The 47,801-nt window shown below is 71.7% G+C and carries 47 protein-coding genes, 1 tRNA gene and 1 pseudogene; 32 read left to right on the plus strand and 17 right to left on the minus strand.

The genetic code is table 11. From position 1 onward, the window contains the following. The first annotated feature begins 104 nt into the window (after positions 1-104). The 3 genes from JCO01S_RS09265 (at position 105) to JCO01S_RS09275 (ending at position 3,273) form a co-directional block, all read left to right on the plus strand. Positions 105-554: an SCP2 sterol-binding domain-containing protein gene (locus JCO01S_RS09265; RefSeq protein WP_068254284.1), complete on the plus strand. Its 450-nt coding sequence runs from the start codon at positions 105-107 to the stop codon at positions 552-554. 7 nt (positions 555-561) lie between these two features. Continuing rightward, the gene (locus JCO01S_RS09270) at positions 562-2,130 is read left to right on the plus strand and encodes an AMP-binding protein (RefSeq protein ID WP_068254286.1); all 1,569 of its coding nucleotides are present in this window, start codon (positions 562-564) and stop codon (positions 2,128-2,130) included. 231 nt (positions 2,131-2,361) lie between these two features. Continuing rightward, entirely contained in the window at positions 2,362-3,273 is a 912-nt protein-coding gene (locus JCO01S_RS09275; protein ID WP_169796926.1) for a DUF559 domain-containing protein, read from the plus strand. Positions 3,274-3,363: 90 nt separating this feature from the next. Here the strand turns inward: JCO01S_RS09275 and JCO01S_RS09280 are convergent, their stop codons facing one another. From JCO01S_RS09280 to JCO01S_RS09300, 5 genes are read right to left on the minus strand one after another with little or no spacing between them, the layout of a single operon-like run. Beyond that, positions 3,364-4,704 (minus strand): serine hydrolase domain-containing protein, encoded by a 1,341-nt coding sequence (locus JCO01S_RS09280; RefSeq protein ID WP_068254412.1) that lies wholly within the window; start codon positions 4,702-4,704, stop codon positions 3,364-3,366. A gap of 23 nt (positions 4,705-4,727) precedes the next feature. Further along, positions 4,728-5,714, minus strand: a complete 987-nt coding sequence (locus JCO01S_RS09285) for a glycine betaine ABC transporter substrate-binding protein (RefSeq protein ID WP_084342796.1) — start codon at positions 5,712-5,714, stop codon at positions 4,728-4,730. Further along, entirely contained in the window at positions 5,711-6,493 is a 783-nt protein-coding gene (locus tag JCO01S_RS09290) for an ABC transporter permease (RefSeq protein WP_084342797.1), read from the minus strand. Before JCO01S_RS09290 ends, JCO01S_RS09285 begins: the two co-directional genes overlap by 4 nt. Further along, entirely contained in the window at positions 6,490-7,671 is a 1,182-nt protein-coding gene (locus JCO01S_RS09295; protein WP_068254290.1) for an ABC transporter ATP-binding protein, read from the minus strand. The genes JCO01S_RS09290 and JCO01S_RS09295 overlap by 4 nt, the downstream gene beginning before the upstream one ends. Further along, complete coding sequence (locus JCO01S_RS09300) at positions 7,671-8,312, minus strand: ABC transporter permease (RefSeq protein WP_068254293.1); 642 nt, start codon at positions 8,310-8,312, stop codon at positions 7,671-7,673. The genes JCO01S_RS09295 and JCO01S_RS09300 overlap by 1 nt, the downstream gene beginning before the upstream one ends. 137 nt (positions 8,313-8,449) lie before the next feature. On the opposite strand from JCO01S_RS09300, the gene tmk reads away from it, so the two are divergent. The 4 genes from tmk (at position 8,450) to JCO01S_RS09320 (ending at position 12,479) form a co-directional block, all read left to right on the plus strand. Beyond that, positions 8,450-9,070 (plus strand): dTMP kinase, encoded by a 621-nt coding sequence (gene tmk / locus JCO01S_RS09305; RefSeq protein WP_068254294.1) that lies wholly within the window; start codon positions 8,450-8,452, stop codon positions 9,068-9,070. Positions 9,071-9,081: 11 nt separating this feature from the next. Further along, positions 9,082-10,236 (plus strand): DNA polymerase III subunit delta', encoded by a 1,155-nt coding sequence (locus JCO01S_RS09310; RefSeq protein ID WP_245634387.1) that lies wholly within the window; start codon positions 9,082-9,084, stop codon positions 10,234-10,236. A 9-nt stretch (positions 10,237-10,245) separates the two neighbouring features. Continuing rightward, a complete protein-coding gene (locus tag JCO01S_RS09315) occupies positions 10,246-11,820 on the plus strand; it encodes an alpha/beta hydrolase (protein ID WP_068254305.1) in 1,575 nt (524 codons plus the stop codon). Positions 11,821-11,906: 86 nt separating this feature from the next. Beyond that, entirely contained in the window at positions 11,907-12,479 is a 573-nt protein-coding gene (locus tag JCO01S_RS09320; protein ID WP_068254316.1) for a YdhK family protein, read from the plus strand. Between the two features lie 13 nt (positions 12,480-12,492). Here JCO01S_RS09320 and JCO01S_RS09325 read toward each other — a convergent pair whose 3' ends face one another. Together JCO01S_RS09325 and JCO01S_RS09330 are read right to left on the minus strand one after the other, a co-directional pair. Beyond that, positions 12,493-13,569: a peptidoglycan recognition protein family protein gene (locus tag JCO01S_RS09325; RefSeq protein WP_068254318.1), complete on the minus strand. Its 1,077-nt coding sequence runs from the start codon at positions 13,567-13,569 to the stop codon at positions 12,493-12,495. Between the two features lie 176 nt (positions 13,570-13,745). Next, the gene (locus JCO01S_RS09330) at positions 13,746-14,465 is read right to left on the minus strand and encodes a hypothetical protein (RefSeq protein WP_068254320.1); all 720 of its coding nucleotides are present in this window, start codon (positions 14,463-14,465) and stop codon (positions 13,746-13,748) included. A gap of 210 nt (positions 14,466-14,675) precedes the next feature. Here JCO01S_RS09330 and JCO01S_RS09335 point away from each other — a divergent pair. Further along, positions 14,676-15,017: pseudogene (locus JCO01S_RS09335) on the plus strand (integrase core domain-containing protein); the annotation flags it as partial. Between the two features lie 160 nt (positions 15,018-15,177). Here the strand turns inward: JCO01S_RS09335 and JCO01S_RS09340 are convergent. The 5 genes from JCO01S_RS09340 to JCO01S_RS09360 all read right to left on the minus strand — a co-directional run bounded on the left by JCO01S_RS09340 (position 15,178) and on the right by JCO01S_RS09360 (position 19,485). Further along, positions 15,178-15,250 (minus strand) — tRNA-Thr (locus JCO01S_RS09340). 54 nt (positions 15,251-15,304) lie between these two features. Then, positions 15,305-16,195: an alpha/beta fold hydrolase gene (locus tag JCO01S_RS09345; protein WP_068254325.1), complete on the minus strand. Its 891-nt coding sequence runs from the start codon at positions 16,193-16,195 to the stop codon at positions 15,305-15,307. Positions 16,196-16,217: 22 nt separating this feature from the next. Beyond that, positions 16,218-17,861 (minus strand): ABC transporter permease, encoded by a 1,644-nt coding sequence (locus tag JCO01S_RS09350; RefSeq protein WP_068254328.1) that lies wholly within the window; start codon positions 17,859-17,861, stop codon positions 16,218-16,220. Next, positions 17,858-18,805: an ABC transporter ATP-binding protein gene (locus JCO01S_RS09355; protein ID WP_068254331.1), complete on the minus strand. Its 948-nt coding sequence runs from the start codon at positions 18,803-18,805 to the stop codon at positions 17,858-17,860. Before JCO01S_RS09355 ends, JCO01S_RS09350 begins: the two co-directional genes overlap by 4 nt. Then, positions 18,802-19,485: a TetR/AcrR family transcriptional regulator gene (locus JCO01S_RS09360; protein ID WP_084342799.1), complete on the minus strand. Its 684-nt coding sequence runs from the start codon at positions 19,483-19,485 to the stop codon at positions 18,802-18,804. Before JCO01S_RS09360 ends, JCO01S_RS09355 begins: the two co-directional genes overlap by 4 nt. A gap of 67 nt (positions 19,486-19,552) precedes the next feature. Here JCO01S_RS09360 and JCO01S_RS09365 point away from each other — a divergent pair, with 67 nt between their 5' ends. Beyond that, positions 19,553-19,978, plus strand: a complete 426-nt coding sequence (locus JCO01S_RS09365) for an SRPBCC family protein (protein WP_068254421.1) — start codon at positions 19,553-19,555, stop codon at positions 19,976-19,978. 12 nt (positions 19,979-19,990) lie between these two features. Here JCO01S_RS09365 and JCO01S_RS09370 read toward each other — a convergent pair whose 3' ends face one another. Further along, positions 19,991-20,635, minus strand: a complete 645-nt coding sequence (locus JCO01S_RS09370) for an inorganic diphosphatase (protein ID WP_068254346.1) — start codon at positions 20,633-20,635, stop codon at positions 19,991-19,993. A gap of 125 nt (positions 20,636-20,760) precedes the next feature. On the opposite strand from JCO01S_RS09370, the gene dacB reads away from it, so the two are divergent. The 11 genes from dacB to JCO01S_RS09420 all read left to right on the plus strand — a co-directional run bounded on the left by dacB (position 20,761) and on the right by JCO01S_RS09420 (position 32,015). After that, the gene (dacB, locus tag JCO01S_RS09375) at positions 20,761-22,140 is read left to right on the plus strand and encodes a D-alanyl-D-alanine carboxypeptidase/D-alanyl-D-alanine endopeptidase (RefSeq protein WP_068254347.1); all 1,380 of its coding nucleotides are present in this window, start codon (positions 20,761-20,763) and stop codon (positions 22,138-22,140) included. A 20-nt stretch (positions 22,141-22,160) separates the two neighbouring features. Continuing rightward, a complete protein-coding gene (locus JCO01S_RS09380) occupies positions 22,161-23,204 on the plus strand; it encodes a zinc-dependent metalloprotease (RefSeq protein WP_068254350.1) in 1,044 nt (347 codons plus the stop codon). Further along, positions 23,204-24,217, plus strand: a complete 1,014-nt coding sequence (gene tilS, locus JCO01S_RS09385) for a tRNA lysidine(34) synthetase TilS (RefSeq protein WP_068254354.1) — start codon at positions 23,204-23,206, stop codon at positions 24,215-24,217. Before JCO01S_RS09380 ends, tilS begins: the two co-directional genes overlap by 1 nt. A gap of 28 nt (positions 24,218-24,245) precedes the next feature. Further along, a complete protein-coding gene (gene hpt, locus JCO01S_RS09390) occupies positions 24,246-24,797 on the plus strand; it encodes a hypoxanthine phosphoribosyltransferase (protein WP_068254357.1) in 552 nt (183 codons plus the stop codon). 171 nt (positions 24,798-24,968) lie between these two features. Then, on the plus strand, positions 24,969-27,005 hold the full coding sequence (gene ftsH, locus JCO01S_RS09395) for an ATP-dependent zinc metalloprotease FtsH (protein WP_068254360.1): 2,037 nt from the start codon (positions 24,969-24,971) through the stop codon (positions 27,003-27,005). 4 nt (positions 27,006-27,009) lie between these two features. Continuing rightward, on the plus strand, positions 27,010-27,618 hold the full coding sequence (folE, locus tag JCO01S_RS09400; protein WP_068254362.1) for a GTP cyclohydrolase I FolE: 609 nt from the start codon (positions 27,010-27,012) through the stop codon (positions 27,616-27,618). Beyond that, positions 27,615-28,463 (plus strand): dihydropteroate synthase, encoded by an 849-nt coding sequence (gene folP / locus JCO01S_RS09405; protein ID WP_245634388.1) that lies wholly within the window; start codon positions 27,615-27,617, stop codon positions 28,461-28,463. The genes folE and folP overlap by 4 nt, the downstream gene beginning before the upstream one ends. Further along, positions 28,460-29,320: a 2-amino-4-hydroxy-6-hydroxymethyldihydropteridine diphosphokinase gene (folK, locus tag JCO01S_RS09410; protein ID WP_068254366.1), complete on the plus strand. Its 861-nt coding sequence runs from the start codon at positions 28,460-28,462 to the stop codon at positions 29,318-29,320. The genes folP and folK overlap by 4 nt, the downstream gene beginning before the upstream one ends. After that, positions 29,314-29,799: a DUF3180 domain-containing protein gene (locus JCO01S_RS09415; protein WP_068254369.1), complete on the plus strand. Its 486-nt coding sequence runs from the start codon at positions 29,314-29,316 to the stop codon at positions 29,797-29,799. Before folK ends, JCO01S_RS09415 begins: the two co-directional genes overlap by 7 nt. A 3-nt stretch (positions 29,800-29,802) precedes the next feature. Next, positions 29,803-30,903 carry a YccS family putative transporter gene (locus JCO01S_RS16245; RefSeq protein WP_245634389.1) on the plus strand — a complete coding sequence of 367 codons (1,101 nt, stop codon included), beginning with the start codon at positions 29,803-29,805 and terminating at the stop codon, positions 30,901-30,903. A gap of 83 nt (positions 30,904-30,986) precedes the next feature. Further along, positions 30,987-32,015 carry an FUSC family protein gene (locus JCO01S_RS09420; protein WP_245634390.1) on the plus strand — a complete coding sequence of 343 codons (1,029 nt, stop codon included), beginning with the start codon at positions 30,987-30,989 and terminating at the stop codon, positions 32,013-32,015. A 217-nt stretch (positions 32,016-32,232) separates the two neighbouring features. On the opposite strand, the gene JCO01S_RS09425 is transcribed toward JCO01S_RS09420, so the two are convergent. The 3 genes from JCO01S_RS09425 to JCO01S_RS09435 all read right to left on the minus strand — a co-directional run bounded on the left by JCO01S_RS09425 (position 32,233) and on the right by JCO01S_RS09435 (position 35,757). Continuing rightward, the gene (locus tag JCO01S_RS09425) at positions 32,233-33,042 is read right to left on the minus strand and encodes a class F sortase (RefSeq protein WP_068254374.1); all 810 of its coding nucleotides are present in this window, start codon (positions 33,040-33,042) and stop codon (positions 32,233-32,235) included. Between the two features lie 168 nt (positions 33,043-33,210). After that, on the minus strand, positions 33,211-34,434 hold the full coding sequence (locus JCO01S_RS09430) for a DUF6801 domain-containing protein (RefSeq protein WP_068254376.1): 1,224 nt from the start codon (positions 34,432-34,434) through the stop codon (positions 33,211-33,213). A gap of 153 nt (positions 34,435-34,587) precedes the next feature. Continuing rightward, on the minus strand, positions 34,588-35,757 hold the full coding sequence (locus tag JCO01S_RS09435) for an NADH-quinone oxidoreductase subunit D (protein ID WP_068254380.1): 1,170 nt from the start codon (positions 35,755-35,757) through the stop codon (positions 34,588-34,590). A gap of 63 nt (positions 35,758-35,820) precedes the next feature. Between JCO01S_RS09435 and JCO01S_RS09440 the strand changes: the two genes are divergently transcribed. Then, positions 35,821-36,999, plus strand: a complete 1,179-nt coding sequence (locus JCO01S_RS09440; protein ID WP_157074547.1) for an SGNH/GDSL hydrolase family protein — start codon at positions 35,821-35,823, stop codon at positions 36,997-36,999. Between the two features lie 45 nt (positions 37,000-37,044). Here the strand turns inward: JCO01S_RS09440 and JCO01S_RS09445 are convergent, their stop codons facing one another. Beyond that, a complete protein-coding gene (locus JCO01S_RS09445; RefSeq protein WP_068254387.1) occupies positions 37,045-38,001 on the minus strand; it encodes an SAM-dependent methyltransferase in 957 nt (318 codons plus the stop codon). A gap of 45 nt (positions 38,002-38,046) precedes the next feature. On the opposite strand from JCO01S_RS09445, the gene JCO01S_RS09450 reads away from it, so the two are divergent. From JCO01S_RS09450 to JCO01S_RS09500, 11 genes are all read left to right on the plus strand, one after another. Next, complete coding sequence (locus tag JCO01S_RS09450; protein WP_068254389.1) at positions 38,047-38,946, plus strand: Rossmann-like and DUF2520 domain-containing protein; 900 nt, start codon at positions 38,047-38,049, stop codon at positions 38,944-38,946. Next, positions 38,943-39,845: a pantoate--beta-alanine ligase gene (panC, locus tag JCO01S_RS09455; protein ID WP_068254392.1), complete on the plus strand. Its 903-nt coding sequence runs from the start codon at positions 38,943-38,945 to the stop codon at positions 39,843-39,845. Before JCO01S_RS09450 ends, panC begins: the two co-directional genes overlap by 4 nt. A gap of 58 nt (positions 39,846-39,903) precedes the next feature. Next, a complete protein-coding gene (gene panD / locus JCO01S_RS09460) occupies positions 39,904-40,344 on the plus strand; it encodes an aspartate 1-decarboxylase (RefSeq protein WP_068254395.1) in 441 nt (146 codons plus the stop codon). After that, a complete protein-coding gene (locus JCO01S_RS09465) occupies positions 40,341-42,029 on the plus strand; it encodes an L-aspartate oxidase (RefSeq protein WP_084342802.1) in 1,689 nt (562 codons plus the stop codon). The genes panD and JCO01S_RS09465 overlap by 4 nt, the downstream gene beginning before the upstream one ends. Next, on the plus strand, positions 42,029-42,910 hold the full coding sequence (gene nadC, locus JCO01S_RS09470) for a carboxylating nicotinate-nucleotide diphosphorylase (RefSeq protein ID WP_068254398.1): 882 nt from the start codon (positions 42,029-42,031) through the stop codon (positions 42,908-42,910). The genes JCO01S_RS09465 and nadC overlap by 1 nt, the downstream gene beginning before the upstream one ends. A gap of 72 nt (positions 42,911-42,982) precedes the next feature. Beyond that, positions 42,983-43,606: an ABC transporter ATP-binding protein gene (locus tag JCO01S_RS09475; protein ID WP_068254426.1), complete on the plus strand. Its 624-nt coding sequence runs from the start codon at positions 42,983-42,985 to the stop codon at positions 43,604-43,606. Continuing rightward, positions 43,596-44,957 (plus strand): DUF6297 family protein, encoded by a 1,362-nt coding sequence (locus JCO01S_RS09480; RefSeq protein ID WP_068254401.1) that lies wholly within the window; start codon positions 43,596-43,598, stop codon positions 44,955-44,957. Before JCO01S_RS09475 ends, JCO01S_RS09480 begins: the two co-directional genes overlap by 11 nt. A gap of 136 nt (positions 44,958-45,093) precedes the next feature. Continuing rightward, positions 45,094-46,545 (plus strand): lysine--tRNA ligase, encoded by a 1,452-nt coding sequence (gene lysS, locus JCO01S_RS09485; RefSeq protein ID WP_084342804.1) that lies wholly within the window; start codon positions 45,094-45,096, stop codon positions 46,543-46,545. Position 46,546: 1 nt separating this feature from the next. After that, positions 46,547-46,783, plus strand: a complete 237-nt coding sequence (locus JCO01S_RS09490; RefSeq protein ID WP_068254406.1) for a hypothetical protein — start codon at positions 46,547-46,549, stop codon at positions 46,781-46,783. Positions 46,784-46,837: 54 nt separating this feature from the next. Further along, positions 46,838-47,254, plus strand: coding sequence for a histone-like nucleoid-structuring protein Lsr2 (locus tag JCO01S_RS09495; protein ID WP_369407289.1), 417 nt, complete (start codon positions 46,838-46,840; stop codon positions 47,252-47,254). 2 nt (positions 47,255-47,256) lie between these two features. After that, positions 47,257-47,801 (plus strand): hypothetical protein (locus JCO01S_RS09500; protein WP_157074548.1); only part of this gene is annotated, 545 nt, incomplete at its 3' end.

The following is a 47,801-nucleotide window of genomic DNA, read 5'->3' on the forward strand; positions in this document are numbered from 1 at the left end:
GGATCGGGCGGGTGTGAGTGACCGCACCCGCCCGATCCGTTGCCGCGGTGGTTACCGCTGGGTACCGTCACGTCGGTACCCGCGCACCGAAGGAGCTGCACACCATGGAGCTGGATCCGTCGACCTTCGAGACGATGACTCCGCAGGAGTTCGCCACGACGGTCAAGCAGCTCTCCGACCGTGAGATCACCGAGATCATGCGCGGCGAGCACCGGAGGGCGATCCTCGATGCGATCTTCGACCGGTTCCCCGGGCAGTACCTTCCCGAGCGGGCGAAGGGGATGGCGGGCACCTTCCAGTTCCGCATCACCGGTGGCCCCGAGGACCACCCGCACGACACCTACGAGGTGCGCATCGACGGCGACGAGTGCACGGTGGTGCCGCCCGGCTCCGAGTACGACACCTCGCTGATGATGGCGCCCCCGGAGTTCCTGAAGATCGCGACCGGCCGGGGGAAGCCGACGATGCTCGTCATGCGCGGCAAGATCAAGGTCAAGGGTGACCTGACCAAGGCCGCGGCCTTCCCGACCCTCTTCGACATCCCGAAGGCGTGATCCACAGATGAACCCACTGACGATCGGCACCACCCTGGCCCGGAGGGGCATGCTCACCCCCGGCCCGCCCGTGCAGCAGGTCAAGCAGCTGACCGCCCTGAAGTCGTGGGGCTTCGGCCTCGCCGGCGAGCTGCGGCAGGCGGCCAACCGCTCCCCGAAGGCCGTCGCGGTCATCGACGAGACGCGTGGCGCGACGACCTACGCGGAGCTGCTCGCGGGTTCCGAGAAGGTCGCCGCCGTCATCCGTGACCTCGGGTACGGCTCCGGGGACCGGATCGGGCTGCTCGCCCGCAACCACGTCCTCGCGATCGAGACGATGATGGCCGCCTCCGCGCTCGGGATCGACCTCGTGCTCGGCAACACCGGCCTGTCCGGGTCGCAGTTCCGGCTCGTCGCCGAGCAGCAGGAGATCCGGGCCCTGATCCACGACGACGACTTCGCCGACGTCGTGGCCCACCTGCCCGAGGAGCTGCCGAAGGTCAGCGAGTCCGAGCTCACCCGCCGCGTGGCCGCCACCGCGCAGCCGCCGGCGATGTCGCCCCCCGACCGGACCGGCCGGACGATCATCCTCACCTCCGGGACCACCGGCACGCCGAAGGGAGCCCCCCGCAAGACCCCCGGCGGCTTCGGGCCGCTCATCTCGATCATCGAGCGGATCCCGCTGAAGGCGATGGATCGGATCCTGATCTCGGCGCCGATCTTCCACACCTGGGGTTACGCGGCCATGCAGCTCTCGGTCGCGCTGCGGGCGACGATCATCCTGCAGCGGAAGTTCGACCCGGAGCGTGCCCGGCAGACCCTGGAGGACCTGCAGCCGGAGGCGATGTTCGCCGTCCCGGTGATGCTGCAGCGGATGATGGAGCTGCCCTCCGACCCCGGCGGCAAGGCCCGCCGGAACCTACGCGTGGTCGCGACCTCCGGGTCGGCCTACCCCAAGGGCTTCACGCAGCGCTTCATGGACGAGTACGGCGAGGTCCTCTACAACCTGTACGGCTCGACCGAGGCCTCGTGGGTGTGCATCGCCACGCCTGCCGACATGCGCCGTAACTCCGAGACCGCGGGTACCCCGCCGGTCGGCACCGTCGTGAAGATCCTCGACGACGACGGGGCGGAGGTCCGAAGCGGCACGATCGGTCGGATCTTCGCGGGCAACGAGATGGTCTTCGACGGCTACACCAACGGCATGAGCAAGGACTTCGTCGACGGCCTCGTCGCGACCGGGGACGTCGGCCACGTCGAGGACGGGCTCTACTTCGTCGACGGGCGCGATGACGACATGATCGTCAGCGGCGGCGAGAACGTCTACCCCAGCGAGGTCGAGTCCCTGCTCGCGGAGCATCCCGCGGTGCGTGAGGTCGTCGTCGTCGGCATCCCCGACGAGCGTTTCGGCCAGCGGCTGGCGGCCTTCATCGCCGTCAACGAGGGGGCCGAGCTGGACGCCGAGCAGGTCAAGGAGCACGTGCGCGAGCACCGCGCCCGCCACTGCATCCCCCGCGAGGTCGTCTTCCTCGACGAGCTGCCGCGCAACGCGACCGGCAAGATCCTCGCCCGGGAGCTGCGCAAGCAGTTCGACTGAGCCGGGCCTGCGGTCCGCACGAGGCTGAGGCGCCTGGTCAGCCTCCGACTCCTGACCCGAACCTGTTGTTACTCGCGGGTACGACGGGCACTTCCTGGTCCAAGCGTCGAGGTATGCCGCTACGGGCGGGCAGACCCTCGAGCTGTGGCGGTAAGCGCACGTCGTACCCGCGAGTAGCTTCCTGTGGATAACCATCTGCGCCGAGAACGCCGGTCCGCGAGCATGGTGCACGTGCTGGTGCAGGAGGTCCTCGCCGAGCTCGGTGGCACAGCCACCCGGGCCGAGTTGCTGACGCGTGTCACGGAGCACGAGCTACGTCAGGCGCTCAACGGTGGGTTGGTGCGCCGCCCGGCACGGGGCCGATACGCCTTGCCCTTGCCCACATGGACGCAGGAGCGAGTGGTTCTGGCCGATCTGGCCGGGGCCGGCAGACGCGCAGCGCACGAGGTGACGGGTACGGCCATCCTCCTGACGGCCGCGGCCAAGTGGGGCTGGCCGATGAAATGGGTTCCCACCAAGCCGCAGATCGCCGTTCCCCGCAATCGCAAGGTACCGCCTCGCGTGCTGCGTTCCTTTGATGTGCGCTTCCGTGCCGTGCCCCCCGGCGACCGCGAGGACGGTTGGGTGACATCCCGGGTCCGCACCGCCCTCGACTGCGCCAGTCTCCTGCCCGGGGACGAGGCTGTTGCGGTCCTCGACTCCGCCTTGCGCCAGGGAGCAGTGGATCGCGACGACCTGCTCTTGGCCGCGTCCGGTCTGCCTCCGCGGTATCGGCGCAAGGTCGAAAACCGGGTGGGGGCGGCGACCTCGCGTGCCGCCAATCCCTTCGAATCGGTCCTGCGCTGGATCGTCTCGGACATCCCGGGCCTCGACGTCGAGCCCCAGACGGAGATCCGTGACGGTGCTGGTCTCATCGGCATCGTCGATCTTGCGGACGAGCGGGTGAAGATCGTGCTGGAGGCCGACTCCTTCGAGTGGCACGGCTCCAAGGAGGCACTCGAGAAGGACTGCATCCGGTACGACCGACTGGTCGCGGAGGGTTGGCTGGTGCTGCGCTTCAGTTGGGACCGGGTGATGCATCATCCCGACTGGGTGCGAGGCATCGTCATCCGCACGCTCACCCAGCGTGACTCCCGGGTATGACGTGCACTTGCCGAGGTGAGGGCATCACCGTCGCCTGATACTGGGCCACGCCAGAGGCCGCGACGTGCAAGTGCCCGCCGTACCCGCGGGTCACAACCACTCGCCGAAGGCCATCGGCCGGCGGTCGAAGCGGTAGGTCGCCCAGTTGAGGTGGCTGACCTCCCCCTTCGCGTCCCGCTGCACCCGCAGCACCTCGCCGCGCTCCCGGCCGGAGACCGTGCGGAAGCGGTCGGGGCCCTCGCTCTCGAAGACCGACGGAGGCTGCTCCTTGGGCTGTCCGGCGATCCGCGCCTCCAGCCGGCCCTGCCGCACGGAGAGCACGTGGTGGGTGCCCTCGGAGTACCAGTGCCCGAGCAGCGGGCGCAGCTCCTCGGGGACCTGGGTGCCGGGGGCCCACGGCACGGGGGAGACCGGCTCCCGCTCGATCGCCGTCGTGCCCATGTCGATGGCCGCGGCGGCGGGCGGCACCGGAGCCGAGTTGTTCATCATGATCAGCCCGGTCGTCGCGGACTCCCGCTCGGTGAAGACGCCGGTGATCGATCCCGGCCAGCCGCCGGTGTGACCGACCCAGGTGCGTCCGTCCTGGCGCACCAGCTGCAGGCCGAGGCCCCAGGCGGAGGTCCACCCGATGACGTCGGACACCACCTGCGGCTGGCACATCTCCTCGAGGGTGTCGGGGGAGAGGACCTCCGAGGTCGGGTTCGCCACGAAGCCGCCCCAGCGGGCCATGTCGGTCGGGGTGGAGCGCAGGCCGCCCGCGGGGTCCATGGCCCGGGCCTCGAAGACCGGCTCGGGGACCGGGACGTCGGTGAAGGGCGGGACGAAGTACCCCTTCGCGCGTCGGCCGGAGGGCGTGGTGCCGGTGCGCGTCATCTCCAGGGGCCGCAGGATCCGGCGACGGATCGACTCCTCCCAGGTGCAGCCATCGAGGCGGGCGATGATCTCCCCGAGGACCGAGAAGCCGAGGTTGGAGTAGTGCCAGCGATCGTGCGGGCGCCCGACCCGCTCCGCCTGCGACCAGCCGGCGACCAGCTCCTCGCGGGTGGGCATCTCCATGGTGTCGAAGACGTCGCCGATCGGCTCCCGCTGCATCCCGGAGGTGTGCGAGAGCAGCTGGCGGATCGTGACGCCGGCGTGCCTCGAGCCGGGCAGGTGCTCGGTCACGGTGTCGTCGAGGGAGAGCCTGCCTTCGTCGCGCAGCGCCATGACGGCGACCGCGGTGAAGGTCTTGGAGTTGCTCGCGACCGCGTACTGGGTGTCCTCGTCGGGGGCAGCGTCCGGGCGATCGACGTCGATGGTGCCGATACCGCGGAACCACTGCAGGCTCCCTTCGCGCGCCACCCCCGCGGCCAGCCCGGGCACCCTCCCGTCGGTCTGTGCGGTGAGGGCACGTTGGGTGAGGACACGGGCGGTTTCGTCGGTGAAGGCCATGGCCCCCAACGTATCGGCCCCGATCAGGAGAGGAAGCCCTCCTCGACCAGCCAGTCGTGGGCCACCTGGCCGGGCTCCTTGCCGTCGACGTCGACCTGGGCGTTGAGGTCGATGAGCACGTCGTCGGTGATCTTCCTGGTGACGGGGGCGAGGAGGTCCTTGACCTGGGGGAAGTCCGTGACGACCTGCTCCGTCAGCACCGGCGCGACGTTGTACTTGGGGAAGAACTCCTTGTCGTCCTTGAGCACGGTCAGGTCGAGGGCCTTGATCCGTCCGTCGGTCGTGAAGACCTCACCGAAGGTGCACACGCCGGTGTCCGTGGCCTCGTAGATCGCGCCGGTGTCGAGCACCTTGACGTTGTCCTGCGGGAAGTCCTTGCCGCGCTCGAGCCCGTAGGTCTTGAGCATCGGGTCGAAGCCGTCGTTGCGGTTGTTGAACTCCGACTCGACGCAGAAGGTCCGGTCACTCTTGGGGACGTCCTTGATCTGGGAGAGCTTGGTGATGCCGAGCTTCTTGGCCTCCGCCGTCGGGACCGCGAAGCCGTAGGTGTTGTTCATCGGCGCCGGTTGCAGCCAGACGAGGTGGTTGCGCTTCAGGTCGCGCTTGCGGACGGCCTCGTACTGCCGCTCCTCGTCGGGGATCGGGTCGCTCTCACCCATGTAGGCGATCCACGCGGTGCCGGTGTACTCCCACTGCATCTGCACCTGGTCCGCGAGCATCGCCTGCCGGGCACTCGAGGAGCCGGGGATGTTCGTCAGGTCCTGCGCGTCGGCGCCGGCGGAGCGGAAGAGGATCACCGCGAGCTTGCCGAGGACGATCTGCTCGGTGAAGTTCTTCGAGCCGACCGCGAGCGTCAGGCCGGAGAGGTCCACGTCGCCGATGGGTCCGGCGACCTTGCCCGTCGGGACGAAACCACCGCTCGTGCCGAGACCGCAGCCGGCCAGGCCCAGACCGAGCGTGCCGGCGCCCCCGAGCAGCAGGGCTCGTCGGGTGGGGTTGCCGAGGCTCATGAGACCCCCTTCGGGGTCAGCGCCAGCTCCAGGACGCGACCGGCCCAGTCCACGAGCAGGGCGACCACGGCGATGATCAGCGCGCCGCTGATGAGGATGGGGTAACGGAAGAGCGTGACACCGGTGACGATGAGCGCGCCCAGCCCCCCGGCATTGATGAAGGTCGCGAAGCTCGCGGCGCCGACGACGAGCACGAGCGCGGTGCGCACACCGGCCATGATCACCGGCAGCGCCAGCGGCAGCTCGACCCGGCGCAGCACGTCAGCCCCGGACATCCCCATGCCGCGGGCGGCCTCGACGAGCGTCTGGTCGACCTGCTGCAGCCCGACGATGGTGTTGCGCAGGACCGGCAGGAAGCCGTAGATCGCGAGCGAGACGACCGCGGTCGTGGTCCCGAAGCCCAGCCACATCGCGAGGAGCACGATGAGGCCGATGACGGGCGCGGCCTGGCCGGCATTCGCGAAGCCCACCACCGGGGTGGACAGCTTGGTGAAGGCGGGTCGGGTGAGCAGGATCCCCGCGGGGATCGCGGTCACGAGGACCACCGCCGTCGTGATGAGGGTGAGCACGATGTGCTCGCGGGTGAGGTCGAGGATCGTGCCCCACGCGAGCTGGCGGGCCTCGATGTCGTCCAGCTCCGCGGTCTGGTGCCAGATCGCCCAGCCGCCGAGGACGACGGCGCACAGCAGCGGGAGGCCGATGAGCAGGCTCGTCATCGTGCGGCGGTCCTCGACGCCGGTGTCCGCCTCCTGGGTCGCCTCGGTGATCGCCTCGCTCATGAGGAGGCCTCCTCGGACGTGGCCCGGATGTGGTCAGTGACCGCGGCGAAGGTCAGCACGCCGTGGTACTCGTCCCGGCGACCGGTGACGAGCACGCCGCCGTGGGTGCTGGCGAGCATCGAGTCGAGGGCGTCGTTGATCGTGGCGCGGCGGTCGACCGTCGAGACCTCGGTCGAGCTCCCGGCCGGCAGCGCGGACATCCGGGATGCCTCGCGCAGCGTGTACCAGCCGGCCGGCCGGCGACGGGAGTCCAGCACGATGACGTCGCGCTGCCCGGCCGCCTCGGCGGCCCGTGCGGCCTCCGCGCCCGGATCACCGACGGTCGCGACGACCGGCTGCTGGAGATCGAGCTCGTCGACACGCGCCAGGCTCAGCTGCTTGAGCGAGGAGCCGGAGCCGACGAAGTCCTCGACGAACTCGTTCGCCGGGGCGGCGAGGATGTTCGTCGGGGTGTCGTACTGGGCGATGTGCGCGCCCTCCTGCAGCACGAGGATCCGGTCGCCGAGCTTGATCGCCTCGTCGATGTCGTGGGTGACGCAGACGATGGTCTTCTGCAGCTCCTCCTGGATGCTCATCAGCTCGTCCTGCAGGCGCTGGCGGGTGATCGGGTCGACCGCGCCGAAGGGCTCGTCCATGAGGAGCACCGGCGGGTCGGCGGCGAGGCCGCGGGCGACGCCGACGCGCTGCTGCTGCCCGCCGGAGAGCTCGCGCGGGTACCGGTCGCGGTAGCGGGCGGGATCGAGGCCGACGAGCTCGAGCAGGTCGTCGGTGCGGGCGGCGATGCGGGCCTTGTCCCACTTCAGCAGCCCGGGGACGAGACCGACGTTCTCCTTGACGGTCATGTGCGGGAAGAGCGAGCCTCCCTGGATGACGTAGCCGATGGTCCGGCGCAGCTCGGTGGCGTTCTTGGAGCGGATGTCCTCGCCGTCGATGGTGATCGTGCCGGAGGTCGGCTCGTGCAGCCGGTTGATCATCTTCAGGGTGGTCGTCTTGCCGCAGCCGGAGGGACCGACGAACATGACGATCTCGCCGGCCGGGACGGTGAGCGAGAGGCTGTTCACCGCCGGCTCGCTCATGCCCGGGTAGGTCTTGACGACGTCGTCGAAGACGATCTCGGCGCCGCTGACGTCGTCGCCGGTGGTGCCCTCGTCGGGCCGTGGCTGTGTGGTCTCGGACATCAGGCGCGGATCCCCTTCGAGGTCGTGAGGTGGCTGACGAGCAGCAGGGCGGCATCGAGCAGCAGGGCGAGCACGACGACACCAATGGTGCCGACGAGGGCGTAGTAGACGGCGTTGGCGCCACCGAGCTGGGCCAGCCCGGTGAAGATGTAGGCGCCGAGCCCGGGCCCGAGGACGTAGGCCGCGATCGCGGCGACGCCCATCGACATCTGGGCCGAGACCCGCAGCCCGGCCATGATGACCGGCCAGGCCATCGGCAGCTGGATCCGCAGGAACCGCGCGGTCGGGCCCATCCCCATCCCGGTGGCCGACTCCAGGAGCGTCGGGCTGACGCCGGAGAGCCCGACGATCGCGTTGCGCAGGATCGGCAGCGCCGCGTAGAAGGCGATCGCGATGACCGAGGGCAGCGCCCCGATGCCGACGAGCGGCAGCAGCAGACCGAGGAGGGCGAAGGAGGGGATCGTCAGCCCCATCGCGCTGAAGGAGTTGGCGGGGGAGCGCAGCACCGGGACCCGGGTGACGAGGACCGCGATGGCGATGGCGATGACGGCGGCGATGGCCACCGACTGGACGACGAGGGAGAGGTGCTGGAAGGCGCGGAAGAGGATGTCCTGCCATCGGTCGGCGATGAAGTCACCCACGGAATGCGCCTCTCTTCCAACGTTTGTGCCATCTACAGGTAAGCCGCTCGGGTACGGGAGGCCAACTTAGTGGCCCAGTCGTGACCTACCCGTGACCTTCGTGGAGGCATGTCGGAGGTCTGCCATAGGCTCGCGGGATGAGCGCACGAGCGGGGACCTTCATCGCCTTCGAAGGGGGCGACGGTGCCGGCAAGTCCACGCAGGTGGAGCGGCTGGCGCAGGCCCTGCGGGAGGCAGGCCGCGAGGTCGTGGTCACCCGGCAGCCGGGCGGGACGCCGCTCGGCGGGCAGCTGCGCGAGCTGCTGCTGCACGGCGGTGGGGTCGGCCCCCGTGCCGAGGCGCTCGTCTTCGCCGCCGACAAGGCACAGCACGTCGACGAGGTCATCTGCCCCGCCCTGGAGCGGGGCGCGGTCGTGGTCACCGACCGCTACACCGACTCCGCCATCGCCTACCAGGGGGCGGGCCGGGAGCTTGACGTCGACGAGGTGACCCGGCTGCAGCACTGGGCCGTGGCCGGCGTGCTGCCCGACCTGACCGTCCTCATCGACGTGGACCCGGCCGAAGGACGCCGGCGTCGCCGTGGCGAGCAGGACCGGCTCGAGGCGGAGGCGGATGCCTTCCACGCGGCCGTGCGCGAGCACTTCCTCGCGATCGCTGCGGCGCAGCCGCAGCGGTACCTCGTGGTCGACGCCGCGCAGCCGCCCGAGGCGGTCGCGACGCAGGTGAGGGACTCCCTTCGCAAGCGGGGTCTGTTGTGACCTCGCCTCCCGTGGCCGCCCGAGGGGTCTGGCGTGACGTCGTCGGCCAGCCCGAGACCATCGCCGCCCTCGAACGGGCCGTCGCCGACCCCGCGTCCATGACCCATGCGTGGCTCTTCACCGGGCCGCCGGGCTCCGGGCGCTCGGTGGCCGCCCGGGCGTTCGCGGGGGCCTTGCAGTGCCCTGACGGTGGCTGCGGGGAGTGTCGGGAGTGCCGTACCGCACTCGACGGCACCCACGCCGACGTGGACGTGCTGAGCACCGAGGCACTGTCCATCGGGGTGGCGCAGACCCGTGACCTCGTCCAGCTCGCCGGGCGCTCGCCAAGCATCGGGCGCTACCGGGTCATCCTCGTCGAGGACGCCGATCGGCTCACCGAGCAGTCCGGCAACGTCCTGCTGAAGGCGCTGGAGGAGCCGACCCCGCGCACGGTGTGGCTGCTCTGCGCGCCCAGCCTCGAGGACGTGCTCATCACGGTGCGCTCGCGCTCGCGGCACGTGCGGCTGCGCACTCCTCCCGTGGCGGAGGTGGCCGGGCTCCTGAACCGTCGGGACGGCATCGACCTGGGCATGGCGACCTACGCCGCGCGGGCGGCGCAGAGCCACATCGGGCTCGCCAAACGGCTCGCCACCGACGAGGGTGCCCGGATCCGCCGCCGCGACACCATCGGTCTGGCGGTGCGGATCAGGGGGGTCTCCGATGCCGTGGGCGCCGCCGCCGACCTGCTGCAGATCGCCGAGCAGGAGCGCGACCGCAGCCTCGAGGCGCGCTCGACCCACGAGCGGGAGCGGCTGCTGGAGACGCTCGGGGCGGACCCGGCTGCGCGCACCCAGCCACCGCACGTGCGCGCGCAGATCAACGCCCTCGCCAAGGAGCAGAAGACCCGCGCCACCCGCTTCACCCGCGATATGGTCGACCGCGCGCTCGTGGACCTGATGTCGGTCTACCGCGACGCGCTCGTGCTGCGCGCCGGCTCACCCGTGGGCCTCGTCAACGAGGACGCCCGCCCGGTGGTCGAGGAGGTGGCCACGGCCTTCACCGCCGAAGGGCTGCTGCGGGCGATGGAGGCGATCGCCACGGCACGGGAGCGCATCGAGGCCAATGTCGCCCCCCTGCTGGCGCTGGAGGCGATGGCCGTCGCGCTGCGGGTGCCCGCGGGTCGGTAGCGTGACCCCATGCTCGCGACGACTCCGCCCTTCGAGGCTCGCTGGCGCTCGCACCTCAGGACCCGGCGGTGGGCTGCCCTCGTGGCGGCGCTCGCGCTGCCCCTGACCGGCTGCTCCGTCCTCTCGCCGGGCCCAGAGCCGAGCGGCCTGGACAGCGAGTCCGCGGCGCCGCTGCCGGAGGACAAGGCGGACCTCAAGCCCTTCTACGAGCAGCAGCTGAAGTGGGGCGACTGCCCGACCGGACCCGGTGAGTGCGCGCAGCTGAAGGTCCCCGTCGACTGGTCGAAGCCGAAGGGCGAGACGATGAAGATCGGCGTCTACCGGGCGAAGGCGACCGGTGACAGCGCCGGCTCGCTCGTCGTCAACCCCGGCGGCCCCGGGGGCTCGGGCATGGACTACGCCGCGGCCGCGGACCAGATCGTCAGCAGCGAGGTCCGACGCCACTTCGACATCGTGGGCTTCGACCCGCGCGGCGTCGGCGTCTCCGAGCCCATCGACTGCCTCACGGACCCGGAGCTGGACGACTTCCTCGGCCAGGACCCGACCCCGGACGACACGGCGGAGCGGAAGGAGGCCGTGAGCATCGCGAAGGACTTCGCGAAGAAGTGCGAGGAACGGGTCGGCACCGAGCTCCAGCACGTCTCGACCAAGGACGCCGCGCAGGACATGGACGCCCTGCGGGCGGTCCTCGGCGACGCCAAGCTGAACTACCTGGGCAAGTCCTACGGCACCTACCTCGGGACCCTCTACGCGGAGAACTTCCCGAAGAACGTCGGCCGGATGGTCCTCGACGGTGCGGTACCGCCCGATGTGAGCACGCTGGAGTTCGACAAGGGGCAGGCCAAGGGCTTCGACGACGCGACCACGGCCTGGGCCAAGGACTGCGTGAGCCAGACCTGTCCGCTCGGCTCGAACGTCGAGGAGGTCACCGGCTCGGTCCAGGACCTGCTGAAGGAGCTGGACGAGAAGCCGATCAGCGGCAGCGGGGGTCTTCGCCTCACCGAGGGGTGGGCGACGATGGGCATCGCCCAGGCGATGTACGACGAGGCGCAGTGGTGGACGCTGACCAAGGCGATCGTCTCCGCGCAGGAGGGCGACGGCGGCGGGCTGATGTCGCTCGCGATGCAGTACGCGATGCGCGACCCCTCGGGTGGCTACTCCTCGAACCTCATGGAGTCCTTCCGGGTCATCAGCTGCGCCGATCGCCAGCCCACGACCTCGGTGGAGGACTGGTCGGAGTACGCGGCGAAGATCAAGGACGTCGCGCCGATCCTCGGCGGTTCCTTCGGGTGGCAGTCCTCGCTGTGCGCGGTCTGGCCGACGCAGGCCGAGGAGGAGCCGCACGAGGTCTCGGCGAAGGGGGCCGACCCGATCCTCGTGGTCGGCACCACCAATGACCCGGCGACGCCCTACAGGTGGGCGAAGCGGCTCGACGACCAGCTCGCCGACTCGACGTTGCTGACCTACGAGGGCGAGGGCCACACCGCCTACCGCCGCGGGAGCGACTGCGTCGACAAGGCCGTCGACAACTACTGGCTCACCGGCGAGCTGCCGAAGAGGGAGGACCGCACCTGCAGCTCCTGACCCGGTGGTGTCGGTTCGTCCGTATACCCGGTATGGGTATACCGTGAACTCGTCGGGTGAGCCGCGCTCCGTCGAAGGGACTCGAGATGCAGAAGCGACGCACGATCCTCCTGACCGCCGTGCTCGGAGCCGGTCTGGGGCTGACCGGCTGCGGGGCAGGGGCGCAGCAGGACCAGCCGAGCCAGTCGGCCGGCCAGCACGACGGCGACGAGCACCATGGCGGGATGGAGCACCCGATGGACGGTGGCCCCCCGCCGGCCGGGATCGAGAAGGCTCCCGACGCCAAGTACCCGGTCGGCAGCACGGTCAGGCTGACCACGGACCACATGCCGGGCATGAAGGGCGCAAGAGCCACGATTGCCGGCGCCTACGACACCTGGACCTACTCGGTGGACTACACGCCGAAGGGCGGCGGCCAGCGTGTGACCGACCACAAGTGGGTCGTGCAGGAGGAGTTGAAGGACGTGCGTGGGCAGCGCCTCGCAGACGGCACGAAGGCCACCCTGCTCGCCGACCACATGAAGGGCATGAAGGGTGCGAAGGCGACCATCGCCTCATCGACCGGAGAGACGGTCTACATGGTCGACTACACCGCCGACGGCATGACGATGAAGAACCACAAGTGGGTCGTCGAGAGCGAGATCCGCCCGGCGAAGTGAGCCGCGGCCGCCCCTAGGACTGGCGCGCCTCGGCGCCGCTGCGGATCTCGGGCAGCCGCCCGGCCAGGTACTGCCCGGGGCAGGCGGTCTGGTTCACGTCCCGGTGGCCGATGATCGTCTTGCGCTGCTCGCCGTCGATGGTGGCGGTGCCGGCGGGGTCGACGCCGTGCAGGTCGAGCTTCCAGGCGAGGAAGCGCTCGATCCCGGCGGTCATGGCGTCCGGCGCCGCGGCCTCGTCGTAGTTGCCGAGGGCGGAGATGCCGGTCGTCTCGTCGTTGACGCCGAGGGCGTGGGCGCCGATGACGGCCTCCTCCAGGCCGCCGGCGCGGCCCTCCCAGAGGCGGCCCCACTTGTCGACCAGCACGTTGTAGCCGATGTCGTCCCAGCCGTGGCTGTTCACGTGGTAGTCGTAGATGCCCCGGATGAGCTCCGGCACCTCGGCCTTGGTGTAGTCGTTGGTGCCCGCGGTGTGGTGGACCACCGCTCCGCGGACCTCGCCGTACTCCGGGTCGCCCCGGCGCATGGACTCGTCGGCGCCCCAGGCGGCGCGGCTGCGCACGGTCGGGCGCTCGGTGTCGGACTCCGCCTCCGTCGAGGTGGCCTGTGGCGAGGTGACCGTTGCCGGGGTCGCGGTGGCGTCGGCGGGGGAGGTGCCGGGGTCGATGACGTCGACGGTCAGGTCGTCCGGGCGCTCGCCGGGCGACTCGACCCTGACCTGGATGCCGTCGGCGGTGTCGGTGGTCAACGGCTCGGTGCCGCCGCGGGTGGACTCGGCTCTCGCAGCGGCGGCGGGGCCCCCTTCGGGATCCAGTGTGGTCCAGTCGCTCCAGTCGCCGGAGTCGGCGTCCCGGGTGCGCACGGAGGTCTCGACGTCCGTGCGGTGCCCCTCCCACGTCACGCCGGCGACGCGGAAGTCCCGGGTGTCGAGCTGCTCGGTCAGCCCGGACCCGTCGATGGCATCGAGCGCGATGGACTCGCGCTGGACATCGACGGGCCGGGGGGCCGCCCCTGCATCGGCGGCCGGGGCGATGACGGTCAGTGACGCACCCAGGGCGACGGGGAGCAGGCGGGCGGTGGTGCGGTGGCTCATGGGATCTCTCGCGGGTCGGGGTCCACGGGCACACCCACGCTAAGGCGTTCTGCTTTGTGCTGCAGCGTGATCGGGAGACGACTCCGGTGCACGAAGGGGCCCCGGGCCCGCCCCCGTGGGGCGGACCCGGGGCCGCCTGCCGCACCCGGCTGCTGGTCAGCCGCGGGCGAGGAGCCCTACTTCATCCACACGATCCTGCCGTCTTCCTCGTAGTCGGTGTCGTAGTCCGAGTACTGCGCTCCGCCGACCTTCATGCCGTCCTTGATCATGGCCACGTCGCAGGTCTGCTCGGTGTCCCCGGGGCCGAAGTCCTCCGGCACCGAGTTCAGCTCGCACTTCTTGAACGGCGAGGTGCTGACGATGCTCAGGGTCGGCGCCTTCTGCCCGGTGGTCAGCACCGGGTCGACGTCCTCGAGGATGTCGTTGGCCAGGTCCTTGGAGCTGTTGGTCCCGGTCATCTCGTAGTGGACGTAGACCGGGGTGTACTCCTTGTACTTCTCGCTGTTCTCCAGCATGGACAAGTCCTTGAACTTGCCCTTCTCGATCTTGGTGACGGTCACGGTCAGCGCCGCGCCGTCGTCACCCTGGGGGACCGTGGCGGTGTCCCCCAGGCCGAGCTCGGTGCCCGGCTTGGTCAGCTTGTCCTTGCCCTTGGCAGCGGCGTCGTCCCCGTCGGTCTCGCTCTCGGAGGACTCCTCCTCGGAGCTGCTCTCGGAGGGCTCCTCCGCGGAGGTCTCCTCGTCGGTGGCGCTGGTCTCATCCGAGCTCTCGGCGCTCTGGCTGCTCGTCTCGCTCGTCTGGGTGTCCGATGAGTCGGTATCGGTGTCGGAGCCGCAGGCGGTCAGCGCGAGCGCGGCAGTGGCGGTGACGGCGACGATGTATCGCTTCGTCGACATGTGTGATCATTCCCCTTCCCTGTGCAAACACGAGGCTCCTCGCATTGCTGCTCACAGTGCAGCACCGCGGTGCCTGCAGAGAACATAGGTCAATTGACCCATGTCCAGGGGGTTCTTGGGGTCCGTTCGGCCTTCGCCGCACGAGTTCCATGAGCGAGGTGCAGGCGGGCGGGCGTTGTCAGGGGCGGATGCCAGTGTTGGGGACAAGCTGCCGCCCACGGCATCACCCGCATCACCCGCGTGGTCACCGACAACGGCTCCTGCTACCGCGCCAACCACTTCACTCGATCGGTGCTCTCCTTCGCCTCACGACACCAGCGGATCAAGCCCTACACGCCCAAGCACAACGGCAAGGTCGAGCGCTATCAGCAGACCATGGCCCGCGAGGTCCTCTACGCCGCCGCCTACCCCTGCGAAGAAGCTCGCCAACATCAGCTCCAGATATGGGTGACTCACGACAACTACCATCGGCCCCACAGCGCCATCGGAGACCAACCACCCGCCTCCCGCACCAAGACCCGCGTCACCAAGGTCATGCCCAGTTACACCTAGCCCGGGGCATGACCAGATCGCCCCCCGTCCGACGACGAAGGGAGCGGCTCCTGTCTGCGCGGTCCTGGATCCGACATGGGTTCCCAAGGGAGTCCCGCGCCTTGAGACGTGAAGAAGCCCGGTACCTCGCCTTCCGCGAGATGCCGGGCTTCTTGGGCCGAGCCGCCTAACGGAATCGAACCGTTGACCTATTCATTACGAGTGAATCGCTCTACCGACTGAGCTAAGGCGGCGTGCGCCCGTGGGCGCGAGGCACGAGTATACGGATGCCTGCCCGGTCGACCGAATCAGGCCGCCGAAGCGCCCCGGGAGGCCACCCGGACCCGGCCCAGCACGGCGTCGACGATCTCCTCCGCGTGGGTCTCCGGCAGCCAGTGCCCGGTCTCGTAGGGGCGGGCGTCGATGAGCTCGTCGGCGTCCGCACCGGCTCGCTCGCGCAGCCGCTGGACGGTGTGGCGCGTCGAGGCCGACGCGAAGGCCGGGTCCTTCGTGCCCCAGAGGAAGGCGGTCGGCAGGACCGGTCGCGCGCGGCGGGGGCCCCCCTTCGCCCGGCTGCGGCGCCAGGTGAGGGTGGGGGAGAGGGCCGCCCGGTACCAGTTGAAGGGCCCTTCGCCGGCGCCCGGGCGCTTGAGCCGGGCAGCGTCGTGGGCGGCGCGCTCGCGGGGCATGCCGATCTTCTCCAGCACCTGCTGGGCGAAGAGCCGGAAGAAGAGCACCGGCAGGAGGGGAAGCGCGAAGAAGACCATGTACAGGCTGCGGCGCAGCTGGTCCCCGTGCCGGGCACCGTGGGCCATACCCGACGGGCTCGGGGTGGACAGCACGGTGAGGGAGTCGACGCGCTCCGGGTGACTCGAGGCGATGGACCACGCCAGGGCACCGCCCCAGTCGTGCCCGACGACGTGCGCGCTCTCCAGGCCGGCGGCGTCCAGCAGCGCGGCCACGTCGGCGACGAGCTCCTCCATCACGTAGTCGTGGTGGTGCGGCGGTCGCGCGCCGGGGGAGTAGCCGCGCAGGTCGGGCGCGAGCACGCGCATCCCGGCGTCGGTTAGCCCGGGGGCCACCTTGTGCCAGCTGGTGCGGTCCTGCGGCCAGCCGTGCAGCAGCACCACCGCCGGCGCATCGGCCGGACCGCTGTCGTCGACGTCGAAGGTCAGTCCGTCCCGGGAGTAGTACCTCACGTGAGCAGGCTAGAGGCTCCGCTCACACGACGGCGATCTGCCTGCGGCGGTAGCCGGCCAGACCGATCACCGCGAGGGACGCGGCGAAGAGCAGGGCGAGGACGAAGGGAGTCACCGTGAAGTCCTCGACCGGCGGTCCCGCGAGCTGGTGGAGCGGCGAGAGAGCGGTGAGAGCCGCGGGCAGGTCGAGCAGCTCGCCGAAGAACTCCACGATGCCCATCCACACGACGAGCGCCCAGCACACCGGTGCCGTCAACCGCGGGGCCCATCCGTAGAGAGCGGCGCCGAGGCCCGACACGACGAGTGAGGCGGGGGTCAGAGCGAGGTGGGCGCCGGTGATCTGTCCGATGATCGAGGCATCCCCGGTGACCGCCGCGGCAGCGAGGCCGGTGCACAGGCCGGTGACCAGGGTGATGACGAGGACTCCGCCGGTGACGGCTGCCAGGTGTGCCCCCAGCCACGCAGCGCGTCCGACGGGGGTCGCCAGGACGGTGTCGGCCCGGCCGCTGCTCTCCTCGACCTGCAACGTCCGTATCCCAGAGACGGCGTAGGCGGCGACGAGGACGGTGACGAAGGCGCCGAGGAAGGAGGCGTACCCCTCGAGCAGTGCGTCGGTGCTGAACATCTCGGCGAGGGCCGGCGGCATGTCGTCGCCGGCATCGATCATGGCCTGCGTGAAGGCTCCGTCGACGATGCCGAGCGCGAGGACGCCCGCGCCCCAACCCAGGAGGCCGCCGCGCTGCAGGCGCAAGGCCAGCCCGGAGGGAGTGCCGAGGCGAGGACGGGCGTGTGGCCGACCGGGGCGCACCGCGACGAGGCTGGCGCCGAAGTCCCGCCGACCGAGCAGGGCGTAGCCGACGGCGGTCCCCGCGACCGCCAGCGCGACGAGGAGGAGAAGGGGGCTCCACCGGTCGTGCACGTACGGTGCCGTCTGCGTCGCCCACCCCAGCGGCGAGAGCCACGAGGCGGCGCTCCCACCGGTCGCGGCCATGTCCCCGACGGCCCGCAACCCGAAGGCGGCGCCGAGCACTGCACCGGCCATGCCTGCGGCAGGGCGCGAGAACTCGCTCAGCTGGGCGGTGACCGCGGTGACGCCGGCGAAGGCGAGACCCGTCAGTGCGGTGCCGAGGCCGACGAGGACCGAGCCGGTGACCGCGAAGCCGTTGGCGATCGCGAGACCGGTGACGACGAGGAAGGAGAGTGCGTCGGTGACGATCGCGATGATGATGGCTGCCGTGAGGAGCGAGTAGCGCCCGGCCACGTTGGCGCGGATCAGCTCGGCACGCCCGGTCTCCTCCTCGAGGCGGGTGTGCCTGGTCACGAGGAAGATGTTCATCAGGGCGGCGAGCAGGAAGAGGTAGGGGGCGTACCCGGCGGCGAAGAACCGCTCGTACGTCGGTGCCTCCATGCCGAAGGCCGGTCCGGTGAACATCCGGCCGACGGGCTGGGTGAAGATCGGCACCAGCGCCGCCAGGTCGCTCTTGGTGGGGGCCAGGACCGGCAGGGCGGTGCCGATGTAGATGACGAAGATGCCCAGGCCGGCGATCCAGGCGGGTAGCTTGACCCGGTCGCGCCGCAGGCCGAAGCGCACCAGTGTGCCGGTGCCGGTCAGGGTGTGGGGGGTGCGTGGTTTCGCGTGGTGGGTCGGGGCTGTTGCCGTGGTCATCGTGCGCCCACCTCCTCGACCTCCCCTTCGACCCCCAGCTCCTCGTCGGTGACGTCCTCCCCGTAGTGGCGCATCAGCAACTGCTCGAGGGTCGGCGGGTGGGCGGTGAGGGCGTGGACCCCGAGGCCGGCGAGGGCCTGCACGACCGGCTGCACCCGGTCACCGTCGACCTGGAAGTGCACACGTCCGTCCTCCCGTGTCAGGTCGCTCACTCCGGGGAGCGAGGCCAGCTCCTCCGCCGGCCGCTCGGTCTGCACCTCGAAGGTCGTGCGGGTCATGTGCCGCAGGTCGGCGAGGCTGCCGGACTCGACCACCCGGCCGCGCCGGACGATCGAGATGCGGTCGGCGAGGGCCTCGACCTGGGCGAGGATGTGGCTGGAGAGGAGCACGGTGCGGCCGGCTCCCTTCGCCTCGGCGATCGCCTGCTGGAAGACCACCTCCATGAGCGGGTCGAGCCCGGCGGTCGGCTCGTCGAGGAGCAGCAGGTCGACGTCGGAGACGAGCGCGGAGATCAGGGCGACCTTCTGCCGGTTGCCCTTTGAGTAGGTGCGCGCCTTCTTCGACGGGTCGAGGTCGAAGCGTTCGCACAGCTCGTCGCGGCGCGCGTGGTCGACGTGGCCGCGCAGCCGGGCGAAGAGGTCGATCGCCTCGCCGCCGGTCATCGTCGGCCACAGCTCGACGTCGCCGGGCACGTAGGCCAGGCGCTTGTGCAGCTCGACCGCGTCGCTCCACGGGTCGCCGCCGAGCATCCGCACGGTGCCCCCGTCGGCGCGCAGCAGTCCGAGGAGGACGCGCATGGTCGTGGACTTGCCGGCGCCGTTGGGGCCGAGGAAGCCGTGGACCTCGCCGTGGTGGACCTCGAGGTCGAGGCCGTCGAGGGCGTGCACGGAGCCGAAGGTCTTGACCAGGCCCTCGGTGGCGATGACGGGTTCGGTGGTGCTCATGACGGCTCCTGCTCGTCGGTGGGCGCCGCGAAGACCGCGGCAAGTTCGCTGTAGGCACCCTCGGTGAGCAGCCCGTGGGAGAACAGCTCGAGGGCGGGCCCGAAGTACGGGGCGATGTCCCGGGGGTCGTTGCTGGGGGAGAGGAAGTCGACGTCGAGGAGACGGTTGAGCTGCTCGTGCAGCACGAGAGCGCCCAGGGACCAAAGGACGAGGACGACGACTCGCTCGCGCGGGGTCGCGCTCGGCCGGATCGAGCCCATCCGCTCGCCTTCGGCCATGTAGGCCTCGGCGTCGGCGACCATGTCGTCGACGAGTCGGTCGATGTGCTCGCCGCCCTCGCTGAGGGTGCGCACGAGGTAGCGCAGGAGCGGTCGGCCCTCCTCGAAGAGATTGAGGCCCGAGAGGGGGTTCATCCCGGGCCCCTTGGCGACGACCTGCTCCTTGCCGACCCGGATCAGCGCGACGACGTGCTCGTCGCAGGCCCGGTGCAGCCCGGCCTTGGACCCGAAGTGGTGGATCACCAGCCCCTGCGACACCCCTGCGTGCTCCGCGATCGACTTCAGGCTCGTCCCGGCCACCCCACGCTCTCCGAAGAGCTCGATGGCGGCATCCCGGATGCGAACCATCCCCTCGCTCGCGTCCGCTGCCATGTCTGCTCCCCATGCCTGCTGACTGTTCATTCAGTCAGTGTGCTCCTGACTGAATGAACAGTCAATGCCGGGTGACGGCGGGTGGGAGGCTGGGCGCGTGGACTTCACCTTCACGGACACCTGGCACCTGCCCGCGGATGTCGACACGGTGGTCGCGGCACTGGCCGACATCGAGCGGTACCCGACGTGGTGGCCGCAGGTGCGCTCGGTCACCCGCATCGACGAGCACTCCGGCCGCGGGGTCGTGCGCAGCCTGCTGCCGCTCCGGCTGGACCTGGTGCTCACCCGCGAGGTCGAGGACCGCGGCGCCGGTCACCTGCGGGTGCGCCTGTCCGGGGACCTGCGTGGTCATGCCGAGTGGCGGGTGGTGGCCGGGGCGAAGGGAGCCGAGGCCCGCTTCGAGCAATGCGTGAGGGTCGCCACCCGCCTGGAGCGGATGGCGACCCTCGTGCCGTGGCTGCTGCGGGCCAACCACGCCTGGATGATGCGGCAGGGTCGGCGCGGACTGGTGGCCGCGCTGTGACCCCGGGTGGCCTCAGGAGGCGGGCGTCTCCTCGTCGCTGAGCGGCTTCTCCTTGGTGGCCAGCTCCTCGCGGGCGCGGGCGGTCGCGGCCTCGATGTCGGCCTCGGAGTGCGAGACGTCCGGCTGCGGCGTGTGGGTCTGCGCGACGGGCATGTTCCACCGGGCGGTGGTCATGCCGGCCTCCTTGGCCCGGGCGAGGGCCTCGAGGATCACCTTCTCGGCCTCGGCGCGGCCGTCCCAGTGGGCGCCCTCGACGGACTTGCCGGGCTCGAGGTCCTTGTAGGTCTCGAAGAAGTGCTGGATCTCCAGGCGCCAGAACTCGCTGACGTCCTCGAGGTCCTTGATGCCCTCCTTGCGGGGGTCGCCGGCGGGGACGCACAGGATCTTGTCGTCGCCGCCGGCCTCGTCGCGCATGTGGAACATGCCGATCGGCCGCGCCCGCACGAGGCAACCTGGCCACGTCGGCTCGTCGAGGAGCACGAGCGCGTCCAGGGGGTCCTCGTCCTCACCGAGAGAGTCCTCGATGTAGCCGTAGTCGCTCGGGTAGGCCATCGACGTGAAGAGCATGCGGTCCAACCGGATCCGGCCCGTCTCGTGATCGACCTCGTACTTGTTGCGCTGGCCCTTCGGGATCTCGATGGTGACGTCGAACTCCACTGGTGGTACCCCTTCGTCTAGGTGCAGTGATCGGGTGAGGGTGATCTAGTCTCGTGGGCAGTGTCCCACCACTTCCCGATCAGCACCTGAAGGGGCCCGCCCGAGTGCGCCGAATATTCATCTCGTTGACCACGGTCGTTGCCCTGCTGCTGGGCTACGGCGCGGCCGACGCCTACGACAAGGTCCCGGGCGTCCTCACGATCGATGACCGGCCGGCAGACGCCGAACCGGAGCCCCCGCACGTGGAGCCGGTGCTCGAGCCCGCCTCGAAGCAGGCGCCCGTCCCGACGGAGAAGGGCCTGGCCCGTGCGCTCGGCGGCAAGAAGGTCGCCCAGCCGCTCGGCCCCCGCGTCGCGGTCATCGTGCGCGACGCCCTGACCGGTGACGTCCTCTACGCCGACCACGAGGACCGCGGCCAGACACCGGCCTCCACCGAGAAGCTCCTCACCGCCGCCGCGATCGCCGACGGCAACGACCTCAGCCGCACCATGAAGACCAAGGTCGTCTCCGGCGAGAAGCCGAACGAGATCGTCCTCGTCGCGGCCGGCGACACCATGCTCGCCCCCGGCGAGGGCGACCCCACCGCCGTCGAAGGGAGGGCCGGCCTGGCCGACCTGGCCCACCAGGTCTCCGCCTCGCTGAAGGACTCCGACCAGCAGGGCAAGGTCACCCTGCGCCTGGACAACACCTACGCCAAGGGCCCGCGCTACGCCCCCACGTGGGACATGGCAGACGTCGCTGCCGGATACACCCAGGGGGTGTCGATGATCGGCCTGGCCGGCGACCGGCCGCAGCCCGGCGTGCCCTCGCCGCGGGAGCCGGAGAGCAAGGTGCTGAAGACCTTCGGCAAGCAGTTGCGCAAGGCCGGGGTCAAGGTGGCGGTGGACGCCGCCGAGAAGACCTGGTCCCGGCCCTCACCGAAGGGCGCCCGGACCCTCGGGGCTGTCGAGTCCGCACCGATCGGTGACGTGCTCGCCGTGGCCCTCGAGGACAGTGACAACGCCCTCACCGAGAACGTCGCCCGCCAGACGGCCCACGCCGACGGTGCGGGCACGAGCTTCAAGGACGTCGTGGGCTGGGTGCGCTCCACCCTCACCGACGCGGGCGTGGACATGTCCGGGGTGAGGATGAAGGACAGCTCCGGCCTCAGCTCCGGGCAGCGGATCCCGGTACGGGTCATCTCCGACGTGACGCAGATGGGCATCACCGGTTCCGCGCCCTCCCTGACCCGGGTGCTGGCCGACCTGCCGATCGCCGGCCTCAACGGGACGATGTACGACCGCTTCCACACCCCGCAGAGCCGCTCGGCCGCCGGCATCGCCCGCGCCAAGACCGGCACGCTGACCGGCACCTCCGCCCTCGCCGGGACGACGACGACCCGCGACGGGCGGCTGCTCACCTACGTCATCAACGCCGACAAGGTCCCCGAGACCTCCGGGACCCTCGGGGCCCGGAGAGCGCTGGACCAGATGGTCGCAGGCATCACCGCCTGCGGCTGCCGCTGACCGGGAGGGAGACCCACGCAGTGACCGAGTACGTCGACTGGGACTTCGCCAAGCGCACCGGCGCCCGGCTCGCCCCGCCGGGACCGGACGTCTCCCCCGAGGAGGCCGCCGAGGTCGTCGGCCACATCCACGAGCTCGCCGCATCCGCGGTCGAGCCGGTGGCCACCACCTCGCTGCTGCGCGCGCCCGGGGAGGCCCCCGCGCCGCTCGTCGTCGACCGCCGGACGTGGATCGACGTCAACGCCGACTCGATGTCGGCGATGCTCGAGCCGGCGATGGACCGGATGTCGGCGTTGCGCGACAAGCCCGTGTGGGGCCCGGCGGCGAGCGTCGGAGGCAAGGTCACCGCGACCGAGGCGGGCAGCATGCTCGCCTTCATGTCGACCAAGGTGCTCGGCCAGTACGACATCGCCCCCGGCGGCACCCCGGCCCTCCTCCTCGTCGCGCCGAACATCGTGGCGACCGAGCGCCGGATCAAGGCCGTGCCCCGCGACTTCCGGCTCTGGGTGTGCCTGCACGAGGAGACCCACCGGGTGCAGTTCACCGCCGTGCCGTGGCTGCGTGAGCACATGGTGGAGCGGGCCCGCACCCTCGCCGAGGAGCTCGTGCCGGACGGGCAGGCGCTGCGGGATCGCTTCGCCCAGGCCTCCCGGCAGCTCCCGCGGGTCTTCAGCGGGGACGGCCAGGGCATCGCCGAGCTCGTCATCACCCCCGAGCAGCGCGAGCAGATGGCGCAGGTCACCGCCGTGATGTCCCTGCTCGAGGGCCACGCCGACGTCGTCATGGACGACGTGGGGCCCGAGCACGTGCCCACCGTCGCCGACATCCGTGACCGTTTCGACCAGCGCCGCAAGGGCGCCGGGATGGTCGACCGGCTGCTGCGCCGCCTCCTCGGCCTCGAGGCGAAGATGCGCCAGTACCGCGACGGCGCGGTCTTCGTGCGCACCGTCCAGGAGGCGGTCGGCGTCGAGGGCTTCAACGCCGTGTGGACCTCCCCGGAGACCCTGCCCACCGCCCGCGAGATCACCGAGCCGCACACCTGGGTGCGCCGGGTGCACGGCTGATGGCGGCCGGCCACCCGTCGCAGGCGGACTGTCGAAGGGGGGTCCGTGCCGTCCTCGAGGGGATGCCCGAGGGGTCCCTCGTGCTCGCCGCGGTGAGCGGCGGCACCGACTCCCTCGCGCTCGCGGCCGCGCTCGCCGCCGAGACCACCGCCGCGGGGGTGGAGGCCGGCGCGATCGCCGTCGACCACGGCCTGCAGGAGGACTCCGCGCAGACGGCACTGCTGGCCAGCCAGCAGTGCATCGGACTCGGGCTGGAGCCGGTCGCGGTCGTGCCCGCGGACGTCGCCGCGACCGGGGAGGGCCTCGAGGCCGCGGCCCGCGACGCCCGGTACGCCGCCCTGGCCGACACGGCGACGCGGCTCGCGGGGGAGCGGCCGCACATCGTGCTGCTCGGGCACACCCGCGACGACCAGGCCGAGCAGGTCCTGCTCGGGCTCGTGCGCGGCTCCGGCGCCCGGTCCCTCGCGGGGATGCCGGCGGTGCTGACGCGGGAGGGGACCCCCTTCGCCCGGCCGTTGCTGCACCTGCCGCGGGCCACGACGGAGGCCGCGACGCAGGCCTGGGGCCTCGTGCCGTGGGAGGACCCGATGAACGCCGACGAGGGCTTCGCCCGGGTGCGGGCCCGCCGCGCCCTCGCCGACCTCGAGGACCGGCTCGGCCCGGGCATCGCCCAGGCCCTGGTGCGCTCGGCGGACCTGCTGCGCGAGGACGCCGACCTGCTGGACCAGCTCGCCGAGTCCTCGGTGCCCGCCACCGAGCCGGGGGAGGACGGGCAGAACACCGTGGCAGTGACCGACCTCGAGGGGCTGGCACCCGCCCTTCGCTCCCGGGTCTGGCGCCGGCTGCTGCTGGCTGCCGGGGCGCCCGCCGGGTCCCTGACGGCCACCCACGTGGCCGCCTGCGACGCCCTGGTCACCGAGTGGCACGGTCAGGGTCCGCTGCACCTGCCCGGGCTGCGCGTCCAGCGGTCGGGCGGCCGGGTGACCATCGCGCCCGCGACTACGGGACAATGACGACGGGCCCGAGCGAAGAAGGAGAATCGTGGACGCCAGCGACATGCAGGAAGACCTCGTCGAGGTGCTCATCACCGAGGAGCAGATCCAGACCCGTCTCGCCGAGCTGGCGAAGGAGGTCTGGGAGCACTACGAGGGCGAGGACCTGCTGCTCGTCGGGGTGCTCAAGGGCGCGGTCATGGTCATGGCCGACTTCATGCGCCACCTGCCCGGGTCGGCGCCGATGGACTGGATGGCGGTCAGCTCCTACGGCTCCGGCACCAAGTCCTCGGGGGTGGTGCGCATCCTCAAGGACCTCGACGCCGACATCACCGACAAGCACGTGCTCATCGTCGAGGACATCATCGACTCCGGCCTGACCCTCTCCTGGATCCGGGCCAACCTCGAGTCCCGCTCGCCGGCGTCCGTGGAGATCCTCACCCTGCTGCGCAAGCCGGACGCCGCCAAGGTCGAGATCGACACCAGGTGGACCGGCTTCGACATCGCCAACGAGTTCGTCGTGGGCTACGGTCTGGACTACGCGGAGGGCTACCGCAACCTGCGCGACGTGGCCACCCTCGCCCCGCACGTCTACAGCTGACGAAGGGGGATCCCGCCGGCCCGTCCACCGGCCGGGAACACCGTGGCAGGGGTGCACGTTGCCCTGATAGCCGAAGTGTGCCGGTGTTCGGGTAGTTTCGACCCTGTCCGCCGGCCGCCACGGCGGCCCGCCACATCGTCGAGTCAGGAAGTCCGGGGAACCCGTACCCGTATGAACGCCAAGAAGTTCTTCCGTGCCCCCCTGTTCTGGGCACTGCTGCTCATCACGATCTTCGTGGTGATGTTCATGACCCAGGGCAACGACGGGTATGAACGGATCGACACCTCCGCCGCGGAGAAGCTGATCACCCAGAACAAGGTCGAGGACGCCCACTTCACCACGGACAACGTCCTCCAGCTGGACCTGAAGAAGGGCGAGACCTACTCCGACGGCGAGGCGGTCCAGAAGGCCAACAAGGTCCAGACCGAGTTCATCGACGCCCGGGCCAAGCACTTCGTCTCCCTGACGGACAAGCACGTCGACGGGGTGCAGAACGACACCGTCGAGCGCCCCAGCATGTGGGGCAACATCCTGCTGTCCTTCCTGCCGCTGCTGCTGCTCGTCGGCCTCTTCTGGTTCATGCTCAGCCAGGCGCAGGGCGGCTCGAAGGTCATGCAGTTCGGCAAGTCCAAGGCCAAGCTCGCGACCAAGGACACCCCGAAGGTCACCTTCGCCGACGTCGCGGGCTCCGACGAGGCGGTCGAGGAGCTGCACGAGATCGTGGAGTTCCTCCGCGAGCCGAGCAAGTTCCTCGCGGTCGGCGCCAAGATCCCCAAGGGCGTGCTGCTCTACGGCCAGCCCGGTACCGGTAAGACGCTGCTGGCCCGCGCGGTCGCCGGTGAGGCGGGCGTGCCCTTCTACTCGATCTCCGGCTCGGACTTCGTCGAGATGTTCGTCGGTGTCGGTGCCTCCCGGGTGCGTGACCTCTTCGAGCAGGCCAAGACCAATGCGCCCGCGATCGTCTTCGTCGACGAGATCGACGCCGTCGGTCGCCACCGCGGCGCCGGCCTCGGCGGCGGCCACGACGAGCGCGAGCAGACGCTGAACCAGCTGCTCGTGGAGATGGACGGCTTCGACGTCAAGACCAACGTCATCCTCATCGCGGCGACCAACCGCCCCGACATCCTCGACCCGGCGCTGCTGCGCCCGGGCCGTTTCGACCGCCAGATCGGGGTCGAGAACCCCGACATGATCGGCCGGCACCACATCCTCCAGGTGCACGCCGCCGGCAAGCCGATGGCCCCGGGCGTGGACCTGCTGGCCGTGGCCCGCCGCACCCCCGGCATGACCGGTGCCGACCTGGCGAACGTCCTCAACGAGGCGGCCCTGCTCGCCGCCCGCAGCGACAAGCAGTTCATCGACGACAAGTCGCTCGACGAGGCCATCGACCGGGTCATCGCCGGCCCGCAGAAGCGCAGCCGGATCATGAGCGCCCAGGAGCGGAAGATCACCGCCTACCACGAAGGGGGCCACGCCCTCGTCGCCGCGGCGATGAACCACACCGACCCGGTCACCAAGATCACGATCCTCCCGCGCGGGCGGGCCCTCGGCTACACGATGGTCATGCCGCTGGACGACAAGTACTCCACGACGCGCAACGAGATCCTCGACCAGCTCGCCTACGCCCTCGGCGGCCGGGTCGCGGAGGAGATCATCTTCCACGACCCCTCGACCGGTGCGGCCAACGACATCGAGAAGGCCACCGGGATGGCCCGCAAGATGGTCACCGAGTACGGCATGAGCGAGCGCGTCGGCGCCGTCAAGCTCGGCCAGACCCAGGGCGAGCCCTTCCTCGGGCGCGACATGGGTCACCAGCGGGACTACTCGGAGGACCTGGCCAAGGTCGTCGACGAGGAGGTGCGCCGCTTCATCGAGGCCGCCCACGACGAGGCGTGGCACGCGCTCAACGACAACCGGCACGTCCTGGACCGGCTGGTCCTGGAGCTGCTCGAGCACGAGACCCTCAACGCCAAGGAGCTCGAGGAGGTCTTCGGCGACGTCCAGAAGCGGCCGCACCGCCCGACGTGGCTGAGCAGCGAGCACCGACAGCTCTCCGACATCCCTCCGGTCCTCACCCCCGCCGAGAAGAAGGCGATGCGCGAGCGCGAGGAGTCCGCGTCCGAGGGCAGCACCCAGGTCGGCGACGCCATCGACCGGGCCGCCGAGGAGGGGGCCACCTTCCCCGACGACTCCGACGGGCGGAACTGACCCCGTGGTCCTCGACGCCGAGGGAGCCGAGCACCTCTCCGCGCACGCGGACCTGCCGCGGATCGAGGCCGCGGTCCGGGAGATCCTGCTCGCGGTCGGCGAGGACCCCGACCGGGACGGCCTGATCGAGACACCGGCCCGCGTGGCCCGCGCCTACGCGGAGGTCTTCCAGGGCCTGCACGCCGACCCGGCGGAGGTGCTGGAGACCACCTTCGCGCTGGACCACGACGAGCTGGTCATCGTCCGCGACATCGAGCTGTACTCCACGTGCGAGCACCACCTCGTGCCCTTCCACGGGGTGGCGCACGTCGGTTACCTGCCGGGCTCCTCGGGCCGCGTGACCGGCCTGTCCAAGGTCGCCCGGCTCGTCGAGCTCTACGCCCGGCGCCCGCAGGTCCAGGAGCGGCTCACCCGCCAGGTCGCCGACGCACTCGTGGAGCACCTCGACGTCGCCGGGGTCATCGTCGTCATCGAGGCGGAGCACCTGTGCATGTCGATGCGCGGGGTGCGCAAGCCCGGAGCGCGCACCATCACCTCCACCGTCCGCGGCCAGCTGCGGGACGCGACGACGCGCGCGGAGGCGATGGCCCTGCTGACGGGGGCCGCACGGTGAGCCACCCCCTCCTCGACCGTCTCACCGCGGAGCGCACCCATCCGGGTCCCGTCGTCATGGGCGTCGTCAACGTCACGCCCGACTCCTTCAGCGACGGCGGCCAGTGGTTCGACGAGGACGCCGCCGTCGCGCACGGCCGCGGGCTGGTCGCCGCCGGCGCCGCGGTCGTCGACGTCGGCGGCGAGTCGACCCGTCCGGGCGCCTCCCGCCCCGACGAGGCCGAGGAGCTGCGCCGAGTCGTACCCGTCGTGCACGCCCTGGCCGGCGAGGGCGCGGTCGTCTCCGTGGACACCATGCGCGCATCCGTCGCCGCCGCGGCCCTGGAGGCCGGCGCCGCGATCGTCAACGACGTCAGTGGGGGCCTCGCCGACCCCGCGATGGCCGAGCTCGTCGCCTCCAGCGGCGCCCCCTTCGTCGTCATGCACTGGCGCGGGCACTCCACCGACATGTACGGCCCGGCGCAGTACGACGACGTCGCCGGCGAGGTCGCGGCGGAGCTCGAAGGGCGCGTCGCCACCCTGCTCGAGGCGGGCGCCACCCGCGACCAGCTCGTGCTGGACCCTGGTATCGGGTTCGCGAAGACCGCCGATCACAACTGGGAGCTGCTCCGGGACCTCGGGCGCATCGTCGACCTCGGGCTGCCGGTGCTGCTCGGCACCTCCCGGAAGGGCTTCCTCGGCAAGGTCGGACGCGTCGAGGGGCAGGAGCGGCGCGCGACCGAGCGTGACGTGGCCACCGCCGTGACGAGCGTGCACGCCGCCGCCGCCGGCGTGTGGTGCGTGCGGGTGCACGACGTGACCGCGACCGTCGACGCCCTGGACGTGGCGGGGGCGTTGCGCTCATGACTGACCGGATCAGGCTCGCGGGGGTGCGGGCACGGGGGTTCCACGGGGTGCTCGCCGAGGAGAAGCGCGACGGGCAGGAGTTCGTCGTCGACGTCGAGCTGGCGCTGGACCTCGCGCCGGCCGGGAGCAGGGACGACCTCACCCGCACCGTGGACTACGCCGAGGTCGGGGCCGACGTCGTGGCCCGGATCGAGGGGCCCTCGCTGGACCTCATCGAGGCCCTCGCGGAGCAGATCGCCGCCGACGCGCTGGCCCGCCCGGGGGTGCGCGCCGTCGAGGTGACGGTCCACAAGCCGGAGGCACCCGTGGGCGTGCCCTTCGGGGACGTCGCGGTCACGCTCAGCCGCACCCGTGCCGAGGACGTCGTCGTCGCGCTCGGGGCCAACCTCGGGGACCCGGTGGCCACGCTCGAGGCGGCGATCGCCGAGCTCGACGGGGTGCTCGACGGGGTGCGGCGGGCCCCCTTCGTCACGACGGACCCGGTCGGGCCGCCGGACCAGCCGCGCTACACCAACACCGTGGTCGTCGGCACGACCGCCCTCGGCCCGGAGGAGCTGCTGGCCGCCCTGCACGCCGTGGAGGCCAGGCACGGCCGGGTCCGCGACGTGCGGTGGGGCGCGCGCACCCTCGACCTGGACCTCATCCAGTACGGCGACCCGGCCCGGGAGCGCGACGTCACCTCGGGCGAGGAGACGCTGCTGCTGCCGCACCCGCGAGCCCACGAGCGCGCCTTCGTGCTGCACCCGTGGTCGCGGGTTGCCCCCGACGCCCTGCTGCGTGTCGATGGCACGCCGACCCCGGTCACCGAGCTGCTGGCGGGCGTCGACACGAGCGACCTGGAGGAGCTGGGGTGCTGAGGCACGGGCTGCGGGTCACCACCGTCCTCGTCACCGCCGTCGCGACCACGGTGCTCAGCTGGTCCGCCGGTCGCTGGTGGCTCAGCTCCGGGCACGCACCCGTCCAGGTCGGGTGGCTCGTGGGGGTGCTGCTCGTCGCCATGGCGGCGGTGCTTCTCTACGCCGGTCGGCCGATGTGGCGGATGCGGCGCGGCCGCGGGCACGTGGAGCCGCTCGTCGCGGCACGCCTGCTCGGGCTGGCCCAGGCGAGCGCCCTCACGGGGGCGATCGCCGGGGGTGTCTACCTCGGGCTGGCGCTCGTGCTCGTGCCGGACATCGGCTTTGCCGGTCGGGGGATCATGGCGCTGAAGCTCGGCTTCGCGGCCCTCGGCGCCGCCCTCATCGCGGTCGCCGGCATGCTCGTGCAGCGGTGGTGCCGGATCGACCGGGACGACGAGGACGAGGACGACGAGGCCTCGGAGCAGCGCAGCGGGGGCTGAGCCGTGCCGATGTGGCTGCGGGAGATCTGGGACCGGCTGGTCGCCTCCGACCCGGGACTCTCCCGGCTGCGGCTGGCGGTCGGGGGAGCCCTCAGCATGGTCACCGCCCTCGGGGTGGAGCTGGTCGCGGCCCGCCTGCTCGGGGCGGGTGGCAAGGCCTCGCTGCTGCTGATGATGCTCGGCGGCATCGTCGCGATGATGGGCTCGATGGTCCTCTCCGGGGTCGGCCCGGGCACGTGGGTGAAGGTGCGCACCGCCGTCTTCTTCCCGGTGGCCTTCGGCGTCGGGCTGACTCTCGGGACGCTCGCACACGTCGACACGCGGCTCACGCTCGCGGTGTTCGTGGTGATCTCCTTCGCGGCGGTCTTCGTGCGCCGCTTCGGGATCCCGTTCTTCTTCTACGGCTTCATGGCCTGGATCGGTTACATGATCTCGACGCTGCTGGGGGCGACCCCGGTCATGCTGCCGATCATGCTGCTGGCCCTGGTGATCGGCACCGCGTGGGTGCTGCTCCTGTCGCTGACGGTCCTGCGGGACAACCCGGCCCGCACCCTCCGGAGGACGCTGCGGGCCTTCCACGCCCGGGTGCGCACCGTCGCTGCCGTCTGTGCCGACCTCGCCGCGGTCGACGTGACCGACGAGCGGGAGCTGCGGCGGTGGCAGGCCCGTCTGCACGCGCACCAGCGTCGGCTCACCGAGGCCGCGCTGATGATCGAGGCCGTGTCGGGGCAGCAGTCGCTGCCCAGCGCCCGGGCCGGGAACGGCTGCGCAACCACGCCCTGGACACCCAGCTCGCGCTGGACTCCCTGGCCGGGTCCGTGGAGGCGATCGCGACGAGCGTCCCGACACTGGCCGCCCGGACCGCCGCCGTCGCCGCGGCGGTCGCGCGACGGGACCCCGCGGGTGCACGTCGTGCCGTCGACGAGCTGCGTGTGCGCGTCGCGGAGAGCCCCGGTCTGGAGGCCGAGGTGTGGTGGCCGGTCTACCGGCTCACCGAGGCGGTGGCGGAGTTCGCGGACGTGGCGGAGCGGGACCCCGACCGGGGCGAGGCGGACGGCGAGGTCGAGGACGCGTCCACCGACTTCCACTCCGCCGTGGAGCTGATGATGGGCAACCTGCCGAGCGCGGCCCGCCTCGCCCGAGAGGTCCCGCCGAGGGGGCCGCGCTGGCTGCTGGCGCGGATGTCGATGAACACCCGCCAGTCACTCCAGGTCGCGGTCGCGGCCTCGCTCGCCGTGGTCGCCGGCTCGCTGCTCTCCCCGGGCAGGTACTACTGGGCACTCATCGCGGTCTTCGTCACCTTCACCGGCACCGCGACCCGGGCGGAGTCGGTGCGCAAGGCGCTCTACCGGCTGCTGGGCACGCTGCTCGGGCTCGTCGTCGCGATGGTCCTCGCCCACCTGACCGCGGGCGACCCGGTCCTGGTCCTCACGGTGATCGTGGCCAGCCTCTTCTGCGGCTTCTACCTGCTGCGGGTCTCCTACGCGATGATGATCTTCTTCATCACGATCATGGTCGGTCAGCTCTACACCGTGCTGGGGCGCTACTCCGACCACGTGCTCGTGCTCCGGTTGGAGGAGACCGCCATCGGCGCCGTCATCGGCATCGTCGTGGCGCTGGCCTTCCTGCCGCTGTCCACCCGCGACACCGTGCGAGTGGCCCGCGACGGGGTGCTGGAGACCCTTGCCCTCGCGATGGAGACCGCGGCAGGCCGGATCGACGAGGCGGGCCCCTCTCCGGTCCCCACCGGCGGGGACGAGACGAAGGGGGAGGAGCGGCCCGCGGAGCTGGAGGAGCTGACCCGTCAGCTCGACGACGGGGTGCGCCAGCTCGTGCTCGTGGCCACCCCCTTCTCCCGGCCGGCGATGTGGGGCAGTGCCGGGCGGCACCTGCGCTACCGGCTCACCCGGTACGGGGCGATCGCGGACAACGTCCGGGCCCTGACCGTCGGAATGCGCCGCTCACCCGTCACCGACGAGCCCGCCCTGGCCGAGGTCGCCCGATCCCTCGCGGAGACCGCCCGCGGCCTGACGGCGAAGGGGGACACCGGCCGGGTGCCGAGCGGTGACGGCTGGGAGCGGATCAGCCAACGGCTGCACGCCCGGATGCCCGACGAGCCGCCCCCGCCGCACTACGAGGTGGTCCGGCCGCTGCTGCAGATCAGTGACCTGCTCGCCGAGATCAGTCCGCGGATCATGGAGGCGCGGGCCGGGTAGAGGTCCGGGCGCTCGTCTATTCGGTCGCTCGGACCTCGACCCGTTCGGGCACCGACCGCTCCCGCCGCGATCCGGGTGCCGGTGGTGTCGGGCTCGACGTTGCCGACGACGAGGGCGAGCAGCGACAGGACGCCCAGGGCGAGCAGGAAGAGGCCGGCACCGATCCGACGAGCCGGATCTGCACGGTCTCCCGGCTCCAGTGGATCGGGGACTCCCTTCAGAGCGGCTCGGCCCAGACGACCCAGTTGCCCTCGTAGTGACCGTCCTCGAAGGAGGTCTGCGGGTCGCAGGTGATCATCCGCAGCACGGGGTCGGGGTTGTCGTAGTCCCAGATGGAGTCGTCGTCCGGCACGCCCGACTTGCTGGCCGCCTCGGAGCGGGTGACCCGGAACTTCACCTGCTCGCCGGAGGTGTACTCCACGGTGACGACGTCCCCGGCGGAGGCCTTCGGCAGGTTCCAGAAGACGTCCGGGTTGCTGCCGTGGTTGATGTGCCCGACGAGGATGCTGGCGCCCGCGAAACCGGGCTTGGGCCAGCCCGGTTCGGCGTACCACCCCGCGGTGCCGAAGGGGGGTGCCAGCACGTTCTCGGAGTCCAGCTGGGTGGCCTGCAGGTTGGCGTCGACGAGCTCCTCGCCGCCGGAGTCGACGAGGACCCGGCTCGGGCTGCCGTCGGGTGCCAGGGTGCTGCCGTCGGAGTCGCTCGTGCTGGAGGAGGAAGGCGATGACGATGCACTGGAGGAGGAGCTGGAGCTGCTGGAGCTCGTCGACTCCTTGTCCTTCGTCTCCTTCTTGGGCCTGTGCTGCTGCGCCTTCGACGTGCTCGAGGGCGATGTGCTCGAGATCTCGCTCGGCGGCACGTAGGTGCCGGGGGAGACCGAGTTCTGGGCGTCGTCGCGTTGCACCCACCAGGCCCCGCCGGCGACGGCTCCACCGAGGATGAGGACGAGTGCTGCGACCAGCAGCATCGCCGTGCGTCGGTCGGGTCGCTTCCGGTTGCGCTCGGGTCGCGTCGGTGGCGTGCTCACGTGGTGATCCCTTCCCCCTGAAACCGTCTCGCTCGGGCCGCGCAGAGCGCGGCCCGAAGGAGACTATCCACACTCCCTGAACAAATGGTGGGCCCCCGGTCGATCTCGACCGGGGGCCCACGTCGTGTGCGTGGCTGGCTCAACTCATACCGAGCCGGTGCCCTGTGCTCAGTTCTGCTCCGAGCGGCGGCGGGCGGCGAAGACCGCGCCGGCGCCAGCACCGAAGAGCAGCAGCCCACCGAGGCCCAGCGCGGCGTTGTTGGCGCTGGCGTCCTTCAGCTGGCCGCCGTCGGTCTGGACGACGTCCGGGACCTGGGGCTGACCGGCGTCACCGGAGTCGTCGGTCTGCTCGGCGTCGCCCTCGCCCTGGCCCTGGTCGTCACCGTTGTCGGTGTCGCCCTCGTCCTGGCCCTGGTCGTCACCGTTGTCGGTGTCGCCACCGTTGTCCTGGTCGTCGCCGTCACCGTTGCCGGTGTCGCTGTCGGCCCAGGGGGCGCGGTACTCGACGTTGCAGGCGCTGCCGGGGGTCTCCTCGGTGTCACCGGCCGCGTCGACGCAGTCCTGGGAGAGGATCCGCACGTAGTCGGCGCCCTCGACGAGGTCGAAGGTGTTGGAGACCTCGCCCTTCTCGACGTCCCACGTGTAGGAGGTGAGCTCCTCGTGGTCGCCGTCGAGCACCTGGATGATCAGGGTGCCCGCCTGCTTGGCGGTGCCCTCGACGGTGAAGACGTTGTCCTTCAGCGGCAGCGAGCCCGGCTCGTCGAACCAGTCGTTCTCCTCCGGCTCGGTGGGCTCGGTCGGCTCGTCGCTCTCGCCGACCTGGATGGCGCCCACGACGTTGTCCTCGGGCGCGGTGCACTCGAGGTTGAGCACGAAGCCGGTGTCGGTGGTCAGGGCTGCGGTGAAGTCGCCCGCCGTGATCTCGGCCTCGCCCTCCTCGGCAGGAGCGGTCTCGGCCTGGCCCGTGCCGGTGGCGACCGTCGTGACGCTGCCCTCGGCCGGGACCTCGGTCTCCGGGACGGTCAGGTCCGCGGTGCGGTCCTGGCCGTCGAAGGTGTAGTTCGTGGTCGAAGTGCCCTCAAGCGTCTTGATGTTCAGGGCGCGCATCTGCGACTGGGCGTCGTCGCCCGGGGTGACGGCGGCCTTGATGCTCGGGGCCGGGATCTCGGCGCCCGGCTCGACCTGCTCGGGAGCGCCGATGGTCAGGTCCACGGTCCACGGGTCGTTGAAGTTGATGCCCAGGTCAGGCACGGCGCAGGTGTAGCTCAGCGTGTTGCTCACGTCCGCCTGGGCCGGCGCGGCGGTGAAGAGCCCGAGACCGACGGTCCCGAGCCCGGTGACGAGTGCGGCGCCGACGGACAGCCCGCGGCGAGTGGCGTGGCGCTTGGCCATGAAGTGACTCCCCTTGCGTAGTGAGTGCGCACCCCTGCGGCTGCGCCTTCCACGTGCAACTTAACGGCCGCTGGGAGTGGGGGCAAGGATTTCCCAGCACTTTCTTACCGGCGGGTTACTTCACCTTGGGATTACGGAGTGGTCTCGGATCGGCTACTTGTCGATATCTCCGACGACGAAGAACATCGACCCGAGCACCGCGACGAGGTCCGCGACGAGGCAGCCCGGCAGCAGCTCGGAGAGCACCTGGACGTTGCCGAAGGAGGCCGAGCGCAGCTTCAGCCGCCACGGGGTCTTCTCCCCGCGGGAGACGAGGTAGTATCCGTTGAGGCCGAGCGGGTTCTCCGTCGCGGTGTAGAGCTCGCCCTCGGGGACCTTGAGCACCTTCGGCAGACGCTGGTTGATCGGGCCCTGCGGGAGGGAGCGCAGCCGCTCCACGCAGGCATCGGCCAGGTCGAGGCCGACGTGGGTCTGCTCGAGCAGCACCTCAAGGCGCGCCAGGCTGTCGCCGGCGGTGCGGGTGACGACCCGGCCGGGACCCCCTTCGGCGAAGAGCTCACCGTAGGCGAGGTACGGCGCGTCGCGCCGCAGGTCCAGGTCGACCCCGGAGGCACGGGCGATCGGCCCCGAGACGCCGTAGGACTCGGCGAGCGAAGGGGGCAGCACGCCGACCCCCTTCGTCCTCGCCTGCAGGATCTCGTTGCCGACGAGCAGCGACTCCAGCTGCGGCATCCGCTTGCGCACCGCCGCGACCGCCGCGGAGACCCGGTCCAGCCAGCCGGCCGGCAGGTCCTGGTAGAGGCCACCGACCCGGTTGAACATGAAGTGCATCCGCCCGCCGGAGATCTCCTCCATGACCGACTGGATCTCCTCCCGCTCGCGGAAGGAGTAGAAGATCGGCGTCATCGCGCCCAGCTCGAGGGGGTAGGAGCCGAGGAACATCAGGTGGTTCAGCACCCTGTTCAGCTCCGCGAGGAGGGTGCGGGCCCAGACCGCCCGCTCCGGCAGCTCCATCCCGAGCATCCGCTCGACGCCGAGCACCACGCCGAGCTCGTTGGCGAAGGCGGAGAGCCAGTCGTGGCGGTTGGCCAGGACGGTGATCTGCCGGTAGTCGCGGACCTCGAAGAGCTTCTCGGCGCCGCGGTGCATGTAGCCCACGACGGGTTCGGCAGAGATGATGCGCTCGCCGTCGAGGGCCACGCGCAGCCGCAGCACGCCGTGCGTGGCGGGGTGCTGCGGGCCGATGTTGAGCACCATGTCGGCGCTCGCCAGGGACGCGTCCCCGACTCCGACGTCCAGCGTGCGCGCGGTGGGACTGGCCATGGCGCCAGTATGGGGTACGCGAAGGGGGCTTGCCGCAGCGGCAACCGCTGGCACCATGGCCCGGTGCCTCCTCGTCCCCGTGCCCGACGCGTCCTGGCCGCAGCAGCGGTCGTGACGGTGGCCGCCGGCGTCGCCGCGGGCTGTGCCTCCCCCTCGAGCTGGACGCCGGGGCAGGACGCGGTCGTCGATGCCGAGACCGTGCTGGACCCGTGGTTCGAGGCGGTGCGGACGGCCGACGAGGCGGCGGCGACGATCGTCGTCATGGGCGACTCGGTGAGCGAGGGGGCAGGGCTCGACACCCCCCGGAAGCGCTGGGTCGACCGGTTGCAGCGCGGCCTGCGCTCGCGAGCCGGTACGCCGGGCTGCGAGGCCGGCCCCGCCGGGTACCACGGCACGACCTCCCTGGTGCCGACGTTCTACCAGACCGAGACCCTCCCCGACCCGGCCGTGGAGGGGAGGGCCGAGCGGGCCCTCGAGGTCGGGCCCGGCGGGCGCTCGATGCGGCTCGCGCCCGGCGGGAGCGTCGCCTGGCCGGTGCAGGCCACCGGCGTCGACGTCGGCTACCGCACCCAGAGCGGGGGCGGCCGGGTGGTCTTCGAGGTCGACGGCGAGCGCCGGGGGTCGCGCACGACCGCCGTGGAGGGCGAAGGGGGCCGGGCCGTGTGGTCCTCCCCGGAGCTGGGGCCCGGGCGGCACGTCGTCACCGCGCGCAACGTCAGCGACGAGCCGGCGCCGGTGACCGTCACCGACCTCATCCCGTACCGGGGGGACCGGGACCGGTGCGTGCACGTCCTCGACGCCTCCCGGTCGGGCGTGCGGCTCGCGACGATCGTGCGTACGCCGGGCTACCTCGCGGACACCCTCTCGCTGCAGCCCGACCTGCTCATGGTGCCGCTCGGTTTCAACGACATCATCGCCCGGACCTCGCCGGAGGAGTTCGGGCGGGACCTGGGCCGGCTCGTCCGGGAGTCCCGGTCCTTCGGGTACGAGGGGCCGGTGCTCCTCGTCGGGTGGTTCACGCCCGACCTGTACCCGTGGCACCCGGCGTGGCGGGACTACCTCGACCAGATGCAGGGAGCCACCCGGATCGAGGGGGTCAGCTTCGTCAACCTCGCGCCGGTGCTGCCGCCGGTGCGCGAGGCCCCGGACGGGATCTACGTCGACCGCCTGCACCCTTCGGCCAAGGGGCAGCCGCTCATCTCCCGGGCGCTCCTGCCCGCGCTCGCGCCCCGCGCGGAGTGAGCCGGTGGGGGTGAGGCGGGCCGCTCCGGTGGCGAGGCGGTCGGCTCAACGGGTCGTGTCGGCGGTGATCCGGCGGCGGCCCCAGAGGAAGTCGCCCAGGCCGGGGCCGGTGAGGGCGCCCGCGTGGGAGGCCCGGGAGAGCGCGGCGAGGTAGCCGGCCGGGTCGGTCCTCGCCTGCTCGATCGGCGGGCGGGTGCCGTCGATGCCCAGCTCCCGCAACGCCTCCCGTTGGGTGCACACCTCCAGACGAAGGGAGTCCATCGCCACGTGGGCCGTCAGGTCGCAGCTGCCGTCCGGCGCGGGTGGGCAGACCGCGCCGTCGCGGTAGCCGACGAGCGTGCCCTCCGGCGGCCGGGTGTCGGTGAGGTGGCCGTAGTCGATGACGAGCAGCAAGCCGGAGCCGATGGTGCTGGTGAGCCCCGCCAGCGCTTGGTCGCGGGCGCGTCCGACCTCGACCGCTTCGCCCGGCGCGTAGGGGCCGGGCCACCACCGGTCGGCCCACTGCGCGTCCGACCCGGTGAGCGGGGCGCCCGGGTGCTCGGCGCCGGCCTCGTCGAGGAGGACCTCACGGAGGGTGCCGTCCTCGTCGGCGCGGGCGATCGGGCAGGGCACGACGTCGAGCCACTCGTGGGCGAGGACGAGCGCGTCCCGTGGGCCGCCCAGGTCGGGCAGGTCGGCGCCGCCGGGGGAGGCCAACCAGTCGATGCGCGGGTCGAGGTGGTCGGGGCGGGGAACGACGTCGACCCCGAGGAGCCCGAGGTCCGGGTCGCGCTCCGCGGTGAGGTCGGCGAGCGCGGTGAGCAGTTCGCCTCTGCCGCAGCCGATGTCGATGACCCGGCGCAGCCCCTCCCGGGCGGCAAGCTCCAGCAGCGCCTCGGCGAGTAGTCCGGCCGCCGATCCCTGGGCGGACGTCGCGAAGTGCCCGGCCGGCCCCTCGGGGCGGCGGTAGAAGCCCCTTTCGTCGTACAGCGCCTGCTGCCACGCCTGCTCCCACGTCCGCACCCGGCCATTCTCACCCAGACCGGGTTCGCGGGTAGCGTCCTGCGGGTGAGTACGCCACCACAACGGCCCGCCGGGCGCCCCATCCTGCGTGTCGGAGTCGTCGGCACCGGGCGCGTGGGCGCGGTGCTCGGAGCCGCGCTGCGATCCGCCGGCCACGAGGTCGTCGCCGCCTCCGCGGTCTCCCGGGACTCCCGCGACCGGGCCGAGCTGCTGCTGCCCGAGGTGCCCATCCTGCCGGTCCCCGAGGTCGTCGAGCGCGCCCAGCTGGTGCTGCTCGCCGTGCCCGACGACGCCCTGGCCGACCTCGTCGCGGGACTGCACCGCACCGGTGCCTGGCGTGAGGGGCAGCTCGTGGCGCACACCTCGGGCCGGCACGGGCTGGCCCCCTTCGCCCCGGTCGCGGGGTCGGTGCTCGGCATGGCGATCCACCCGGCGATGACCTTCACCGGGACCAGCCTCGACCTCTCCCGGCTGCCCGAGGCCTGCTTCGGGGTCACCACGCCCGAGGAGATGCGCCCGGTTGCCGAGGCGCTCGTCGTCGAGATGGGAGGGGAGCCGGTGTGGGTACCGGAGCAGGCGCGCGGTCGCTACCACGCAGCCCTCGCACACGGCTCCAACCACATGGTCACCCTCGTCGCCCAGGCGATGGAGGTCCTCACCACCGCCGGCATCGAACCCGCCGACCGGGTGCTTCGCCCGCTGCTGCAGGCCAGCCTGGACAACGCGCTCGCCGGGGGTGACACCGCTCTCACCGGACCCGTCGCGCGCGGTGACGCCGGTACGGTGACCGCGCACCTGAGCGAGCTGGCCGACCTGCCGGAGGACATCCGACCCGCCTACCACGCCCAGGCGCGGGCCACCGCCCGACGGGCCGTCCGCAGCGGACGGCTGCGGGGCGAAGCCGCCGAGCAGATCCTGCACGTCCTCGACGAGGAGCAGCCATGAGCGAGACGACCCTTCCCTCGATCGCGCGCACCCGCGCCGAGCTGGCGCCCGCGCGCGACCGTCTCGACGACGGCGACGTCGCCGTCGTGATGACGATGGGCGCGCTCCACGAGGGGCACGCCGAGCTCATCCGCACCGCCCGCACGCGTGCCCGGCACGTGCTCGTGACGATCTTCCTCAACCCGCTGCAGTTCGGGCCGGGGGAGGACCTCTCGAAGTACCCGCGGACCTTCGACGACGACCTGGCGATCTGCACCCGCGAAGGGGTCGACCTCGTCTTCGCGCCGACCCCCGACGTGATGTACCCGGAGGGGGAGCCGGGGGTGCGCATCTCCGCCGGGCCGCTCGGGGACGTGCTCGAGGGGCAGTCCCGGCCCGGGCACTTCGACGGGATGCTCACCGTCGTCGCCAAGCTCATGCACCTCACCCGCGGGGACCTCTTCTACTTCGGGCAGAAGGACGCCCAGCAGCTGCTGCTCGTGCGGCGGATGTCCCGCGACGTGGACTTCGGCGCGACCGTCGTCGCGGTGCCCACGGTCCGCGAGAGGGACGGCCTGGCGATGAGCAGCCGCAACACCTATCTCTCGGAGAACGACCGGCAGACCGCCCTCGTGCTCTCCCGGGCGCTGTGGGCCGGTGCCGAGCACGCTGAGGAGGGCCCCTCCGCCGTGCGCCGCGCCGCCCGCGAGGTGCTCGTCACCGAGCCGCTCGCGCTCGTGGACTACCTCGTGCTCGTCCACCCGGACACCCTCGAGGAGGTGCCCGAGTGGTACAAGGGCGAGGCGCTGCTCGCGGTCGCCGCCAAGGTCGGCACGACCCGGCTCATCGACAACACCCCCGTGCTGCTGGGGCCCGGAGGGGGCGCGCTGCCGGTCTTCTCAGACGAGCGCGTGGGGTGACGTGCCCGGCCTCTGAGATACTGCAGGACGGTCAACCGCCGACAGAAGGACATCCACCGTGCAGCGCTTCATGCTCCACAGCAAGATCCATCGGGCCACCGTCACCCAGGCGGACCTGCACTACGTGGGCTCGCTGACCATCGACCGTGACCTCATGGACGCCGCCGACATGCTCCCCGGCCAGCAGGTGGACGTCGTCGACGTCGACAACGGCAACCGGCTGACGACCTACGCCATCGAGGGGGAGCGCGGCACCGGCATCATCTGCATCAACGGCGCCGCCGCCCGCCTCGTCCAGCCCGGCGACACCGTGATCATCATCGCCTACGCCGCGATGGACGACGCCGAGGCGCGCGACTTCGAGCCGCAGGTCGTCTTCGTCGACGACGAGAACGCGATCGTCGACGTCGACCACGACGCCGGCGACGTGCCCGACGGGTACGGACTGTCCACCTCAGCGGTCACTGCGCGCTCCCACCCGCAGGGCACGGAGGGATGAGCGGTCCCGGCGTGGTCTCGCTGCCGCGGCGGCTGGCCGCGCCGGCCCCGGGCTGGTCCACGACCGCCGAGGTCATCGTCGTCGGCTCCGGCATCGCCGGCCTGACCTGCGCGCTGCGACTGCGTGAGCAGGGGCGCCAGGTCCTCCTCGTGACCAAGACCCGCCTCGCCGCGGGCTCGACCGCCTGGGCGCAGGGCGGCATCGCCGCCGCGCTCGACGAGGCCGACTCCCCGCAGGACCACCTCGAGGACACCCTCGTCGCCGGGGTCGGGCTGTGCGACGAGGACGCCGTGCGCACCCTCGTCACGGAAGGGCCGCAGCGGGTGCGCCAGCTCGCCGCCGCAGGGGCGAACTTCGACCTCGACGAGGCCGGCCACATCCTGCTCACGCGCGAAGGGGGCCACCACGCCGACCGCATCGCCCACGCCGGCGGCGACGCCACCGGTGCCGAGATCTCCCGCGCGCTCCTCGCGGCGCTCGCGGCCGTCGCCGACGATCCCGGCATCGAGGTCATCGAGGACGCGCTCGTGCTCGACCTGCTCACGTGTGCCGACGGGCGCGTCTGCGGGGTGACGCTGCACGTCATCGGCGAGGGCGAGCACGACGGGGTCGGCTCGGCGCACGCCCGCGCGGTGGTGCTGGCGACGGGGGGCCTGGGCCAGATCTACACCTCCACGACGAATCCCCCGGTGGCCACCGGCGACGGGATGGCCGCCGCCCTTCGCGCCGGTGCCGTCGTCACGGACCTGGAGTTCGTCCAGTTCCACCCCACCGTGCTCTACCTCGGGGAGGGCTCGACCGGCCAGCAGCCGCTGATCTCCGAGGCGGTGCGCGGGGAGGGCGCGGTGCTGCGGGACGAGCGCGGTGAGGCCTTCATGCAGGGGGTGCACCCGCTCGCCGACCTCGCCCCGCGCGACGTCGTGGCCCGGGCGATCCTCGACCGGATGGCCGCGACCGGGGCCGAGCACGTGTGGCTGGACGCGAGGGCGCTCGGGGCGGACTTCCTTACCCGGCGCTTCCCGACGATCCTCGCGCGCTGCCGGGACCTCGGGATCGACCCGGCCACCGACCTGCTGCCCGTGGCGCCGGCCCAGCACTACGCCTCGGGCGGGGTGCGCGTCGACCTGCACGGTCGCAGCTCCCTCGACGGCCTCTGGGCCGTCGGCGAGGTCTCCTGCACGGGGGTGCACGGGGCGAACCGGCTCGCGTCGAACTCGCTGCTCGAGGGGCTGGTCTTCGCCCACCGGGCCGCCGAGGACGTCCACGACCGGATCGCGAAGGGGGCGCTGCCCCAGTCCCGCCCGGTCGAGGACGGGCCCACTGGTGCGTTGGTCGACGGCGAACGCCGGATCGAGCTGCAACGGCTCATGACCCGGGGTGCCGGACCGGTCCGCAGTGCCGGGCCCGCCGCCGAGGCGCTGGGGTCCTTGGCGGAGCCGTCGGGTGGTGCGGAGCCGGGGCCGGAGGCCTGGGAGAGCACCAACCTGCTCCACCTCGGGCAGGTGCTGCTCACCGGTGCGCTGCTGCGCGAGGAGAGCCGCGGCGGGCACGTGCGCAGCGACCACCACGAGCGCGACGACACGAACTGGTGCGCCCACCTGCTGCAGGTGCGCGACCCGGAGGACGGCGAGGTCGCCGTGATCAAGCTGGAGGTCGAGCCGGCGGTGCCGGAGGGGGAGCAGTGATGGTGGCGGACTTCCCGCTCGAGGCGGCGCGGCGGCTCGTCCGGGACGCGCTGGACGAGGACCTGGGGCCCGACGGCCTGGACGTGACGAGCATGGCGACGATCCCGGCCGAGCAGCGCGGGGCCGGCCACGTCGTCGCCCGTGAGGCGGGGGTGCTCGCCGGTGGCCCGGTCATCGGTCTCGTGCTCGAGGGGGTGGCGGCGAGGACCGGGGGCCGGCCCCCTTCGCTCGAGGTGGCGGTCGAGGACGGGCAGCGGATCGCGGAGGGCGAGGTGCTCGCCGTGCTCGAGGGTCCGCTGCAGCAGGTGCTCATGGCCGAGCGGACGGCGCTGAACCTCCTCTCCCGGCTCTCCGGGGTCGCCACGCACACCCGCCGCTGGGCGGACGCACTCGCCGGGAGCGGCTGCTCGGTGCTCGACACCCGCAAGACGACGCCGGGGATGCGCGCGCTGGAGAAGTACGCCGTGCGCGCCGGGGGCGGTCGCAACAAGCGGATGGGGCTCTTCGACACCGCGATGGTCAAGGACAACCACCGGCACGCCGCCGGCGGTGTGGGGCCGGCGTTCGCGGCCATCCGGCAGCGCTTCCCCGACGTCGCGATCGAGGTCGAGGTGGAGAGCCGGGCCGAGGCGATCGAGGCGCTGGAGGCGGGGTCACGCTTCCTCATGTGCGACAACATGAATCCGTCGCTGCTGCGGGAGACGGTGTCCGCCGCCCGCGAATGGGCCTCCGCGAGAGGGGACTCGGTCGAGATCGAGGCGACCGGCGGACTCAGCCTCACCCTCGCGGCCGACTACGCCGCCACCGGCATCGACTGGATGAGCGTCGGTGGCCTCACCCATTCCTCTCCGATCATCGACCTCGCCCTCGACCTGGTCTGACCCCGCCCCCACACAAATGCTGCAGGCTCGACGAAGTCCTGCTGGTCCCTGGGCGGGGCGCATCATGGGGTGATGCTCACGGTGACCGGAATGACCAAGGCCTTCGGCGGGCGGCCGGTGCTGCGCGGCCTCGACGTCACCGTGGCGAAGGGGGAGGTCGTCGCCCTCGTCGGCCCCAACGGCGCCGGTAAGTCCACCGCGCTGCGGTGCATCGTCGGTGCCGACACGCCTGACGAGGGTGAGGTGCTGCTCGACGACGCAGCGCTCGACACCCGCAGGCCGACGACCCGCAGTGCCCTGTGCGCAGTGCTTGGGGACTTCGGGGTGATGCCCGAGCTGACCGTCACCGAGCACCTGGACCTGCTCGCCCGCGCGCACTCCGTCGCCTCGCCCGGGCAGGTCGTCGACGAGGCGCTCGCGGGGGCACGGATCGAGCACGTCGCCGACCAGCTGCCGAGCACGCTCTCCTCGGGGCAGGCCCAACGCTTCGCGCTCGCGACCGCGATGGTCCGGCCGTGGGAGCTGCTGCTCGCCGACGAGCCCGAGCAGCGCCTCGACGACGCCGGGCGGCAGTGGCTCGGGGACTGGTTGGCCGGGCACGCGGCCACGGGACGGTCCGTGCTCATGGCCTGCCACGACCCGGACGTGGTGGCAGGCAGCGGCGCGCGGGTGGTGACCCTCGCCGGTGAGGACTGACCCGAACCGCGGCGAGGTCGAACCCGGTGAAGCTGCGGCCGCCGACCGCCGTGGCGACCGCGTCGCCGCCCGGGAGGTGCTGCGGCGACGACGCCGCGGGAGCCGGGCCACCCCCTTCGGCCAGCTGGTCCAGGACTGGTACGTCGGGATCTTCATCACCGCGACCCTGCTGATGATGCTCTTCGCGGCCACGGGCAGCGCGATCCTCACGCCGGACTGCAGCGCCTCGGCCTGCCTCGAGCCGACCGGGTACCGCGTCGTCGCCGCCGGCCTCGCCGTCGTCGGGGTGGTCGGGCTCTTCCTCGGACTGCGTGCCGCCGGCCCGGCATCGAGCGACCCCGGCACGGCGACCTGGCTGCTGTCCTCACCGGCGGATCGGTCAGTGCTGCTGCGGGGCACCGTGATCCGCGCGGTGGGTGTGGCGCTGGTCGCTGGTGGCGCGTGGGGTGTCCTCGTCGGCTTCGCACTCGTGGGCGGCTCCGGTGGTGGCGCAGCGGTCGCGCTCCCGGTGCTCGCCTGTGCCGGGGCCGGGCTGCTGTGCGTCCTGCTGCTCGTGCCGCTGGTGGTCCGGCTGCAGGGCGGCCATGTCGGACCGGCGAGGTCCCTGCGTGCGGTGCCCGACGCCGAGCTGGCCCGGGCCGGACGGGCCGTCGAGGCGCTCGGTGCGGCGACCCTCATGCTCGACACCACCGCCCTGGACTCGCTGGCGACGCGGCGGCGCCTCACCCGGCGAGGCCGCTACCGGAGCCGGCCGGGTGCCGGGGGACCGCTCCTCGGGATCCTCACCCACGAGCTGCGCGCCCTGGCCCGACGGGGCGGCCGGGTCGTCATCGGGCTCGCCGGTTGTGCCGGCGCGCTCGTGGCCGGGCTGCTGCTGGGGCGGTTCGTGGGCACGCTGCTGGCGGCGGTGGCCGTGCTCGTCCTGACCAAGTCAGTGGCCGGGGGCCTCACCACCTGGGTGACCACTCCGGGCCTGCGCCGCAGCGTGCCGCTGGACCCGGCACGGGTGACCGCGGTGCTCGGGGCGGCTCCGCTCGCCCTCGGGCTGCTCGGCTCCGTCGTCGCGCTCGCGCCGCTGGGGTCGTCGTGGTGGGGGCCCGTGCTGCTCGCCACCGGGTGCGCCGCGGGGGCGCTGCGCTCGTGCGATCCGCCGCCCGGGCTCGGGGTCGCGCTGTCCACGCCGGCCGGCGCGGTGCACGTCGGTCTGGTGCAGCGGCTCGTGCAGGGGGTGGACCTCGCGCTGCTCAGTGCGCTGGCGCTGCTCCTCGCACAGGCCCACGACCTCGGTGGGGGTGTCGTGGTCGTCGGGATCGGGCTGCTCGCGTGGCAGGTGGTGCGCGAGCCGTCGTGAGACGACGTGCGTGGCCCGGTCGCGAGACCACCCCCACACGGCGCGGATTCGGGGGGCGCGATGGTCGTCGATATCGTGGTGACCCGTGAGTGACGCCCCCATCGAGACCCCTGCCGACGACGAGCTGCCCGAGCAGATGCGCATCCGCCGCGAGAAGCGGGACCGGATCCTCGAGGGCGGTGGCGACGCCTACCCGGCGGGCGCCCCGCGCACCCACACCCTGGCCGAGGTGGGCGAGACCTGGGGCCACCTCGAGACCGGCGAGGAGACCCAGGACGTCGTCAGCGTCACCGGCCGGGTGATGTTCGTGCGCAACACCGGCAAGCTCGCCTTCGCCGCGCTGCAGGAGGGCATCGGCACCCGGCTGCAGATCATGCTCTCGCTCGCCGAGGTCGGGCAGGAGGCCCTCGACGCGTGGAAGCACGACGTCGACCTCGGCGACCACGTGGCCGTCACCGGCCGGGTCATCCGCTCCCGTCGCGGCGAGCTGTCCGTCATGGCGACCGAGTGGTCGATGGCCTCCAAGGCGCTGCGCCCGCTGCCGGTCCTGCACAAGGAGCTCTCCGAGGAGGCGCGGGTCCGCCAGCGCTACGCCGACCTCGTGGTCCGCCAGGAGGCCCGCGACATGGTCCGGCTCCGTGCGGCCATCGTGCGCGCGATCCGGGAGACGCTGCACGCGCAGGACTACATCGAGATCGAGACCCCGATCCTGCAGCTGGTCCACGGGGGCGCTGCGGCCCGTCCCTTCGAGACGCACATGAATGCCTTCGACCAGGGCATGTCGCTGCGGATCGCGCTCGAGCTGCCCTTGAAGAAGGCCGTCGTCGGCGGCGTGGACCGGGTCTACGAGATGGGTCGGCTCTTCCGCAACGAGGGCGTGGACTCCACGCACTCACCGGAATTCACCTCCCTGGAGGCGTACCAGGCGTGGGGCGACCAGTTCACGATGGCCGAGCTCATCCGCGACATCCACCTCGCTGCCGCCGACGTGGCAGGCACCCGACAGGTCACCACCTCCGCCGGCGAGGTCGACCTCGACGGCGAGTGGCGCTGGCTGCCCTTCTACGACGGGCTGAGCGACGCGGTCGGCGAGACCATCGACGTCGGGACCCCGCTGGAGCGCCTCCGCGAGATCGCCGATGCGAAGGGGGTCCAGCTGGACCCCGCGTGGGGGGCCGACAAGGCGGCCATGGAGCTGGTCGCCGAGCTCGTGGAGCCGACCTGCGTGCAGCCGACCTTCATCTGCGACTACCCGGCCATCGCCCAACCGCTCGCCCGCCCGCACCGGGAGAAGCCCGGCCTCATCGAGGCGTGGGACCTCTTCATCGGGGGAGTGGAGCGGGGGACCGCCTTCTCCGAGCTCATCGACCCGGTCATCCAGCGGGAGGTCCTCGAGGACCAGGCTCGTCGCGCCGCCGCGGGAGATGACGAGGCGATGCCCCTGGACGAGGACTTCCTGCGGGCGCTGGAGTTCGGCGCACCGCCGATGGGGGGACTCGGCCTCGGGGTCGACCGACTCATCATGCTCTTCACGGGAGCAGGTATCCGCGAAACCATTCTCTTTCCCCACCTGAAGCCAGAGGGCTGACATGGAGATCATCGAGCAGATCTGGCCCTACCTCGCCGCGCTCATCCCGACCGTTGGTGTCGCATTCCTCTTCTACTGGGTCGTGCGCTACATGATCGAGGCCGACCGCAGTGAGCGAAAGGCCCTGGCGAAATGGAATGCCGAGCACCAGCAGGCTCCGGACGTCAAGGGGAACATGGGCCGTTCGTCCCACAACAAGGCGCAGGAGCGGCCGCGTGGTGGGGACGCCAGCTCATGATCGGCAGGACCATTTCCCTGTGAGTTGGGCAACCTTTTCCATAAAGATCGCTGAATGCCGGATCTCGATGCGACTTTTCGCGTCGAGATGGTTACCGTTGATTCCGGTTGCCCACCTGCCGCAATGAATGGAGACCCCATGGCACAGCGAGTGCAGATCATTCTCGAGGACGACATCGATGGTGGCGATGCCACCGAAACCGTCACCTTCGGGCTCGACGGCGTGAATTACGAGATCGACCTCAATGACAAGAATGCCGCCAAGCTTCGCGACGCCCTCGCCGGATATGTCGGTGCCGGCCGTCGCGTCAGCGGTCGTCGCAACAGCGGGACCCGTCGCTCCTCCTCGTCCTCGAACAAGGAGGACCTGAGCCGCATCCGTGAGTGGGCGCGCGCCAACGGCTACGAGGTTTCCGACCGCGGTCGGATCAGCCGTGAGGTCCGCGAGGCCTACGCGAAGGCCAACGGCTGAGCGTGGGCACCACGGCGGCCGGGCTGGGCGAGGACCTCGCGGGGCTCGGCCGTCACCTGTCCTTCCTCGAGGTCCGGGTCGCCGGCGACGGTGACCCGGACCTCGACGTCCCGCTCGCCCGTGCGGACGAGCTCGCGCCGCGGTGGATCGAGGCCTACCGCGAGGTGACGACCGCGCAGTCCGGGTCGGCGCCCAAGGGGATGCCTGCCGCCTTCGTCCTGCAGTACCTGCTCGACCCGCTCGCCACGGTGATGGCCACCGCGGCCATGCGTACCGCGATCGCGCTCGACGCGACACCGGCGCTGTGGTCCATCGGCCTGGCCCCGGTCCATCTCTACCCGCAGGTCGTGCAGCTGCGGCCCGGCGGGCACCGGCGCATCGTGGACGACATGGAGCGCCACGAGGCGGCGTGGGACGGCTACCGCGCCACCGCCACCGACATCGCACAAGGGCTGCCGACCCCGGAGAAGATGTCCAGCCGGCAGCGCCTCGGCATGGTCGAGGACATGTGGGAGATCGCCCTGGCCCGGCTCGTCGGCGGGCCGCC

The sequence above is a fragment of the Janibacter corallicola NBRC 107790 genome, from assembly GCF_001570965.1.
Classification (GTDB): Bacteria; Actinomycetota; Actinomycetes; order Actinomycetales; family Dermatophilaceae; genus Janibacter; species Janibacter corallicola.

Coding starts and splice junctions, on each gene's coding strand:
- JCO01S_RS09265 (WP_068254284.1), top strand. CDS start 105: ATGGAGCTGGATCCGTCGACCTTCGAGACGATGACTCCGCAGGAGTTC.
- JCO01S_RS09270 (WP_068254286.1), top strand. CDS start 562: ATGAACCCACTGACGATCGGCACCACCCTGGCCCGGAGGGGCATGCTC.
- JCO01S_RS09280 (WP_068254412.1), bottom strand. CDS start 4,704: ATGGCCTTCACCGACGAAACCGCCCGTGTCCTCACCCAACGTGCCCTC.
- JCO01S_RS09285 (WP_084342796.1), bottom strand. CDS start 5,714: ATGAGCCTCGGCAACCCCACCCGACGAGCCCTGCTGCTCGGGGGCGCC.
- JCO01S_RS09290 (WP_084342797.1), bottom strand. CDS start 6,493: ATGAGCGAGGCGATCACCGAGGCGACCCAGGAGGCGGACACCGGCGTC.
- JCO01S_RS09295 (WP_068254290.1), bottom strand. CDS start 7,671: ATGTCCGAGACCACACAGCCACGGCCCGACGAGGGCACCACCGGCGAC.
- tmk (WP_068254294.1), top strand. CDS start 8,450: ATGAGCGCACGAGCGGGGACCTTCATCGCCTTCGAAGGGGGCGACGGT.
- JCO01S_RS09315 (WP_068254305.1), top strand. CDS start 10,246: ATGCTCGCGACGACTCCGCCCTTCGAGGCTCGCTGGCGCTCGCACCTC.
- JCO01S_RS09320 (WP_068254316.1), top strand. CDS start 11,907: ATGCAGAAGCGACGCACGATCCTCCTGACCGCCGTGCTCGGAGCCGGT.
- JCO01S_RS09325 (WP_068254318.1), bottom strand. CDS start 13,569: ATGAGCCACCGCACCACCGCCCGCCTGCTCCCCGTCGCCCTGGGTGCG.
- JCO01S_RS09330 (WP_068254320.1), bottom strand. CDS start 14,465: ATGTCGACGAAGCGATACATCGTCGCCGTCACCGCCACTGCCGCGCTC.
- JCO01S_RS09350 (WP_068254328.1), bottom strand. CDS start 17,861: ATGACCACGGCAACAGCCCCGACCCACCACGCGAAACCACGCACCCCC.
- JCO01S_RS09355 (WP_068254331.1), bottom strand. CDS start 18,805: ATGAGCACCACCGAACCCGTCATCGCCACCGAGGGCCTGGTCAAGACC.
- JCO01S_RS09360 (WP_084342799.1), bottom strand. CDS start 19,485: ATGAACAGTCAGCAGGCATGGGGAGCAGACATGGCAGCGGACGCGAGC.
- tilS (WP_068254354.1), top strand. CDS start 23,204: ATGGCGGCCGGCCACCCGTCGCAGGCGGACTGTCGAAGGGGGGTCCGT.
- ftsH (WP_068254360.1), top strand. CDS start 24,969: ATGAACGCCAAGAAGTTCTTCCGTGCCCCCCTGTTCTGGGCACTGCTG.
- folK (WP_068254366.1), top strand. CDS start 28,460: ATGACTGACCGGATCAGGCTCGCGGGGGTGCGGGCACGGGGGTTCCAC.
- JCO01S_RS09420 (WP_245634390.1), top strand. CDS start 30,987: ATGAACACCCGCCAGTCACTCCAGGTCGCGGTCGCGGCCTCGCTCGCC.
- JCO01S_RS09430 (WP_068254376.1), bottom strand. CDS start 34,434: ATGGCCAAGCGCCACGCCACTCGCCGCGGGCTGTCCGTCGGCGCCGCA.
- JCO01S_RS09435 (WP_068254380.1), bottom strand. CDS start 35,757: ATGGCCAGTCCCACCGCGCGCACGCTGGACGTCGGAGTCGGGGACGCG.
- panC (WP_068254392.1), top strand. CDS start 38,943: ATGAGCGAGACGACCCTTCCCTCGATCGCGCGCACCCGCGCCGAGCTG.
- JCO01S_RS09465 (WP_084342802.1), top strand. CDS start 40,341: ATGAGCGGTCCCGGCGTGGTCTCGCTGCCGCGGCGGCTGGCCGCGCCG.
- nadC (WP_068254398.1), top strand. CDS start 42,029: ATGGTGGCGGACTTCCCGCTCGAGGCGGCGCGGCGGCTCGTCCGGGAC.
- JCO01S_RS09475 (WP_068254426.1), top strand. CDS start 42,983: ATGCTCACGGTGACCGGAATGACCAAGGCCTTCGGCGGGCGGCCGGTG.
- lysS (WP_084342804.1), top strand. CDS start 45,094: ATGCGCATCCGCCGCGAGAAGCGGGACCGGATCCTCGAGGGCGGTGGC.
- JCO01S_RS09490 (WP_068254406.1), top strand. CDS start 46,547: ATGGAGATCATCGAGCAGATCTGGCCCTACCTCGCCGCGCTCATCCCG.
- JCO01S_RS09495 (WP_369407289.1), top strand. CDS start 46,838: ATGCCGGATCTCGATGCGACTTTTCGCGTCGAGATGGTTACCGTTGAT.